This is a genomic window from Kitasatospora sp. NPDC001119 (assembly GCF_053598475.1).
The window spans coordinates 1-42,413 of record NZ_JBSFKI010000060.1; the positions used below are offsets into that span (position 1 = coordinate 1).

A 42,413-nucleotide genomic window follows, 5' to 3' on the forward strand; every position below is an offset into this window, starting at 1 on the left:
CACGCTGTTGAGTTCTCAAGGAACGGACGCTTCCTTCGGACCGCCTTCCAGCGGACCCTCCGGGCTTCGTTCTTTCGTGTTTCCAGCTTACCAGACGTTTTCCGCTCCGTTTACCGGCGCTTCATTCATCCGATTCCCACTGGGGGGATTTCCTGCGAACTTCGTTCCGAAGCCTATCAAGGCTTTCGGAGTGATCCGTCCGTGGGATTTTGCTTCGTCAGAGGACGCGTATTCCGTGGAACACGCTCGCCTCGATTCGGCGGTGTCGTAGACACTAACGCCCGGGACCGACCGTTGTCCAGTCAGTCCCAACCGTTCAAACCTACTAGCCCACCCTCACCACGTCAATGGTTTGGCCGGACGAGTAGAAGACTAGCAGGTCAGAGACCTGTCGATCACATCGGCTCAGGCCGCGACGGGCTGGAGGTCCGCCCGGTCGGCCGCGTCCAGATCGCCGAACTCCCCGTCCCCGGCGGCCCGCCGGCCCAGCACCAGGGCATAGAGGAGGAAGGCCGCCTCGGCCAGCACACCGATGGAGATGCGGGCCCAGGTCGGCAGGCCGGACGGGGTCACGAAGGCTTCGAGGACGCCGGAGACCGCCAGGACCGTCGCCAGGCCGATCGACATGCCGATGATCGCGCGGCCCTGTTCCGCCAGGGCCACCGAGCGGGTGCGCGGGCCGGGGTCGATGACGGTCCAGCCGAGGCGCAGCCCGAGGCCGCCGGCCACGAAGACCGCGGTCAGCTCCAGCAGGCCGTGCGGGACGAGCAGGCCGAGGAAGACGTCGAGGCGACCGGCGGAGGCCATCAGCCCGACGCCGATGCCGAGGTTGAGCACGTTGGTCCACATCACGTAGAGCACCGGAATGCCCAACGCGATCCCGAACAGCAGGCACTGCACGGCGATCCAGGCGTTGTTCGTCCAGACCTGTGCCGCGAAGGAGCTGGCCGGCCGGTCCGAGTAGTACGTCTCGTACTGGCCGCCGGGACGGGTCAGCTCCTGGAGGTGTTCGGGCGCGACCAGGCTGTTGCGGACCTCGGGGTGGGTGGCCATCCACCAGGCGAGCAGTGCGGTGGCGACCATCGAGACCACCGCCACCGGCACCCACCAGCGGCGTGAGCGGTAGAGCGCGGCCGGGAAGCTCACCGTGTAGTAGCGGGCGACGTCCTGCCAGCCGTTGGTCCGGGCGCCGGTCACCGCGCTGCGGGCGCGGGAGACCAGGCCGGTCAGCCGGCTCACCAGGGCCGGGTCCGGCGCGGCGGCCTGGACCTTGGCGAGGTGTCCGGTGGCGCGCTGGTAGAGCGTGACCAGCTCGTCGGCCTCCTCCCCGCCGAGCCGGCGCCGGCGGGCGAGGGCGTCCAGTCGGGCCCACTCCCCCTGGTGGGTGGCGACGAAGACGTCCAGGTCCATTTCGGCGGCTCCATAGATCGGCGGCGTGCGCGGACGTGCGTGCGCGGGCGGGTCCGCGGGCGGGCGGGTCCGGGCTGGCGGGTCCGGGCGGACACGCGCGGCCCAGCATGCCAGCAGCGGCCGCCGCCCCGGCCGTCGGGATCTCACTTCCCGTGCGCCCACCGGGCCCCGTATGTTTGCGGCTGCGGATCAGACTGCGGAGAGCGCGTCACGGGGAGCCGGTCCGGGGTGGTTCCCTCCCCCGGCACCGCCGCCCTCCCAGGCGCCGGATCCCCATGGGCGAGCCGTACCGGCTCCAAGAACGTGAACGGACAGGTGTCTTGAGCGACCTGGTGACGGGTGAGGCGGTCGTCCTCGGCCTGCAGACGGCGAAGCTTCCGAGCAGGGCCCTGGCGATCGTGATCGACCTGCTGGTGGAGTTCGCCGCCCTGCTGGTGTTCACGCTGCTGCTGAGCCTCGCGCTGATCGGGCTCGACGGCGCGGCCCTGGCCGCCACGATGATCGGCCTGATGGTGTTCTTCCTGGTCGCCGTGCCCGTGATGGTCGAGACCCTCACCCGCGGCCGCTCGCTCGGCAAGGCCGCGCTCGGCCTGCGCGTGGTGCGCACCGACGGCGGGCCGGTGCGCTTCCGGCACTCGCTGGTGCGCGGGCTGATCGGCTTCTTCGAGATGATCGTGCTGACCGGCGCCCCGGCCGTGATCACCTCGGCGGTGCACTCGGACGGCAAGCGGCTCGGCGACATCTTCGCCGGGACGGTGGTCGTCCGCGAGCGCACCCCGGGTGCGGGCGGCTCCGCCACCCCGCTGCCGCCGGTGCACCCGCACCTGCTCCAGTCGATGGGCCACGAGCTGGTCGCGATGGACCTGTCCGCGGTGCCGGAGCCGCTCTGGCTGGCCGTCCGCCAACTGCTCGGCCGGACGAGCCAGTTGGACCCGGCGGTGATGCACCGGATGTCCACCCGGCTGGCGGAGGACCTGTCCGCCCTGATCGGCCACCCGATCGCGCCGGGGCTGCACCCGGCGGCGTACCTGGGCGCGGTGCTCACCGAGCGCCAGCGGCGGGAGTGGACCCGGGCCCAGCAGCAGCTGTGGGCGGCCGGGCCGATACCCGGCCGACCGATACCCGCCCAGGTGCCCGCTCCCCGCCCGGCCTCCGGTCCGCTCCCCGCGCCGGCTCCGACCGGCCCGGCCGACGGACGGCCCGTCCGGGTCCTCGGCCTGCCGACCCAGCAGCCCGCGCCCACGGCTCCCCCGGCCCCCGCCGCGGCCCCGGCAGCCGCACCGACCGCCCCGACGGCCCCGTCCTTCGACAAGCCCGCCGCCGGCAGCGGCTTCGCCCCGCCCGCCTGAGGCGAACCGCCCCGGCCGCAGCAGCCCGGCCGCACCGGCCCCGGCCGCGAAGGCCCGCTACTCCTCCTCCGCCCCCACCCGCCAGGCGTTCGGCGGCGACTCCAGCTCCTCCAGCTCGATCCCCTCCGCCGCCAGCACCACGTCGCCCGCCAGGTGCACGACCTGCTGCTCGCCCGTCTCCAGGTCCGCCACCTGGTACCGCTCGACCAGCAGCGGCCCCGAATCCGTCTCGTGGGTGTCGACGCCCTCCAGCAGCCACCCCTGGTCGAGGGTGCGCGGCGCCAGCACCGGCTCGGTGAAGGCCACCAGCCGCACCCGCGCGCTCGCCCCCTCCCGCAGCCGCAGCAGCCGGGCGGTGGCGACCAGGAAGCCCGGCGAGCGGCCGGTGAAGGCGTGCGCCCGGTCGTGGCCCTCCGCCGCGTGCTCGCCGCCGGGATCGGCCGCGTCGGTCCGGACCCAGGCCACCCCGTCCACCGCCCCGCCGCGCACCTGCCAGCCGCCGGCCCGCAGCTCCAGCCGCAGCGGCCGGGCGCGCGAGTCCAGCGTCAGGTCGGTGCTGCCGAGCACCCGGCCGTCCGGCGCGTAGGTCTTGGAGACGTACCGCCACCCGGCCGCCCCGGGCGCGCAACTGAAGCGCTCCTCCCCGAGCGGGACGTGGTCGTGCGGGTCGTGGAGCGAGTACCGGCCGTTGGGCATGCCGGAAAGCCTACGTCCGCGGTTCGCGTGCAACGTTCCGGCCGGTGCCCGCATTAGAGGGGCGGACGGCGCGCCGGTGCGCCGCCACCACGACGAGAGGGGGTGCGGATGGCGAAGCAGACGCGCGACGTGGAGTTCACGGAGTACGTGGCCTCCAGGAGCGGCTGGCTGCGCAAGGTCGCCTATCTGCTGTGCGGGGACTGGCACCGGGCCGACGACCTGGTGCAGGAGTGCGCGACCAAGCTGTACGTGAACTGGTCGCGGGCCGGCCGGGTGGAGAACCTGGACGGCTACGCCCGCAGGGTGCTGGTCAACACCTTCCTCGCCGAGCAGCGCTCGTCCTGGTGGCGGCGGACGTCACGGACCGCGGCTCCGGTGGACGTGGCGTCGGTGGCCGCCGACCTCGACGCCCGGCTCGACCTGCGCAAGGCGCTGGCCGCGCTGCCGCCCAAGCAGCGGGCCACCGTGGTGCTCCGGTACTACTGCGACCTCACGGTCGATCAGACCGCCGATGCGATGAGCTGCTCCTCGGGCAATGTGAAGAGCCAGACCTCACGGGCTCTCGCCACCCTCCGGACGACGCTCTCCCCCCGTCCCACCACCGCCGAGAGGACGTCATGAGGTCGCACGAGCAGCGTGATCTGACCGCCCGGCTGAGCGCCCTCGCCGAGGCCCCGGCGCCGCCCGCCGCACTCGACACCTCAGCGGTGATCGCCCGCGGCCGGGTCCGGCTGCGCCGCCGCCGGCAGGCCCTGGTCGGTGTGGTGGCCGGGTCGACCGCCGCCGTCCTGGCCGGCGTCCTGCTGCTGCGCCCGGCCGGGGCGCCGCCCGCGCCGGCCGTCCCCGCGCCCACCGCCCCGGTCTCGCTCGCGCCGTCCCCGACGGCCGCACCGACCCCGGCGGCGCGGACCGGTCCGCTGAGCGCCGAGGCCCGCTTCGGCTGGCTGCCGTCGTGGCTGGCCCGGCCGGCCATCGGCTACGCGAACAGCGACAGCCGTTCCGTCACCACCGCGGCCACCACCACCGCCGTCCTCAACGCGACCCCCGCCCTGAAGCTGGAGCTGCTGCGCGGCCCCGGCGAGTCCCCCGCCCCCGGGCAGCACACCGCCCCCGCGCCCCCGGTCGCCGGCCGGGAGGCCCAGTGGCTGCTCACCGACGCGTCGGGGTCCCTGGGCGGGCTGCGCTGGCTGACCGCCTCCGGCCGCTGGGCCCAGCTGACCGCCACCCTGTGGTTGGACGCGAAGGTCCAGGACGACCTGCTCCGGGTCGCGGCCGGCGCCGAGTTCGGCAGTTGGGACGTCCCCTTCCCGGTGCGCCCGACCGGCCTGCCCGCCGACCTCGGGCTGCGGAACGCCGAGGTCCACCGGCCCACCAGGGACTCCGAGCCCCCGTGGAGCGCCATCCTGTCGTACACCGTCGGCGACAAGTGGCTGAGCGTCACGGTCCAGCCGGACGGCTTCGGGAAGTTCGCGGACGGGCGGCCGAACGGCGGCACCCCGGTGTGCCGGGTCGAGAAGGGCGTCCAGCTCTGCGCCAACGGCACCGCGGCGGGGCTCCCGGCCGTCCAGGGGGCCGGCGGACTGGCGGGTCTGCTCGAGCGGTTCGAGGTGCTCGGCGCGGACGAGGCCTCCTGGACCCGCTGAACCGCCCCGGCGGAACGCCGACGGCCGGCGCCCCCGGAGGGGAGGGCGCCGGCCGTCGGATCCGCTGATCGGTCAGTAGCGGTACTGCTCCGACTTGAACGGGCCCTCGACCGGGACGCCGATGTAGTCGGCCTGCTCCTGGCTCAGGGTGGTCAGCTTCACGCCCAGCGCGTCGAGGTGCAGGCGGGCGACCTTCTCGTCCAGGTGCTTCGGCAGCACGTAGACGCCGATCGGGTACTGCTCGGTCTTCGTGAACAGCTCGATCTGGGCGATCGTCTGGTTGGCGAAGGAGTTGGACATCACGAAGGACGGGTGGCCGGTCGCGTTGCCCAGGTTCAGCAGGCGGCCCTCGGAGAGGACGATGATGGTGCGGCCGTCGGCCTTGCGCCACTCGTGGACCTGCGGCTTGATCTCGGTCTTCACGACGCCGTCGAGCTTGGCCAGGCCGGCCATGTCGATCTCGTTGTCGAAGTGGCCGATGTTGCCGACGATGGCCTGGTGCTTCATCCGGGCCATGTGCGAGGCCATGATGATGTCCTTGTTGCCGGTCGTGGTGATGAAGATGTCGGCGATCTCCACGACCTCCTCCAGGGTGGTGACCTGGTAGCCGTCCATCGCCGCCTGCAGCGCGCAGATCGGGTCGATCTCGGTGACGATCACGCGGGCGCCCTGGCCGCGCAGCGACTCGGCGCAGCCCTTGCCGACGTCGCCGTAGCCGCAGACGACCGCGACCTTGCCGCCGATCAGGACGTCGGTGGCGCGGTTGATGCCGTCGATCAGCGAGTGGCGGCAGCCGTACTTGTTGTCGAACTTCGACTTGGTGACCGAGTCGTTGACGTTGATGGCCGGGAACAGCAGCTGGCCGTCACGGTGCATCTCGTACAGGCGGTGGACACCGGTGGTGGTCTCCTCGGTCACACCCTTGATCGTGGAGGCGACCTCGGTCCACTTGTTCGGGGTGTCCTTGAGGGTGCGGTTGAGCAGCTCCAGGATGATCCGGAACTCGTCGTTGTCCGCGGTGGACGGGTCCGGCGCGACGCCGGCCTTCTCGAACTCGACGCCCTTGTGGATCAGCAGGGTGGCGTCGCCGCCGTCGTCCAGGATCATGTTCGGGGTCTTGCCGTCAGGCCAGGTCAGGGCCTGCTCGGTGCACCACCAGTACTCCTCCAGGGTCTCGCCCTTCCAGGCGAAGACCGGCACGCCCTGCGGGTTCTCCGGGGTGCCCTCCGGGCCGACGGCGATGGCGGCGGCCGCGTGGTCCTGGGTGGAGAAGATGTTGCAGGAGCACCAGCGGACCTCGGCGCCCAGCGCCGTCAGGGTCTCGATCAGCACGGCGGTCTGGATGGTCATGTGCAGCGAGCCGGTGATGCGGGCGCCGGCCAGCGGCTGCGCCTCGGCGTACTCGGCGCGGATCGCCATCAGACCGGGCATCTCGTGCTCGGCCAGCTGGATCTCCTTGCGGCCGAACGGCGCCAGGGAAAGGTCGGCGACCTTGAAGTCACCGGTGATGTCGGTCGACATGCGTCTGCTCCTCGCTGATGGGGGTGGGGCCATAGGTCCGGGCGTGCGTCGCGTGCGTCAGGCCGTACGGGTGCACGGCCACGCCGGGACCGCCGGGTCCGTGGTGGTGGACCGGCTTCCCGTTGCGCAGCACAAACCGTCGGAGGACCTCTCTCCCTCGACCGGCGCGCGCCCCGCGGGGTGCGGACCGCCGATCGACCGCCATCAGCAGCGACGTTCTGGCTCTGGTGACGAATCTACACCGATGGCCCCGCCGGCCGTCCGCCGATGACCGATTTCGGCCCCCGGTCCGACCCGCTCTCAAGCCGGGCCCCAGGACGGGCCGGTGTACGGGACAGGTCGGTCAGCGGGACGGGGGCGCGGGAGGGGTCAGTGCGCGCCGCCCGGGCCGGGGCCGCCGGGCGTGGCGGCCGGGTCGTCGCCCGCCGCGGCCTTCTCGGCGCTGTACACGTCGGGCTCCAGGTAGATCGCCCGGGCGATCGGGACGACCGCGCGGACCCGCGACTCGGCGGCGTCGATCGCCTCCGCGACCCGGGCGGCGCTGTCCTCCGCGTTGACGGCGATCTTGGCCGCGACCAGCAGCTCCTCCGGGCCGAGGTGCAGGGTGCGCATGTGGATCACCCGGGTGACCGCCTCGCCGTCCACCAGCGCCTCCCGGATCCGGCGCACCGAGTCCTTGTCGGCCGACTCGCCGAGCAGCAGCGACTTGGTCTCCAGGGCGAGCACCACGGCGATCACCACCAGCAGGAGGCCGATGCACAGAGTGCCGATGCCGTCCCAGACGCCGTCGCCGGTGATCACGGTGAGCCCGACGCCGAACAGCGCGAGCACCAGGCCGATCAGCGCGCCGGTGTCCTCCAGCAGCACCACCGGCAGCTCCGGCGCCTTGGCGGTGCGGATGAACTGGGTCCAGCTCTGCTTGCCCTTGGCCTTCTCCGACTCCCGCATCGCGGTCAGGAAGGACCAGCCCTCCATGCCGATGGCGAAGACCAGCACGCCGACCGCCCAGCCCCAGGAGTCCAGCGCCTCCGGGTGGCTGATCTTGTGCCAGCCCTCGTAGACCGCGAACAGGCCGCCCACGCTGAACAGCACGATGGCCACCAGGAAGCCGTACACGTAGCGCTCGCGGCCGTACCCGAAGGGGTGCTCCTCGTCGGCCGCCCGGCGCGCCCGCTTGCCGCCGATCAGCAGCAGCACCTGGTTGCCGGAGTCGGCCACCGAGTGCACGCCCTCGGCCAGCATCGAGGAGGAGCCGGTGAAGCCGAAGGCGGTGAACTTGGCCACGGCGATCGCCAGGTTCGCGGACAGCGCCGCGATCAGTGCCTTGGTACCGCCTTCGGTGCTCATGCTTCCAGGTCCTCACGGGTCGGTCGGCGTCGTCGAGCGCTTACCGTACCGGCCCCGGGGGCCCGATCGGCCGACCGTCTCAGGACTGCGCGGCGGCGAGCCCCAGGTAGACGGCGGCGAAGTCGGTCAGCGCGACCAGGTCGGCCAGCGCGTGCAGCGCGTCCGGCCGGGTGCTCGCGTACTCGGTCAGCCGGACGTCGTGCGCGGCGGCCAGCCGGTGCGCCCGGGAGACGCCGAAGCTGCGCGGCCCGGCGTCCTCCTCCGGCACCTCGGCCGGGCCGTCCTGCTCGTCCGGCGCCGCCGGGCCGGCCGCGCCGGGGGCGTGCCGCAGCAGCAGGACCTGGAGGTGCAGCGGGTCCGGCTCCTCGACCCGGTCGCGGAAGAAGTCGTCCGGATCGGCGCCCGCGCCCAACTGCCCGGTGAACATGCCGCGGTGGGCGGTGAGCACCTGCGGCAGCGGCCCGGCCAGCGCCGGACGCCCGGCCCGGTCGGCCAGCTGGGCGGCGAACCGGGTGGCGGCCGCCCCGGCGATCGGGCCCTCGGCCCACAGCAGCGGGACCGTCCCGGCCAGCCGGGCGGCCAGGCCCTTCGCCGGGTTGGTGTACGCGGCGGCGTCCGGGCGGCAGCGCACCGCGGCGGCGTCCAGCAGGTCCGCGAGGGCCGGCAGCGCGTCGTACGGGAGCTGGGTGAGGCCGATCTTCTGGGCGAGCGCCAGCAGCGGGGCGAGGTGGGACCAGAGCGCCGCCGGGTCCTCGGCCGGCAGGTCCGGCTCGACGGCCGTCACGGGCGCGAGGTCCTCGGGCAGGACCGAGGCCACGAACGGCAGCGGCAGCGCGCGCACCTGCAGCGCGGCCTCGGCCAGCGCGCTGCCGGCCGGGGCGGTCACCACGATCGCGCAGCCGCGCGCGTACGCCTGCTCGGCGAGGGCGACCAGGCCCTGCTCGCCGCCGTCGGCGGAGCTGATCACCAGCAGGTCCAGCGGGCCGGCCCAGCCGGGCAGCTGCCAGCCGAGCCCGGCGGTGAAGGCGGGCGGGGCGCCGGCCCGGTCGGCGCGCGGGGCGGCCGCCTCGGTCGGCGGCAGCGGGGTGACCAGGGAGCTCGTACCGGCCAGCGCCGAGAGCATCTCGGCGGCGGTCAGCGCGCTGCCGTGCCCGGCGACCAGGACGGCACGCGGGCGGCCGTCCGGACGCAGCCGGTCGAGGCCGGCCGCCTCGGCCTGCCGCAGCGCGGTGCGGACCCGCGCACCGGCGCCGGCCAGGGCCAGCAGGGCGCGGTCGTGGTCGGCGCGCTGGAGGGCGGCCGGGTCGTCGAGCAGGGTGTCGTCGAGCATGCGGCGAACCTCCGGCTGCGGTCCTGGACGGGCGGTCGGGGCGGTCGGGGCGGCTTCGTCCCGGGGCTTCCGCCCGGGCTTCGTCCCGGGCGTCGCCCCCAGGATCAGGCCGGGCGGCGGGCCTCGTCCACCAGGAGGACCGGAATGCCCTCGCGGACCGGGTACGCGAGGCCGCAGTCCGCGCCGGTGCAGACCAGCTCGGGCTGCTCCTCGGTGCCGCCCTCGACGAGCGCGGCCCGGCACTGCGGGCAGACCAGGATCTCCAGCAGGAAGGATTCGAGCTTCATGGGGCTCTCCAAGGTTCGGGGGTGGCACGGAGGTGCCCCGGCCGATAGGAAACCCTACCGGCCGGGGCACCGGGGCCCGTGCTCAGGCGCTCCGCGCGGGCGCGAGCCCGGTCGGGGGCCCGGGCTCGGCGTCGGGCGAGGGGCTCAGCCGCGGACGACGGCGAGCACGCCGTCGCGCAGCTCGGCCATCTTCGCCGGGTCCTTGGCCTCGACGTTCAGGCGCAGCAGCGGCTCGGTGTTGGAGGCCCGCAGGTTGAACCACCAGTCCGGGCCGGCCACGGTCAGGCCGTCCAGCTCGTCCACCGTGGTGCCCTCCCCGCCCGCGTAGGCGGCGCGGACGGCGGCGGTGCTGGCGGCCTGGTCGGCCACGGTGCTGTTGATCTCGCCGGAGGCGGCGTAGCGGTCGTACTCGGCGGTGAGCCCGGACAGCGCGGACGGCTGCCCGCCGAGCGCGGCCAGCACGTGCAGCGCGGCCAGCATGCCGGTGTCGGCGCGCCAGAAGTCGCGGAAGTAGTAGTGCGCGGAGTGCTCGCCGCCGAAGACGGCGTCGGTCTCGGCCATCTCCTGCTTGATGAAGGAGTGGCCGACCCGGGTGCGCACCGGCTTGGCGCCGAGCTCGCGGACCACCTCGGGGACGGTCCAGGAGGTGATCAGGTTGTGGATGACGGTCGGCTCGGCCTCGCCGGCGGCCCGGGCGCGGGCGATCTCGCGGACGGCGACCAGGGCGGTGATCGCCGACGGGGAGACCGGCTCGCCGCGCTCGTCCACGACGAAGCAGCGGTCGGCGTCGCCGTCGAAGGCCAGGCCCACGTCGGCGCCGACCTCGCGGACCTTGGCCTGGAGGTCGACCAGGTTCTTCGGGTCGAGCGGGTTGGCCTCGTGGTTCGGGAAGGTGCCGTCCAGCTCGAAGTACATCGGGACGAGCTCGATCGGCAGGCCGTCGAAGACGGTCGGCACGGTGTGGCCGCCCATGCCGTTGCCGGCGTCCACCACGACCTTGAGCGGGCGGATCGCGGTGAGGTCGACCAGGCCCAGCAGGTGGTCGGCGTAGCCGCGCAGGGTGTCCTGGGCGGACAGCGCGCCCGGCTTCACGTCCCTGGCCGGGACGGTGACGGTGTCGTCCTCGGCGGTCCAGGACTCGACCAGCTCGCGGATCTCGGACAGGCCGGTGTCCTGGCCGACCGGGGCGGCGCCGGCCCGGCACAGCTTGATGCCGTTGTACTGGGCCGGGTTGTGGCTGGCGGTGAACATCGCGCCGGGCAGGTCGAGCTTGCCGCTGGCGTAGTACAGCTGGTCGGTGGAGCACAGCCCGATCTGCACCACGTCGGCGCCGTAGGCCGCGGCGCCCTCGGCGAAGGCCAGGCTCAGCGACGGCGAGGAGGGCCGCATGTCGTGCCCGACCACGATCGCGGTCGCGCCGGTGACCTGCACGAACGCGGCACCGAAGGCCCGGGACAGGCTCTCGTCCCACTGGTCCGGGACAACGCCTCGGACGTCGTACGCCTTCACGAGCTGCTTGAGGTCGCGCACTGCGGCTCCACCCTGGTTTTAGGACTGATCACGAAACGTCGGGGCCACCGCGCGTCGGTCGACGGGCGCGGTGACGGTAGACGGGCAGCGTACCCGGGCCGGACGAACGCCCCGTGCCAGGACCGGGGACGCCCCGTACCGGGAGGGGTGTCAGTTGTCGGGCGAGCGCAGCACCCGGAGGTGGCCGCGGCGGCCGCCCTCGGTGGACTCGCCCTCGAAGCCGCGGCCCTGACGGGGGGTCTGCGGGCGGGCGGCCTCGCGCACGGCGTTGGCCAGCGCCTCCAGGTCGTCGCTGCTGCGGCGCAGCGGCCCGGCCTCGGCGGCGAGCCGGACGACCTCCCAGCCGCGCGGGGCGGTGAGGCGCTCGGCGTGCTCGGCGCACAGGTCGTAGCAGTGCGGCTCGGCGTAGGTGGCGAGCGGCCCGAGGACGGCGGTGGAGTCCGCGTAGACGTACGTCAGCGTCGCGACGGCCGGCCGGCCGCACGCGGTCCGCGAACAACGACGTACAGAGCTCACGAGGGTGGACGGTACCGCACTCCCCGCCGGGGAGCGAAGACCGCCTGCCCGGAGGGGGTGCCGTGTCGCCCCGCGGGCGCCGGGTCCGCGTATCCGACGCCCCGTGCGATTCCCGGTCGGAGTGGTCCACTTCCGACCGTCCAAGGACTACCCTCGGCAGTGATATGGACAGCTCCGCACCGCAGTCATCGACAGGCCCGGCGCGCCGCCCCCGGCACCGCGACCGGCACGGGCGGGGCCTGCGCGGCCCGCTGGCGCCGCCCCAGGTGCCGATCTCGCTCACCCGCTCCGAACTGTTCGACGACTACGTGCGCGAGTCGGTGGAGCGCCTCGAACGGCGTTGGCCGCAGTTGATCGAGGTGGAGTTCGCCGTCCAGGAGGTGCCGCTGCACGAGCCGGACGGCGCCGACGCCGAGGACGGCGTGCCGCTGGGGCGGGTGTCGCCGGGCCAGCAGGGGCGCAAGAGCCAGATCGTGGTGTACCGGCGGCCGGTGGAGATCCGGGCGAAGACCCGGGAGGACCGCGCGGCGCTGGTGCACGAGATCCTGATCGAACAGGTCGCGGAGCTGCTCGGGCTGTCGCCGGACGCCATCGACCCGCGCTACGACGAGGACTGAGACGGGTCGGGGCCCGCGCCGGGTGTCCGGCGCGGGCCCCGCTCGGCGCGCTCAGCGCAGGACGACGCCCGGGTCCTGGCCGGCCTGCGGGACCTTGACGGTGCTGCGGTCGTCGCGCAGCGCCTGGACGGTGAACATCGGCACGTCCTTGGCCGGCAGGGAGAGCATCCGGGCGGCCACCACCGGGCCGCCGGAGACGGTCTCCACGGTGAGCGCGAAGACGCCGTTCAGCCCGGCGGGCTCGGGCGCCGGGAGGGCGACCGTGCCGCCGGCCGGCAGCTGGACCTCCTTGGTGGCCGGGGTGCCGCCGCCGCTGCCGGCCGAGGCGGTGACCCGGACGGTGGCGGCCTCGCCGCTGGAGGTCAGGTAGAGCGTGGAGGCGCCGGCCCGGTTGTCGGCGACGGTGGCGCGGGCGCCGACCGGGTCGCTGCCGGTCAGCCAGGCCGCGTCGGTCTTGCCGTTGGCCGCCGCCCGGTCGACCCGCAGCCCGGCCACGACCGGGGTGCGGTGCTTGTCGTCGCTGGGCGACAGCCGCAGCCCGGCGACCTCGTCCCGGGTGAGCTTGCCGAGGTCGACGGCGGCCACCATGCCCGCCTTGACGTGGATCGACTCGTTGCCGGCCGGGCTGAACCAGCCGTTCTTGCCGGACAGCTGGATCTTCAGGTCGGCGTCGTCCTCCGGCGGCGCCCAGACCACCAGGCGGGCGGAGGCGGTGTCGGCGGGCAGGCCGGGCATCACCTGGACCGGGGCCGGGGCGTCCGAGGCGGGGACCCAGTCGGCGCCCTTGCCGCCGTCGGCGGCGTGCAGCGCGGCGCCGACCCGCCCGGAGCGCACCACCACGTGCACCGCGAGGTCGGCGACCGCGCCCTTGGTGAGGGTCGACAGCAGGACGGCCTGGGAGCTGCCGGGCGAGACGGTGATCCCGTTGGCGGCGTCGTTGTCGATCAGGCCCTTGTCGCCGTACAGCTTGATGTCCACCACCGCGGCGGCGGACTCGGTGTTGACCAGGCTGAGGTAGTCGACCCGGTCGGCGGCGGTGCTGGCCCCGGCGAACCAGAAGCTGGTCGCGGCCGGGGTGCAGGTGAGGCCGGACAGGCCGAGGCCGCGCTGCTCGGTGACCACCGTGGTCTGGGTGACGGTGAAGCCGGGGGCGAGGGCGCCGGTGGCGACGGCCCCGGTGCCGGGCGCGGCGTCGCCGTTGGCGGCCGGGCCGGTGGCCGGGGTGCCGGGCTTGGGCACGGTCAGCCGGGCGTCGGCGGGCGCCGCGTTCTTGTCCTGGACCGGGGCGCCCGGGGCGCCCGAGCCGGTCGGGGCAGGGGTGGCGGCGGCCGGGGCCGCGGGGGCGGTGGTCGGCTGGGCGGCGGGCACGGCGGGCGCGGCCGCGTCGGAGAGCCAGCCGGCCCCGCCGGTGGCGGAGCCCGTCCCGGGCGGGGTGTAGGCGGTGAGCGTGGTCGAGCCGGTCAGGCCCTGGACCGGCTGCGGGCAGACCACCGAGGTCCGCTCGACCTGCGCGGTGGTCGCGGCGGCTCCGGTGCCGGCCTTGGCCGGGGCGGCTGGCGGGCGCACCTGGGCGATCCCGAACACCGCCGCGAGCACCACGGCCGCGGCGAGCAGGGACTGGGTGGTCTTCGCCGCCCCGCCGGACCCGGCTGCTCCGGGCCCCTCGGCTCCTCCGGCTCCTCCGGCTCGCCCGGCGAGCGGGCCCCGGCCGCGGCCGGGGCGGGACGTCCGGGCCGGGCCGGACGGCTCCGCCGCGACGGCGGGCCCGGCCGGCTCGGCGGCCTCGCCGGCGCCGGCCTTCTTCCTGAATGCGGGCTTCTTCATCGCGGGTCAGCTCCCCGATCCGTGCTGGTGCGGGTACCGGCCGGGGCCGTTGGGGTCGTTCGGGTCGTACGGGGCCTCGCCCTGGGGCTGGCCGGGCAGCCAGGGCTGCTGCTGCTCGGGCTGCTGCCCGCCGTCGTAGCCGTGGACCTCGTAGTACGGCTGCTGCTCGGGCTGGTACGGCTGCTCGTAGCCCTGCTGCCGGCCGTACCCGTGGGCGTCGTACCCCTGGGTGTCGTAGCCCTGGCCGCCGTACGGCGCGGCGACCGGCTGCTGGGCCGCGTACTGGTCGTAGCTGTACGGGTCGGCCTGCTGGTACGCCTGGTACGGGTCCGTGTACTGCTCGGCGTCCTGGATGGCGGCGGCCGCCTGGACGGCGCCGGTCACCGGCTCGGAGCTCGGCTGGGCCGGGATCGCGCCCGGCCGGTCGTACACCCCGGACTCCTCGGCACCGCCCTCGGCGCCCTCCGCGCCCTCGCCCCGCTCGGCCATCCGGCGGGCCCGGCGGCTGCCGGGGGCGGGGGCCTGCGCCTGGGCGGCGGCGGCCAGCGCGGCGGTGGCGACGGCCTCCTCCGGCAGGTCGTCGTCCTTGTGGCTGCGGCGGCCGGGCAGGGCCAGCACCAGGATGGTGAGGCCGAGCAGCACCTGGGCCCAGATCCAGCCGGTGTGGGCGGCGCCGCCCTCGCGGGTGACGGCCAGCTTGCCGCCGGCGGCCGGGAGCTTGAAGCCCTGCGCCCAACCGTCGACCGTGGTGGGCTCCAGCGCGGTGCCGTTGACGGTGGCCTTCCACTCCGGGGCGGCGGACTCGGCGAGCCGCAGCACCCGGCCGTCCGGGCCGGCCGGGACGGTGGCGGACAGGTCGCGGGCCCCGGACGGGACGACCACCGGGGTGGCCCCCGGGGCGGTGATCACCGCGCGGACCGCGGGGGTGCCGTTGACCTGCCAGAGCGCGGCGGCGCCGTCCTGGTTGGCCTTGACCAGGCCGGGGGTGGTGTCCAGGACGTCCTTGAAGGCGTCGATCACCGGCTGCTGGACCAGCACGTAGGCGATGCCGTAGCCGGCCAGGGCGCTCGCCTGGTCGGCACCGGAGCCGGCCAGCAGGCTGCCGACCATCTTGTTCAGGCCGTCCTGGGTGCCGGTCGCCGGGTCGACGGTGGACTCGGCCTGGCCGAGCGTCAGACCGGCGCCGCGCAGCACGGTGTAGCGGACCGCGCCGCCGCCCTTCTCCCCGGTGACGACCAGGGTGCGGGCCCGGTCGGTGGTCCCGGCCTCCTCGGCGATGAACGCGGGGACCTGGTCGGCCTGGCCGCGGTGCAGCGGGCCGCCGGCGCCGGTCAGCGCCCACCACAGGCCGGTGCCCAGCGGGGCCAGCACGGCCGAGGCCACCACCAGGGCGGCCACCGGCTGGCGCCAGCCGAAGGCGATCCCGGCGACGCGGGCGTTGGCGCCGTCGGCGCCGATCGCGGCGGCGGCGAGCAGGGCGAGCCCGGCGATCAGGGTCGCCGGGCCGGTCCAGGCGGGCACCGCCGGACCGCCGGAGGCCGGGGTGACGGAGGTGCCCGCCACCACGACCGAGAAGACCAGGCCGGCGCCGGCCGCGCCCCAGGCGACGAGCACCGCACGGCGGCGGTCGGCGCGCAGCAGCGCGGCCAGCGCGGCCAGCACGACACCCGCCGAGAGCCAGACCGGCGGCACCCCGGCGCCGCCCGGGTTGACCAGCAGCAGGCCGGCCGCGCTCGCGCCGGTGCCGTGCAGACCGGGCAGCCCGGCCTCCAGCAGCAGCCACTGCGGGTGCGACAGCACCTTGAGCGACCACGGGGCCAGCACCGCGACCGGCACCGCCAGGATCACCAGGACGCGCAGGCCGAGCGGCCGCAGGGCCGCGCCACCGGAGCCGAAGGCGCTGCCGCGCAGCACCCCGACGACCAGCATCGCCAGGCAGAGCGGCACCGCGAGCGCCCACGTTATCGGGACGAAGGCGGTGGCCAGGGTGAGCAGCAGGACGGTCATCCAGACCGGGCGCCAGCCCGGGCGGGCGCCCTTGGCGGCGCTCTCGGCGCGGATGCCGAGGCCGGCCGCGATGGCGGCGGCGCGGGCCAGCGGCGGCAGCAGCACGGCGAGCACGGCGGTGCCGATCCGGCCCTGGGCGAGCGCGCCGGTCGCGGCGGGCAGCAGCGCGTAGGTGGCGCTGGCCCAGGCGCGGACCAGCTTGGAGTCCAGCAGCGGCCGGGACACCAGGTAGGCGCTGACCGCGGACAGCGGGACGGAGAGCACCACGAGCAGGGTGAGCGCGAGGTCGGCGTGGTCGAACAGGATCCAGGAGAGCACCGCGAGCACGCCGAGGTACGGCGGTGCGGCGGCGGTGGACCCGGTGCCGACCGGGTGCCAGGCGTCCGCGTACATCGACCAGAGGCCGCCGGCCCCGTCGGCCGCCGGCAGCAGGGCGCCGCCGAACAGCTCGCCGCTGCCGAGCAGGCCGCGGCAGGCGATCAGGGCGAACACCAGCAGGGCCGCGAACAGCACCGGCGCCGGGCGCCGGGCGAGCTTCTTGAGCAGGGCGAACTGCTCGACGACCAGGTCCTCGGCGTCCTCGTCGCCGCCGGCCTCGGCCGAGCCGTGCCGGCCGGTGTCGTCGCCGCCCCCTATCCCGAGCGAGCCGACGACGCCCTCGACCGCCAGCCGGGTGGTGGCGCCGGGGGCCGGGAAGAGCGTGCGGTCGTCCAGGGCGTCCGCCGACCGGGACTTGGCGCGGCGTTTGCGCCCGGCCAACAGCCGTGGGAAGCGGACGAGTTCGTGGCCGAGGCCGGCGAGTTCGTCGAAGGCCTGGCGCGGATCCTTGCCGAGCAGGTTGGTGACGGCCCGCAGCAGGGTGCCGAGCACCAGCCGCAGCAGGACGTAGGGGAAGAGCGCGCCCTTGCAGTTGGTGAGCAGGGTGTAGACGGCGCCGGCCTTGTCCATCCGGTGCGGATGGGCGGGGCCGCAGTCGATCGCCCGGCGCTCGCGGGCGGCCGCCTCGGCGTGCCGCAGCACGGCGTCGGGGGCGACCACCACGCGGTGGCCGGCGGCGTTGACCCGCCAGCAGAAGTCGGTGTCGTCCCGCATCAGCGGGAGGGCCCGGTCGAAGCCGCCGAGCTCCTCGAAGACGTCCCGGCGCACCAGCATGCCGGCGCTGGAGACGGCGAGCACCGGGCGGACCTGGTCGTGCTGGCCCTGGTCCTGCTCGCGGCGGTCGAGGCCGGTCCAGCGGCGGCCGGAGCGGGCGATGGTGACGCCGACCTCGAGGAGCTGGCGGCGGTCGTACCAGCTGCGCAGCTTGGGGCCGACCACGGCGGCGCTGGGGGTGGAGTCGGCGACCTGGAGCAGTCGGCGCAGGGCGTCGGTCTGCGGCTCGCAGTCGTCGTGCAGCAGCCAGAGCCACTCGACCGGGCGGGTCTCGCGCGGGCCGCCGCGGCCGAGGTCGTCCTCCTGGGCGAGCGGGTCGCCGAAGTCGTCCCAGCCGCCGGTGACCGGGTCGTAGCCGGAGGGGTCGAGCCGGTACGGGAGGTCCTCCGGGCGCAGGGGCGCACTGCCCGCCACGGCCTCGTGGACGGCGGTGCCGAAGCCGGCCCGGCGGCCGAGGACCAGCGGCCCGCTCTCGGGCAGCCAGTCGGCGAGGGTGTCCGCGAGCAGTTGCGGAGAGTTGTCGGTGGATCCGGTGTCGACCGCGAGGACGCGCTGGACCTGGCGGTCCTGACCGAGCAGGCCGGCCATGGCCCGCGGGAGCCAGCGGGCGCCGTCGTGCGAGACGATCACGGCGGTGACCAGGTGGCGCGGATAGGCGGGCGGCCGGGAAGCGGTGGAGCCGCTCTGGTGGCTGTAGACGGTCATCGCGTGCGCGGGCCCCAGTTCTCGGTGGACACAGCCGGTGAACGGCAACCGGATGGCGCACCACACTAACGGCTCCGGGTGGCCGCTTCGTCCGGGGTGTGCGTGCGGGGACGGTGAAGGGGCCCCGGGAACACGAAAGCGCCCCACCACCGCGGTGAGGCGCCCGTACAGCTGTGCGGTTGTCCGTCGCTGTCGAAGGGTCAGCGGGGGGCGGGGGCCGCCCGGTCAGACCGCGCTCTTCTTGAGCCGACGGCGCTCGCGCTCGGAGAGGCCGCCCCAGATGCCGAAACGCTCGTCATTGGCGAGGGCGTACTCCAGGCACTCGGAACGGACCTCGCAGGCGAGGCAGACCTTCTTGGCCTCGCGGGTCGAGCCGCCCTTCTCGGGGAAGAAGGACTCGGGGTCGGTCTGGGCGCACAACGCGCGCTCCTGCCAGCCGAGTTCCTCCTCGTCCTCCGCGATGCCGTCCCCGATCAACAGCTCAAAGAGCTCGCTCATGTGGCGCGCCTCCTCTGCCCCTACTTGGCGTCCCCGTGGTTGCCGTTGCCTCGTGCGGCTGACGACACGAGTGAAATTACAGTTGCGTCACTCTGGCCCAGTCAAGCCGAGCTCTGGTATTGGGGCTGGGATTCACTCCCTGGCACCAAGCCGTTACGAATAGTGTACATATCCGGACACATCGGACCTTCCACCTCAAGGTCCTGAACGGTGCCGAACCATCCGCAACCATTCACCGGGTGACGCTCGGTCACCGTCACAGGCCGGTCATCGGCCTGCCTTCCCGGCGATCTTCCCATCGAAACATAGAGAGTGATGAATCACCCCATCAGGGAAAGATCCGGACCTAACCCACTCGAATGCCGCATCCTTCGGTTTGACACCGCCCCTGCGGATGCGGTGTCCTTGCTCCTATGTCAGAGTTCGCCAGCCCCCGGAGCGGTTCCACGCTCCGCCGTGCCGTGAACTCTTGTTGTCGCCTCTGTTCCTGCTGTATCTAGGCGCCCGCGTCCCACCGCGCGCCGCCCCCAGGAAGCACAGAGGCCGCCCGCGATTCCCGTCCCAGGACATCCCGGATCCGGCCGATCCCGACGAACCGGCCGACCCTTCCGAGGACGACTCCCGTGCGCATGATCCGCATCCGCAAGCGGAACCGCGACCGCAACAAGCTCTCCCGCCGTGGCCCCGCCACCGTCCGCACCGGCACCCCCGCCGACGCCCGGACCCGCCAGTGGGCCGACGGCCTCAGCGACGTCTCCATCGCCGGCGACCCGCTCGCCTTCCCGCACCTGGCGCGCACCGACCTGCCCGCCCACCCCACCACCGTCGCCGAGTACGCCCGGCTGGTGCGCGAGATCGCCGCCGACCGCTCCCGCTGGGAGCCGCTGGTCCGCTACGACGCGCTGACCCGCTGGTACGCCCGGCTGGAGACCGGCCCCGGCTACGAGGTCTGGCTGCTCAGCTGGCTGCCCGGGCAGTCCAGCGGCTTCCACGACCACGGCGAGTCCTCCGGCGTGATGAGCGTCGTCCGGGGCGAGCTGATCGAGCGCTCCCTCACCCTCCCCCAGCCCTCGGCCGGGGGCGACCCCAGCGGCGCGATCGCCCGCACCCTGCGGCCCGGCGGGCAGCGGGTGTTCTCCTCCGGCTACCTGCACGAGGTCGTCAACGGCGCGCTCGAACCCGCCGTCTCCATCCACCTCTACGCCCCCGGCCTGACCGAGATGAACCAGTACGGCGCCACCGCCGTCCCCGAGCAGCACCAGGAGCAGCACACCGGGCGGCAGGCGCAGGCCGGGTCGCACTGATCACGGCTGACGGAAAGTCGGACCGTGGCAGGATGAACCCCATGCGCATCGTGGCACTGGCAGGCGGAATCGGCGGGGCGCGCTTCCTGCGCGGACTCCTCGCGGCGGTCGGACCGCAGGACGAGATCACCGTCATCGGCAACACCGGCGACGACATCCACCTCTACGGCCTCAAGGTCTGCCCCGACCTCGACACCGTGATGTACACCCTCGGCGGCGGCATCCACGAGGAACAGGGCTGGGGCCGGACCGACGAGACCTGGTCCATCAAGGCCGAGATGAAGGAGTACGGCGTCGGCCCCGAGTGGTTCGGGCTCGGCGACCGCGACTTCGCCACCCACCTCGTGCGCAGCCAGATGCTCACCGCCGGGTACAGCCTCAGCCAGGTCACCGAGGCGCTGTGCGTGCGCTGGAAGCCGGGCGTGCGGCTGCTGCCGATGAGCGACGACCGGGTCGAGACCCACGTGCGGATCACCGACGAGCAGGGCACCCGGGCGGTCCACTTCCAGGAGTACTGGGTCCGGCTGCACGCCGAGGTGGACGCCGAGGCGATCGTCCCGGTCGGCGCGGACACCGCCAAGCCCGCGCCCGGTGTGCTGGAGGCGATCGCCGAGGCGGACGTCATCCTCTTCCCGCCGTCCAACCCGGTGGTCTCGATCGGCACCATCCTCGCCGTCCCCGGCATCCGGGAGGCGGTCGCCGCCGCGCCCGCGCCGGTGGTCGGGCTCTCCCCGATCATCGGCGGGGCGCCGGTGCGCGGCATGGCCGACAAGGTGCTCGCCGCCGTCGGCGTCGAGGCCACGGCGGAGGCGGTCGCGCTCGACTACGGCGCGGCGCTCGTCGACGGGTGGCTGGTGGACACCGTGGACGAGGCCTCGGTGGCCGCCGTCGAGGCCGCCGGGATCGCCTGCCGGGCCGTCCCGCTGCTGATGACCGACGTCGAGGCCACCGCCGAGATGGCGCGGGCGGCGCTCGCGCTGGCCGAGCAGGTGCGCAAGTGACGCTGGAGGTCCTCGGCGTCGAGGGGCTGCCCGAGGTCGCGGCCGGGGCGGACCTCGGCGAGCTCATCGCCAAGGCGGGGACGTACCAGGACGGCGACATCCTGCTGGTCACCTCGAAGATCGTCAGCAAGGCCGAGGGCCGACTGCTGCACGCCGCCGACCGCGAGGCCGCGATCGACGCCGAGACCGTCCGGGTGGTCGCCCGGCGCGGGCCGGTCCGGATCGTGGAGAACCGCAACGGCCTCGTCATGGCCGCCGCCGGGGTCGACGCCTCCAACACCGCCCCCGGCACCGTGCTGCTGCTGCCCGAGGACCCGGACGCCTCCGCCCGGGCGCTGCGGGCCCGGCTCCAGCGGCTCACCGGCCGCCGGCTCGCCGTCGTCGTCACCGACACCTTCGGCCGGCCCTGGCGCAACGGGCTGACCGACGTGGCGATCGGCGCCGCGGGCCTCTCCGTCCTGGAGGACCACCGCGGCCGCACCGACAGCCACGGCAACCGGCTGGAGATGACCGTCACCGCGACGGCCGACGAACTCGCCGCCGCCGCCGACCTGGTGAAGGGCAAGGCCAGCGGCGTCCCGGTCGCCGTCGTGCGCGGACTCGGACACCTCGTCACCGCCGAGGACGGCGACGGCGCCCGGCCGCTGGTCCGGCCCGCCGTCGACGACATGTTCCGGCTCGGCACCTCCGAGGCGCTGCGGCAGGCCGTCACCCTGCGGCGCACCGTCCGCTCCTTCACCACCGAGCCGGTCGACCCGGCCGCCGTCCGCCGCGCCGTCGCCGCCGCCGTCACCGCGCCCGCCCCGCACCACACCACGCCCTGGCGGTTCGTGCTGCTGGAGTCGGCGGACACCCGGGTCCGGCTGCTCGACGCGATGCTCGCCGCCTGGCAGCGCGACCTGCGCGAACTCGACGGCTGGGACGAGGCGAAGATCGCCCGGCGCACCGCCCGCGGCGACGTCCTGCGCGACGCCCCGTACCTGGTGGTGCCCTGCCTGGTGACGGACGGCTCGCACGACTACCCGGACCCGCGCCGGGCCGCCGCCGAACGGGAGATGTTCACCGTCGCCGCCGGCGCCGCCGTGCAGAACCTGCTGGTCGCGCTCACCGGCGAGGGGTACGGCTCCGCCTGGGTCTCGTCCACCATGTTCTGCCGCGACACCGTGCGGGAGGCGCTGGACCTCCCCCAGGGGTGGGACCCGATGGGTGCCGTCGCCGTCGGCCGCCCGGCGGAGGCGCCGAAGGTCCGTCCGGAACGCGACGCGGGGGCCTTCATCACCGTCCGGTAGCGGCAGCCGCCGGGGTCAGCGGTGGCGGTGGTCGTTGGGGGTCAGCCGGGGGCCGTAGCGGGGGGCGTGGGCGGCCGTGGCCAGCAGGAGGCGGCAGACCCGGTGGCGCTGAGGGCGGTAGGGCTCCAGGAGCGCGAGCATCTGGGCGTCGTCGCTGCGGGGGCGGCCGGCCAGCGCCCAGCCGACCAGGTTGGGCAGGTGGAAGTCCCCGACCGAGACCGCGTCCGGGTCGCCGTTGCTGCGCTGCAGCGTCTCGGCGGCCGTCCAGGGCCCGATGCCGGGGACGGCGGTGAGGCGGGCGAAGGCCTCCTCGTGGCCCATGGCCGAGGCCTCCTCCAGCCGCGGCGCCAGGCGGACGGCGCGCACGACCGTGCCCGAGCGCTTCGGGTCCACGCCCGCCCGGTGCCACTCCCAGCTCGGCACCAGTGCCCACTCGCGGGCCGACGGCGCCACCCGCATGCCCTCGGCCGGGCCCGGCGCCGGGGTGCCGAAGTCCCGCAGCAGGAGGCGCCAGGCGCGGTAGGCCTCGTCGGTGGTGACCTTCTGCTCCAGGATCGCCGGGACCAGCGACTCCAGCACCAGGCCCGTCCTGGTCAGCCGGACCCCGGCGGTACGGCGCTGGGCGTCCCGCAGCGGGCCGGGCGGCAGGACCAGCGCCTCCGGGGCGTCCTCGGCGCCGAGCAGGGCGGGGAGGCGGTCGAGGAGCCAGTCCGCGCCGGGGCCCCAGGCGCTCGCCTCGACCTCGCCGGCGGCCGGACGCGGCAGCACCCGCAGGGTGCCGATGCCGCCCGGGGTGCGGGAGGCGCGCCAGACGGCGCCGTCGCCGGTGCTGCGGTACGCCGGGTCGGCGGGGCCGCGGCGCAGCGGGAGCAGGGTGCGGGCGACGTCCAGCGGGAAGTCCGGGCGCCAGCGCCGTACCGCTTCCACCGCCGTCGCCTCCCGGGTCGCCTCCGGACATGAACGATACGCGGGGGGTCGGACAGCGCGGGAGGGACGGCGGAGGGCCCCGGGGTCAGCGGGTCTGGAGGCGGGCCGCCGCGGCGCGCAGGGCGGGGAGGCGGGCGTAGAGGGCGTTGCCGGGGCACTCGGTGTCGAAGGCGTCGCGGTGGCCGGAGACGGCGTCGAAGTCGACGGTGCTGCCCTTGGGGTAGCGGCTGGCGTCCGAGGAGGAGGTGAGGCGGGCGCGGCCGTCGGCGGGGCGGGCGGCGAGGCCGAGCTTCCAGGCGGCGAGGGCGGCGAGGCCGTCGAGGAGGGGGCGGGACGGCTGGTCGCTGGTGTAGGTGCCGAGGGCGGCGACGCCGGCGGAGTCGGTGTTGAAGCCGAGGGTGTGGGCGCCGTGGACGGGCTGGTCGACGCCGCCGGCCCGGCCCTCGTAGACGGTGCCGCAGCGGTCGACCAGGAAGTTGTAGCCGATGTCCCGCCAGCCGTTGGTCTTCACGTGGTACTGGTAGATCGCCCGGACCACCCGGGGCGCGTCGGCGCAGGCGTAGTCGGTGGTGGTGGCGGTGTGGTGGACGAAGACCTCGCGGACCGGGCCGGTGTACTCGAACTCCGGGTCGCGCAGCGACTCGTCGGCGCCCCAGCCGGCCCGGGTGACGATCCTCGGGCGCGGGGCCTGCCCCTTGGCCGGCCCGGCGGGCGGCGCGGTCGGCGGTTCCGCGGGCAGGGTCCGTACGGCGGCCGGGGCGGCGCCGCGTCCCGGGTCGACCAGGTCGAGCCGCAGTCCGGGCGGTGCTCCGGCGGGCCCGGGCCGGAACTCGACGGCGACGCCGTCGCTGCGGCCGGTCCAGAGCGGGGCGGTGGCGCCGTGCGCCGTGTGGTCGGGGCCGTCCTCGGCGTCGGCCTCCAGCCGGTGCCAGCCGCTCCAGCGGCCGGTGGCCGCGTCCCGGGTGCGGACCCGGAGCACCGCGCCGGCGAGGGCGTCCGCCGGGCCGTCCCAGCCGAGGCCGAGGAGTTCGAACGGTACGGTGCCGCGCGGGGCGAGGCCGGTCCCGGCGGGCAGCGGGAGCGTGGTGGTGGAGCCGCCGCCGGCGAAGTCGTGGCGGCGCGGGGCGGACGAGGGGGTCGCACCGGCGGCGGGCTGGAGCAGGAGGGCGGCGGTGCAGCCGGCGAGCAGGGCGGCCGGAAGTGAGAGGCGCATAAACCGGATCGTCGCCGCAAACCGGACCGCCCGCCACGCCGCTCCGCGCCCGTTCGGCCGCCCCTCCCGACCTCCCACCCGAAGGCCGTAGGCTGGGGCGCACCATGACTGCGCCCTTCGCTGCCGACGCCCGCACCCCCGTCGAGCTGCTGCACGCATTCCTGCGCGGCGGCACGCCTTCGGTCGATCCCGCGGCCCCTCTGGTCACCTTCTACGACGACGCCACCGGCGAACGGGTGGAGCTGTCCGCCCGGACCTTCGACAACTGGGTGGCCAAGACGGCCAACCTCCTCCAGGACGAGCTGAACGCCGGCCCCGGCGACCGGGCGGCGCTGCTGCTGCCCGCCCACTGGCAGAGCGCCGTCTGGCTGCTGGCCTGCTGGTCGGTCGGGGTGACGGCGGTGCCGGGCGGCGACCCGGCCGCCGCCGACCTGGTGGTCAGCGGCCCGGACGGACTGGAGGCCGCCCAGGCCTGCGAGGGCGAGCGGGTCGCGCTCGCCCTGCGTCCGCTCGGCGGCCGCTTCCCGCAGCGCCCGGACGGCTTCCTCGACTACGCCGCCGAGGTGCCCGGCCAGGGCGACCGCTTCGCCCCGTACTCCCCCGTCGCCCCGGAGGGGCCGGCGCTGGAGACCGCGGTGGACGGGCTGCCGCTGAAGCTGACGGGCGAGCAGACCGTGGCGCTGGCCCGGGAGGGGGCGGCACGGCTCGGCCTGAAGCCCGGCGACCGCGTGCTGTCCACCCTCTCGTACGACGACTGGACCGGTCTGGAGGCCGGTCTGCTGGCACCGCTGGCGGCCGGCGCCTCGGTGGTGCTCTGCCGCAACTCGCAGGCGCTGGACGCCGGGCAGTGGGAGAAGCGGACCGAATCCGAACGGGTGACACTGCGCCTCGGCTAACCCCCGGCCCGGGCCCGGCGGGTAGGGATCGCTGCCATGGCCGAGGACGACACCGAGCACCCCCCGACCGCCACTCCCCCGACGAACGGCGCGGCCCAGGACGGCCCGCCGACGGACACCCCTCCGGGCGGGAGCGGACGCCCGCGCAGGCGCCGGCGGTGGCTGATGATCACCGCCGGCGCCGTCGCGTTCCTGCTGGTCGCCACCGGGGTGCTGCTCTGGATCGCCTACCGCACGCTGGACGGCAACATCCGCGCGGACTCGGCCACCGACCGGCTGCTCGCCAAACTGGAGGCCGAGCGGCCGAGCCGCACCGCCGGGGCGCGGGGCGCCGAGAACCTCCTGCTGATCGGCAGTGACGACCGCTCCGGCGCGAACGGCTCGTACGGCGGCGAGCCGGGCAGCCAGCGCTCGGACACCACGATCCTGCTGCACCTGGCCGCCGACCGCAGGCACGCGACGGCGGTCTCCGTGCCGCGGGACGTCATGGTCACCGTCCCCGCCTGCGAGAAGCCGGACGGCACCCGCAGCAGGCCCGCGCTGATGCAGTTCAACTGGGCCTTCGAGACGGGCGGTCCGGCCTGCTCGATCCGGGCCGTCGAGCAGTTGAGCGGCATCCGGATCGACCACTACGTGATCCTCGACTTCAGCGGCTTCAAGACGATGGTGGACGCGATCGGCGGGGTCGAGGTGTGCGTGCCGCAGCCGATCCACGACAAGGACGCCAAGCTCGACCTGGCCGCCGGCCGGCGGACCCTGCACGGCGAGCAGGCCCTCGGCTACGTCCGGGCCAGGGAGAGCCTGGGCGACGGCAGCGACACCCAGCGCATGGGCCGTCAGCAGCAGTTCCTGGCCGCGCTGATCCGCAAGGTGCAGTCGCAGGGCGTGCTGCTGAACCCGGCGAAGCTGTGGCCAGTGCTGGACGCCGCGACCTCCTCGGTCCGGGCGGACGGCGCGCTGTCCTCGCTCGGCGCGCTGTACGACCTCACCCAGGACCTGCGCGGCATCCCCTCGGCGGACGTGGTCTTCCTGACCGCGCCGCGCCGCCCGTACCGCTACGACTCGGACCGGGACGAGTTCGTGCAGCCGCAGACCGGCCAGCTGTTCGCGGCGCTGCGGGACGACCGGCCGGTCGCCGTCCGGGCGCCCGGGTCCACGCCGTCCCCGGGGCCGGTCCCGGGGGCGGGCCGCTCGCCGGCGGCGGGGCCGGGGGCGGGCGCCGGGAGCCAGCCGACGGCCGAGGTGGCGGCGCTGGCGAACGCGTCACCCTCGGCGGGCGCCGCGCCCACCTTCGAGGGACGCACCGCCGACGTGGACGCCTGCGCCCAGCACTGAGCCGGGCACCCCCGGCCGCCCCGGCCGCCCCCGGGCCGGCCGCGCCGACCGATCCGGACGCTTCCGCAATTGGTCGGCCACGTACGGTATTTACCTCCGCATTGCCGGAACATGGCGGAGATCACACCGGGAACGACTCCCGCGTTCGGCTCGTCTACTGTGTCCGGATCGGCCCGTCCGTACGGGCGGTCCACAGCCGTGACCGGTCGAAGGTAGGGAACCCCCGTGCACGAGGAGCAACCGGAAACCGGACGGTACCGGGTGGACCCGGCCCCCGGCGTCCCCCGGCAGCGCCGCGGGGCCGCCGCACCGACCGCCGAGGAGCCCGCCGCACCGGCCCCGGAGGGCCGCCGGGACACCCGTCGGCGGGCCGCCGCGCTCGCCAGGCGCAGCCGGCGCCGACGGGCCCTCAAGTGGACGGCCGGGGCGGGCGCCCTGGTGATGGTCGCGGGCTGCGGCGGGGCGTACTACCTGTACCGGCACTTCAACGACAACCTGACCTCGGTCAAGGTCCAGCTGGGCGACGAGTCCGAGCGCCCGCCGGCCGCCGGGGACGCGCTGAACGTCCTGGTGATCGGCACGGACAGCCGGGAGGGCCTCGGCCGGGAGTACGGCGACGAGGGCAGCACCGGGCACGCCGACACCACCCTGCTGTTCCACATCGCCAAGGACCGCACCAACGCGACGGTGATCAGCCTCCCGCGCGACCTGATGCTGCCGATCCCGGAGTGCCAGAGCACCCAGGGGAAGAAGATCCCCGGCTCGGCGCGGGAGGAGTTCAACAACAGCCTCGGCCAGGCGGGGCGCGACGCGGGCTGCACCTGGAAGACCGTCGAGAAGAACACCGGGATCCGGGTCGACCACTTCGTGCAGGTCAACTTCGAGGCGGTGAAGAGCCTGTCCACCGCCGTCGGCGGGGTCGAGGTCTGCGCGGCCAAGGACATCAACGACTCCGGCTCCCACCTCAAGATGACCAAGGGCCGGCACGTGGTCCAGGGCGAGGAGGCGCTGGCCTTCGTCCGCACCCGGCACGCGGTCGGCCAGGGCGGCGACCTCACCCGGATCCCGCTCCAGCAGCAGTTCATCAGCTCGATGATCCGCAAGATCAAGAGCGACGACACCCTGACCAGCCCGACCAAGCTCTACAAGCTCGCGGACGCCGCCACCAAGGCGCTCACCGTGGACTCCGGCATCGGCAGCGTGGACAAGCTCAAGGACCTCGCGCTGGACATCGGCAAGGTCGACACCAAGAACATCACCTTCACCACCGCGCCCGTCCTGGACGACCCCAAGGACGAGAACCGGGTGATCCTCAAGCAGCCGGACGCCGGGCAGCTGTTCGCGATGGTCGCGGCCGACCGCTCGCTGACCGAGACCGCCGCCCCGCCCGCCCCCGAGGCACCGGCCCCCACCACGCCGGCCGCCACCCTCCCGGCGATCCACCTCAAGACCGCCCAGCTGACGGTCCGCAACGGCAGCGGCAAGCGCGGACAGTCCGGGCCGACCGTGGAGAAGCTCCGGGCGAAGGGCTTCGACCGGGCCGCGGTGGGCAGCGACGCACCGCCCGCCGACACCACCACGGTGTCCTACCCGAGCGGCATGGAGGCCGAGGCCGGCGCCCTGGCCGCCGCCCTCGGCCTGCCCGGCGACGCCGTCCGGCCGGCCGAGAAGTCCGACCCGAAGAACGGGCTGCTGCTGGTGCTCGGCAAGGACGTGCTGACCGCCCCCGCCACCCCGGCGGTGCCCACCGAGGCGCCCGAGGACCTCCAGCGGGTGCAGGCGGACGACACCGACGTCTGCGCCAAGTAGCTACAGCGGTACGAGGGTTCCGTCCTGCTCGCGGTAGCGCTCGGCGGTCCGGGGGCACTGCCAGCCGCCGTCCCCGGCGGGCCGCAGCGGCTCGCCGGCCCGGCCCACCCAGCCGATCCGGCGGGCCGGGACACCGGCGACCAGGGCGAAGTCCGGGACGTCCCGGTGCACCACGGCGCCGGCCGCGACCAGGGCCCAGCGGCCGACCGTCACCCCGGCGACCAGCACCGCCCGGCCGCCGATCGAGCAGCCGTGACGGAGCGTCACCCCTTCGGCACACCAGTCGAGTTGGCCCTTGGGGCGGCCGTCGGGGGTGACCGCGCGCGGGTACCGGTCGTTGGTGAGGACGGCGGCCGGGCCGATGAACACCCCGTCCTCGACCACCGCCGGCTCGTACACCAGCGCGTGGTTCTGCACCTTGACCCGGTCCCCGATCCGGACGCCGGGGCCGACGTACGCGCCGCGGCCGATCACGCAGTCCGCGCCGACCACCGCGTCCTCGCGGACCTGGGCGAGGTGCCAGACCGTCGTCCCGGCGCCGATCGCGGCCCGTTCGTCGACGTCCGCGCTCGGCTCGATCCGGGCCGCGCCCGACCCGCCCTCAACTGTCGCCATGCGCACCGACGATAGCGGTGCCGAGAAGGGTGCCGGACGGGTTCCGGGCGGTGCCACCGAGAAGGCGTCGAGAAGGCGCCGGGGCGGCTGCCGAAACGAATCGGCGGATCCGCGGATCAGCCGGTCTTCGAGAGCACGTCCTTGGCGGCCGGGCCGACGCTGGCGATCACTCTCCGGGCCAGCGAGCGCGGTGAGGTCAGGAAGCCGAAGCCCCAGCTGAGGTGCATGGTCGCGAAGGCCACCGGCAGCAGCGCCTTGGCCTTGAACGACAGGCCGCGCCCCTCGACCGCCGCGCCGCCGAGGATGCCCAGCAGGTACGCGCCGGGCACCGCGAGGAAGGCCGGGTGGACGGCGGCGCCGAGCCCCAGCCCGAGCAGGACCGCCGCCAGCGCGGCCGGCGGGGCGAGGTAGCGCAGGTTGACCGAGCCCCGGTGGTAGCGGGTGACCACCCGGCGCCAGCGGCCGTAGTCCTTGTACTGCTTGGCCAGCGCCCGCACCGAGGGGCGGGGCCGGTACGTCACCTTGAGCTGCGGGGTGAACCAGACCAGGCCGCCGTCCTGGCGGATCCGGTAGTTCAGCTCCCAGTCCTGGGCGCGGATGAACTCCTCGTTGTAGCCGCCGAGCTTCTCCAGCACCTCGCGCCGGAACACCCCGAGGTAGACGGTGTCCGCCGGGCCGGCCAGGCCGCCGGTGTGGAAGGCCGCGTTCCCGACGCCGATCTTGGAGGTCATCGCGGCGGCGACCGCGTTCTCCCACTCGGTCTCGCCCTCGGCGTGCATGATGCCGCCGACGTTGGCCGCGTCCATCTCGCCGAGCAGCCGGACCGCCGTGGTGATGTAGCCGGGGGTGAGCAGGCCGTGGCCGTCCACGCGCACGACTATCGGGTGCCGGGAGCCCCGGATCGCGGCGTTCAGCCCGGCCGGCGTCCGGCCGGTGGGGTTCGCCACCGTCCGCACCCGCGGGTCCTCGGCCACCAGCTCGGCCGCGATCTCCGCGGTGCGGTCGGTGGAGGGACCGAGGGCGATCACCACCTCCATCGGCCCGGGGTACTCCTGGTCCAGGATGCGCCGGACCGCCGTGCGCAGGTGACGTTCCTCGTTGAGCACCGGCATGATCACGGAAACAGCCGGCAGCTCCTCAGCAGCCTTGGTGTTCATCGGGGCCAACCGTACCGGTGCGGACGTGTCCTCGTCTTGTCCCGGTCCGGGCTGCCGGGGACGCCTCGCGGTGCCGCGCCGGTGCTGTGATCAAGAACACCGTACTCCCCCTTACGCGCAGGCCGGAAGCGGTGTGGATCCGGTGGCGGTCCGGGGTGGGTTCAGAGTGCGTAGTGGGCGACGGTGAACACCGCGTAGCCGGTCAGCGCGAGCCGGTTCACCAGGTGCTGGGGGCCGCCCAGCCGGTCCGGCAGGGCCTGTGCCGGGCGCAGGTCGGGGCGGTGGGCGGCGGTGGCGACGGTCCGGGCCACCGCGCCCGGGTCGTACCGGCCGCCGAAGAGGGCGGCCAGCCAGACCGCCGGGCGGCTGAAGAAGGAGAACTCCCGCCCGCCGTGCAGCCGGATGGTGAGCAGGTTCCGGTGCGCCGCCGCCGCCGAGATCTCCGCCCACCGGTAGCAGCGGGTGCGCAGCGCGGTGGCCACCCGCAGGCCGTTGCGGTCGGCGACCAGCTGCCAGGACAGCGTCTGGGCGCAGGCCAGGATCGCCAGCGAGCCGATCCACAGCGGGCGCAGCAGCCCCTCCCACCAGCCGTCGTCGTCGAGCAGCACCACGGCGGCGGCGACCACCAGGGCCGCCACCGGTCCGGCGGCCGCGCGCAGCGGCAGCGGCATCTCCCAGCGGCGGGCGGCCAGCGGCTCGGCGTCCGGACCGGCCGCCGGGGCGGCGGCGACGGTCTCGGCGGTCAGCGCGGCGACGGCCAGGTCGCGCTCGCGGTAGCGCCCGGAGCGCCGGCCGACGCGCGGGGGCCGGGCGGCGGGGGCGACCACGGCCGCCACCCAGTGCGGGTCGCCGTCCAGCAGGCCGGGGCGGACCAGGAGCTGGTGGTCGGGCCCGTCCGGGCCGCCGTACAGCACGGCGGGCACGCTGCGGCCGGCCCGGGCCAGCCACTCGGCGGCCTCGGCCGGGGTCGCCCGGTCGAACAGCTCCCAGTGCTCCTCCTCGTCCTCGTCGTGGTCGAGCACCGGGTCGGGGTAGTCGGCGTCCTCGTCCTCGGTCTCCAGGTGTTCGGGCACCCAGGCCGGGGCCGCGCCGTCCGGGGCGGCGTTCCGGGCCCAGCGGTAGCGGTCGCGCTCGACCAGCCGCCAGAGCCCGGGGCCGTCCGGCGGGCCGTCCAGCGGCAGCACCAGCAGGTCGCCGCGGGCGTCGGCGCGCACCCGGACGGCCAGCGCGGGGCCGGCTCCGGCGAAGGCGGGCCTGCCCCGGCGGGCGCTCGCGACGGCGGCCGAGCCGAGCAGCACCAGGCCGGGCAGGGCGATCAGGCCGCCGGCGGCCAGCTGGCCGGAGACGTCGTAGTCGTCGCCCAGGGCGCGCACCGAGTCGCCGTCCACCAGCAGCGGGACGGGCTCGCCGGGCTGCGGCCGGCGCTGCCACCAGACGTCCAGGGCGGCGGTGCGCTCGGGGCCGCCGCCGGGCGGCTGGAAGCGGACGGTCAGCGCGCCGTCCCGGTCGCTCCCGTCCGCGGTGCCGGTCACCCGGGTGGCCCGCTCGGCGGCGCCGTCCGCCCGGGCCTGCGCCCAGAGGCCGTACACCGGGAAGGCCGCGGCGACCACCAGCAGCAGGACTCCGAGGGCGCGGCGCAGCACGGGCGGGCCGTCCCGGTGGACGGGCGAGGGCCCGCCCGCGGCGCTCCAGGGATAGGGGACGGGCGGGGCCATCAGCTCGTCCAGCTGCTGGCGGGCGCGGCGGCGGCCGGACTCGGCGCCGAGCAGGACGGCGGTGAGCAGCACGTGCAGCAGCACCGCCGACCAGCGGGCGACCGGGGTGACCAGGCCCTCCGGGAGGTACCAGAGCAGCGCCAGGACGACCGGCGGGACGAGCACCCGGACCCGGGCCCTGGTGGCCAGCAGGACGATCTCGGCCAGCACCGACCAGCCGGCCAGCCCCGAGCCCCAGGTGTCCCGGCAGACGTTCTGGACGTTGCACCGGCCCACGTCCGGCTCCACCGCGCCGGCCAGGACCACGAACGCGAGCGGCACCAGCGCGAGCCAGCGGCCGTCCAGTCGCCAGGCGGTCCGGGCGGCGCGCCAGCGGGCGGCGGCCGCGCTGGTGAGGGGCGCTGCGCTGGGCAGGGGCGGGGCGTCCGAGGGGAGCATCGGACGATCATCCCAGCACCCGGGAAACGGACGGTACGCCCGCCGGACCGGCCCGGACCTGCGGGGGCGGGGCACGGCGCAGGGGCCGGGTGCTGTGCGCACCCGGCCCCTGTCCCCCGTGCCCCCCGGTCCCCCGTGGGTCCCCCCGTTTCCCCCGTTCCCCCGTGGGTCCCCCCGTTCCCCCGTTCCCCCGTGGTCCGGGCCCGGCGCCCCCCGGCGCCGGGTCAGTCCGTCGCGATGGCCGCGAGGACGTTCATGCGTCCGGCCCGGAAGGCCGGGACGAGTGCGGCGAACAGGCCGATCAGCACCGAGGCGACCAGCGTGACCGCCACCGTGACGGTCGGGACGGAGAGCGTCCCGAGGCCCTGGTCCCGCAGCACCCGCTGGGCGGTGACGCCCCAGCCGAGGCCCAGTCCGGTGCCGAGGACGGCGCCGAACACCGCGATCACCACGGACTCCAGCCGGATCATCCGGCGCAGCTGGCGGCGGGAGAGCCCGATCGCCCGCAGCAGGCCGATCTCGCGGGTCCGCTCGACCACCGACAGCGCCAGGGTGTTGACCACGCCGAGCACCGCGACCGTGATCGAGAGGGCGACCAGCCCGTAGATCAGGTAGAGCAGGGTGTTGATCTGGGACTGGGCGAGCTCCTTGTAGCCGGCCCGGTCCTTGATGGTGAGCTGCGGGTACTCCTTCAGCCCGTCCTCCAGCGCGGTCAGCGTCCGGTCGACGTCGGCGCCCTGGGAGGCCTTGGCGAAGAAGGTCCACACCGGCGGCTGCTCGGCGGCCGGGACGACCTTCTCCATGGTGTCCATGGCCACGAAGGAGCCGTCGCCGAACAGCTCGCCCTTGCCGAAGACCGCGCCGACCGGCACCGTCTGGGTGCGGCCCTGGCCGTAGTCGACGGTGACCTGGTCGCCGACCTTCAGGCCGTGGTCCTTGGCGAAGGCGGCGCCGATCCCCAGCGAGCCGCGCTGGAGCGAGTCCACCGCACCGGAGTCGACGGTCGGCCGGAAGTCGGTGCCGAAGAAGGACGGCGGCACGGCGGTCAGCGGGGTCTTGGCCTTCTGCCCGTCCGGCAGCTGGACCTTGGCGGCGAAGAACCGCTGGGTGGTGACGTGGTCGATGCCCGGGGTCTTCCGGACCGCGTCCGTCATCTCGGGGGTGATCGCGGTACGGCCGCCGGAGACGATGTAGTCCGCGCCCACAGACTTGTCGATCTGCGCGCTGGTCGAGGTGACGGCCGAGGAGCTGAACACCGCGGAGGCGATCACCAGCGCCAGGCCGATCATCAGCGCGGCGGCGGTGGCGCCGGTGCGGCGCGGGTTGCGCATCGCGTTGCGCTGGGCGAGCCTGCCGGACGGGCCGAACAGCGCCGGCAGCAGCGCGCCGAGCACCCGGACGACGGCCGAGGCCAGCAGCGGGCCGAGCACCACGAAGCCGATCAGGGTGAGCACCACGCCGAGGCCCAGGTACCGGCCGCCGGTGGCCGCCTTCTCCGCCCCCGCGCCGAGCACCAGCACCGCGCCGCCGCCCGCCGTCAGCAGCAGGCCGAGGCCGGTGCGGACGAGGTTGGCCCGGGCCTCCGCCGGGGTGCCGTGGTCGCGCAGCGCGGCCATCGGCGAGATCCGGCTCGCCCGGCGGGCCGGGAACCAGGCCGCGACCAGGGTGACCACGATGCCCAGCGCGTACCCGGCGACGAACACGTCCGGCCCGATCTGCAGGTCGGCCGCCTCCAGGTCCATGCCGATCGCCGTCATCAGCTTGATCAGGCCGACCGCCACGCCCAGGCCGGCCGCGACCCCGAGGGTCGAGCCGAGCACGCCCAGGATCAGCGCCTCGACCAGCACCGAGCGGTTGACCTGCCGCCGGCTGCCGCCGATGGCGCGCAGCAGGCCGATCTCCCGGGTGCGCTGGGCGACCAGCATCGAGAAGGTGTTGACGATCAGGAAGGCGCCGACGATCGCCGAGACGAAGGCGAAGCCGAGCATCGCGTACTTCATGAAGCCGAGGCCCTTGCCGACCTGCTCGCTGCGGTCGGCCTTCTGCTCGGCCGCCGTCTTCACCTGGTACCCGCCGCCGAGCTGGGCCAGCGCGTCGGCCTTGAGCCGGTCGTCGCCGCGGCTGCCGTCGCCGTACGCCTCGACGGTGCTGAAGGCCGGCTCGCCGAGCAGTGCCTGCTGGGCGGTCGGGGTGTCCAGGAAGCCGAGCGCCGCGCCCGGGTTGGTGGTGGTGAAGGTGCCGATGCCGACGATGGTGAAGTCGTGCCGGCCGAGGGGGTTCTCGACCCTGAGCGTGTCGCCGAGGGCGAGCTTGGCCTTCTTCACGGTGTCCGCGTCCAGCAGCAGCTCGGTCGGGCCGCGCGGCGTGTGGCCGGAGGTGACCTTCAGCGGGTTGCCCGGGGTGTCGGTCCAGTTGCCGAGCAGGGTGGGCGCGCCGGTGGTCGGGCCGACCAGCTTGTTGGTGGCCGGGTTGATCATGACGGCGTTCTCGACCAGGACCTGGCCGACAGCGCTCTTCACCCCGGGCAGCGCGGCGACCTGCCGCTCCAGCGCGACCGGGACGGTCGGCGGCTTGACGGCGGCCTGCTGCTCCTCGTCCTCGGCCGGCTTGGGCGGCTGGACCGAGACGTCGGAGGAGGTCGCGGCGAAGAGCTTGTCGAAGGTGCCGGTGGCGGTGTTGGAGAACACCAGGGTGCCGGAGACGAAGGCCACCGACAGCACGACGGCGATGAGCGAGAGCGCCATCCGGCCCTTGTGGGCGAGGAAGCTCCGCAGTGAGGTCTTGAGCAGCATGATGGTGTCGTCCCGCCGCTCAGCTGGTGCGCTTGCCGTCGAAACGGCGCATGCGTTCGAGGACGGAGTCGGCGGTGGGCGCGTACATCTCGTCCACGATCACGCCGTCGGCGAGGAAGAGCACGCGGTCCGCGTAGCCGGCGGCGACCGGGTCGTGGGTGACCATCACGATGGTCTGGCCCAGCTCGTCCACCGAGCGGCGCAGGAAGGTCAGCACCTCGGCGCCGGACCGGGAGTCCAGGTTCCCGGTGGGCTCGTCGCCGAAGATGATCTCGGGCCGGGCGGCCAGTGCCCGGGCCACCGCGACGCGCTGCTGCTGGCCGCCGGAGAGCTGGGCGGGGCGGTGCTTGAGCCGGCCGGACAGGCCGACCGTCTCCACCACCTGGTCCAGCCAGGCCTGGTCGGGCCTGCGCCCGGCGATGTCCATCGGGAGCGTGATGTTCTCCAGCGCGTTCAGCGTCGGGAGCAGGTTGAAGGCCTGGAAGATGAAGCCGATCTTGTCGCGCCGGAGCCTGGTGAGCTGCTTGTCCTTCAGGCCGGTGATCTCGGTGTCGCCGATCCGGATCTGCCCGGAGGTGACCGTGTCGAGGCCCGCCAGGCAGTGCATCAGGGTGGACTTGCCGGAGCCCGACGGCCCCATGATCGCGGTGAACCGGCCGCGCTGGATGTCGACGTCGACCGCGTCGAGCGCGGTCACCCTGGTCTCACCCGAGCCGTACGCCTTGGTGACCTGACGGGCCGACGCGGCGACGGCGGGCGCCCCGCCGGGAAGCTGGGGGTCGTACACGGCTGCTGCTGCCGTCGTCACTGGGACACTCCTAAGGAAGATGCGCTCACCCGTTGGCCCCCAGCCTCACGGGCCCGCCCGCCGCGCGACATGGCGCGGGCGGTAGTCCTCGACCGGGAGTTGTCTCCACCCTCCCGGTGGACCTGGCCACCGGACCCGGCGCAACCGGGCCGCTTCCTGGCGGGTGGGGATGTGTGAACCACGTTAGGAGTCGGCGGCGGAGCGCTCGTCATCCGCCGGAATGAAGCCTCTCAACCAAGGTTCTACGGGCCGCGGAGCGGCTCCCCCTAGGGGTCGCCGCGGCCCGTCTCGGGGACGCCCCGTACGGGCCGGCGGCGACGGTCCGTCAGCTCGTCAGCGCGGGTGCGGCCAGCCGCTCCAGGGCCGTGGCGAAGCCGTCCACGACCGGGGCCAGCAGCGTTTCGGTCTCGCGCTCCACCAGGGTCGTCCCGTCCTCCCGGGCGGTGATGTGGCGGTCGAGCACGAACCAGCCCTGGGTGATGTGGCCGGCGCCCATCGAGCTGAGCACCGGGCGCAGCGCGTAGTCCACCGCGAGGACGTGCGCGGGCGAGCCGCCGGTGGCGAGCGGCAGGACGGCCTTGCCGGCCAGGGCGTACTGCGGGAGCACGTCCAGCAGGGCCTTCAGCAGGCCCGAGTAGGCGGCCTTGTAGACGGGGGTGCCGACGACCACGCCGTCGGCGCGGGCGAACAGCTCGGTGACGGCGACGATCTCGGGGTGGTCGAAGTCGCCCGACAGCAGCGCGTGCGCGGGCAGGCTGCGGGCCTCGAAGGGGACGACGTGGTGGCCGCGCTCCGCCAGCCGCGCGTCGACGTGGCGCAGCAGGCGGGTGGTGCGGGAGGTGGCGGACGGGGAGCCGGAAACGGACAGGACGACGGCCATGGGTTTCACCTCTGGCTGGAAGCGGGGCGGCGCGGTGCGGCGGAGTGCGGCGGCGGGGGAAGGCGCCGCGGTGGGGGCCGGTACCGGGGGCGGTGCGGGAACGGTGCGGGGGGCGTTGCGGGGCACCGGGGCGCTACGTCGGCGGACGTGCGGGGCCTGCGGGGAGTACGGGGACCCGACGGGCGCGTGTCAGCCGCGACAGAGCGAACAGGCCACACCGCGCCGCAGGTCGACGTGCCGCCGACGCGTGAGTGCCCAACGCTGATCCATGCCTGGAATGCAAACACGCTGTGTTCGAGCTGGTCAAGAAACGTTTCAGCCGCTGGAACGGCGGGTGTCCGGATGTTTCGGCGGAACGATTCGGGGCGTGCATCAAAACTGCTACAAGAGGCCTGGTGGGCCCCCCGGGGGGAGTCAGCCCGACCGGGGTCGGGCATCCTCGTCGGCATGAACACGTGGCAGGAGGGCCGCCCGGGGGGCGGCGGGAACCCGTACGGCGGCAGCGGTGGAGGCGGCTCGGCCGAGCCGCCGCTGCCGTCCTCGCTGAACCCGCGCGGGCCGGGGGCGGCCGCGCCACGGCAGCCGCGACAGCCCGGGGGGCAGCCGGGGCAACCGGGGCAGTCCCGGCTGGGCGGCGTCCCGCCGCAGGGGGCCGGCGCACCCGGCGCCCGCCCCGGCGGCCCGGGGCGCCCCGGTGGTCCCGGCGGTCCCGATGGCCAGGGTGGTCAGGGTGGTCAGGGCCGCCCCGGCGGCCCCGGCGGCCCCGGCGGCACCCGCCCGCCCGGTGCCCAGGCCCGGCGCTGGCCGCGGCGGCGGATCGTGAAGTGGTCGGTATTCGGCCTGCTGATCGCCGTCATGGTGACCGCCGTCTCCACCTGGTTCTGGGCGGACTCCAAGCTCAACCACGAGAACGTGCTCGCCGACTACCCCGGCCGCCCCGCCGCGGGCAAGGGCACCAACTGGCTGATCGTCGGCTCCGACAGCCGCCAGGGCCTCACCGACTCCGAGCAGGACGACCTGCACACCGGGCACGACACCGAGGGCAAGCGCAGCGACTCGATGATGATCCTGCACGTCGGGGACAACGGGAACACCCTGATGAGCATCCCGCGCGACTCCTGGGTGCCGATCCCCGAGCACCCGGGCAGCAACGGCAAGCCGGTCAAGGGCACCACCGCGAAGATCAACTCGGCCTTCGGCAACGGCGGCGGCCGCCTGCTGGTCCAGACCGTCGAGCAGAACACCGGCATACGGATCGACCACTACGCCGAGATCGGCTTCGGCGGTTTCGTCGGCATCGTCGACTCGATCGGCGGCGTCGAGATGAAGATCGACCAGGACGTCAAGGACAAGGACTCCGGGCTCGACCTCAAGGCCGGCGACCAGACCCTCACCGGCAAGCAGGCCCTGGCCTTCGTCCGCCAGCGCCACCAGATGGCCGACCAGGACCTCGGCCGGATGCGCAACCAGCAGAAGTTCCTCGGCGCCCTCGCCCACCAGGCCGCCTCCCCGGGCAACCTGATGAACCCGTTCACCTTCTACCCGCTGGTCGACTCCGCGCTCGGCACCCTGATCGTCGACGAGGACTGCGGGCTGACCGACCTCGGCTCGCTCTTCCTCGCCATGAAGGACGTCAACGGCGGCAGCGGCAAGTCGCTGACCGTGCCGATCGGCAACCCGGACTACCGGACCAAGACCGGCGAGTCCGCCGTGCTCTGGGACGCCGGCAAGTCCAAGCAGGTCTTCGACGCCTTCAAGAACGACACCGCGGTGCCGGAGTTCAAGTAGTCGGCCACTTCGCGTGACCGCTCCACCACAATGAGTGGATGCCACTCGTCACCGCACTGATCCGCCGCCGTCGCCACCGCCTCCTGGGCCGCCTGGTCCAGGAGGCGCTCGCGCTGTACGGGATGGAGGTGCCCGCCGCCTGCGAGATCGGGCCCGGGCTGATGGTCTTCCACCGCGGCTTCGGCACCGTGCTGCACCCGTACACCACCCTCGGCGCCGGCGTGACGCTCTACAACGGCGTGACCATCGGCCGGGCCGACCCCTGGGTGCCGCAGGAGGAGAGCGCGATGCGGCGGGTGGTGGTCGAGGACGGGGCGGTGCTGTGCGCGGGCGCCAAGGTGGTGTGCAAGGAGGGCGTGCTGACCGTCGGCGCGGGCACCGTCGTCGGGGCCAACGCGGTGCTCACCCGCTCGACCGGCCCCGGCGAGATCTGGGCCGGCGCACCGGCGCGCAAGGTGGGGACGCGGGCGGGCGACTGGGGGCCCGCGGCGGCACCGGCCCGGCCCGCTCCGAGCCCCGCCTGAACGCGCGGGGGTACGGGACGTGCCATGCGGCCTAGACGTACGGCAGCAGGCCGGTGCCGCACTCCGGGAAGCGGACCAGCCACTCCCCCTCGCCGCCGGCCGCCTCCTCGGTCGCGCCCGAGAAGCCGTAGTGGATCGGCTGCCCGTCGCCGCCCAGCCACCGCGCGTGGGTCAGCTGCACCGACAGCGAGGCCGGGCGGTGCGCGGCGGCGGCCGCCGACACGGGCGGCGCGGGCTGCTCCAGCACCAGCTCGTGCTCGGTCTCGCCCGGCCGGAAGGTCACCACGGTCTCGGTGCCCGGGCGGCGCGGGAAGGCGCCCGCCGGGTCCGTCCAGTACGCGGCGACCATCACCGCGAGGGTGCCCTCCAGGCTGCCGGTGTCCGGCCGCACGTACTCCTCGTCCGCGATCCAGCGGGAGTGGTGGCGGACCTCCTCCGGGCCCCACCGCTCGTCCCAGCGCACCCAGTAGCCCGCCACCCGCTTGACGGTCATGCCCTCGCGGGCGACCCGGACGGCGAACCGCGCCGGGCCGACCGGCTCGCAGCCGGCCAGGGAGACCACCGTCACCTGTTCGTAGGTCACCTCGCCGTCGTCGGCGCCCTGCTCCATCATCGGTCAACCACCTTGCCGCAGAGTCGAGTTCGGCCGCGGCTGGGGCCGCGTCCGAATCGAGCGTAGGGCTCCGGCGCAGGCAGGCCGCACGATTGCCCGGTTCCGGCCCGGACGGCCGCGCTCCGGGCTACCCTGCCCGCCGCACGGCGGCGCCCGGCGCGAAAAGGGGGCGGGAACCGGGCGGCGTCCGGGTGCGGGCGCGGGTACGGGGGCGGACGCGAAACCGCCCCGGAGCGGGAGATCGGAAGATCCGACGTCCCGCTCCGGGGCGGTGCGTGCCAGGTGGCGGCGGTGCTTAGGCGACCACGCCGGACTTGGCGATGGTGATCTTGGCCGAGGTGCGGCCGCTCTGCGAGCCGAGGCCCTCGATCTTCTTGACCAGATCCATGCCCTCGACGACCTCGCCGAAGACGACGTGCTTGCCGTCCAGCCAGTCGGTGACGATGGTGGTGATGAAGAACTGCGAGCCGTTGGTGTTGCGGCCGGCGTTGGCCATCGACAGCAGACCCGGGCGGTCGTGCTTCATCTTGAAGTTCTCGTCGGCGAACTTCTCGCCGTAGATGCTCTTGCCACCGGTGCCGTTGTGGTTGGTGAAGTCACCACCCTGGAGCATGAAGGCCGGGATCACGCGGTGGAAGCCGGAGCCCTCGTAGCCGAAGCCGTTCTGGCCGGTGGCCAGCTCGCGGAAGTTCTGGGCGGTCTTGGGGACGACGTCGTCGTAGAGCTTGAAGACGATCCGGCCGGCCGCCTCGCCGTTGATCTCGATGTCGAAGAAAACGTTGGAAGACATGCAGGGATCATGGCACGATCGCCTGTTCCTCGCGCGTCACCCCCGGTCGGGCCGGGCCGGACACCGCTGTGTTATCCGGTTCCGCCCCCCTCGCCGGGACCGGGAAGCTACCATCGATGTCAGGTTTTCGGGCGGCCCGATCCGCGACGGCGGGCGGGGCCGGTGAACGGCGACGGCGGACGGCGACGGCGGCACGGGACGGGACGGGGTGGACGGCATGCGGATCGGCGAACTGGCCCGGCGGACGGGTGTGAGCGAGCGCTCGCTGCGCTACTACGAGCAGCAGGGCCTGCTGGCCGCCCGCCGCACCGAGGGCGGCCACCGGGAGTACCCGGAGGCCGCCGTCGACCGGGTGGTGCACATCCAGGAGCTGTTCGCGGCCGGACTGCACAGCCGGACCATCTACAAGATCCTCCCCTGCATGCGGGACTCCGACGGCAGCCCGAACGAGATCGCCACCCCGCTCCTGGTGGAGGAGCTCACCGCGGAGCGCCAGCGGATCGACCGGACGATCGACGACCTGCTCCGCTCCCGCGAGGTGCTGGACGAGGTGATCGCGACCGCCTCCGGGCAGCCGTCGGCCCCGGCCGCCTGACGTGCGGCCGTCGGCGCCCGGCATCCGGCCTCCGGTTCAGCCCCCGGCCACCGGCTTGCGGGCCAGCAGGTAGGCCTGCGGGGTCCTCTCGTCGCCCTCCGGCTCCCGGACCGTACGGGAGGTGACCGGCAGGCCGGCCTCCCGGGCCAGCTCCTCGACGTGCTCCGGCCGCAGCCGGCGGAAGTCCAGCGACACCGGCTGCCCGAACGGCCGCTCCAGGTGCAGGGGCCGGTCGCCGACCTGGAAGGCGAGCATCAGGTGGCCGCCGGGGGCGAGCACCCGGGCGAACTCGGCGAACACCTCGGGGAGCCGATCCGCCGGGGTGTGGATGATCGAGTACCAGGCCACCACGCCGGTCAACTCCCCGTCCCGGAAGGGGAGGTCGAACATCGAGCCGACGCTGAACGGCACCTCCGGGTGGGCCTTCCGGGCCAGCTCGACCATCCGCGGCGAGAGGTCGATCCCGTGCACGTCCACGCCGAGGCCGTACAGGGGGCCGGTCATCCGGCCCGGGCCGCAGCCGACTTCGGCCGTCCTGCCGTCCGGCCGCTCGGCGCGGACCAGGTCGGCGAAGAGCGCCAGCATCGCCCGGTCCATCGGCATGCGGTCCAGCGCGTCCCGGAAGAGATCGGTGTACTCGGTGGCGACGGCGTCGTAGAACGCCCTGGTCTCGGTGAGGAAGCCCGGCTCGGTCATGGCCCCGGACCCTACCCGGCGGCCGCCGGCCCGCGGCAGGCCGTGGCGGTCCTACAACTCCCGTTCGGCGACGGCCTGGTCGCCGCTGAGCTCGCCGGTCGGGCGGAAGCCGAGGCGGGCGTAGAACTCCGCCGGGCCGTCCGGGCCCGGGTGGTAGGTGACGGTGGCGCGGGTGCCGCCGCGGCGGCGGATCTCGGCGCAGACCTGCTCGACGGCGAAGCGGCCGTACCCGCCGCGCTGCTGCCCGGCGTCGACCAGCAGCCGCCACAGGCCGGAGCGGGGGCGGTCGCCGGGGCGGTCGGGGTGGAAGACGATGTCGAAGAAGGCCATCACGAAGCCGACCGGCCGCCCGTCCTCCAGGATCAGCCGGGGCCAGGCCGTCTCCCCGTACGCGTACGCCTCGGCCAGCGACTTCACCACCGGCGCCACCAGGTGCTCCTGGTCGGGGCGGACCCGCAGGGCGAGGGCGGCGTCGACGTTCTCGGGGGTGATCGGGGCCAGGCTGAGCGTGGCGGGCGGTGCGGGCGGGGTCGTCGCGGCGGGCGTGGAGGACATGGCGGGCAGCCTACGGAGCGCGGCCACCCGCCGTCGCACGGTTTTCCGGCCCCCGACCGCGGACGGGCGATCGGGGGCCGTGGCTGTACGCCGGTGTGTGTGCGCGTTACGGGAGGTTGCGGGCCATCACGATCCGCTGGACCTGGTTGGTCCCCTCGTAGATCTGCGTGATCTTCGCGTCCCGCATCATCCGCTCCACCGGGTAGTCCCGCGTGTACCCGTACCCGCCCAGCAACTGCAC

General features: G+C 74.7%; 38 protein-coding genes. 14 read left to right on the forward strand and 24 right to left on the reverse strand.

Features of this window, described 5'->3' with window-relative positions; translation table 11 throughout:
* A partial coding sequence (locus tag ACWDD9_RS40600; protein WP_449814389.1) for a hypothetical protein occupies window positions 1-271 on the forward strand: 271 nt, incomplete at its 5' end.
* A 134-nt stretch (window positions 272-405) separates the two neighbouring features.
* On the opposite strand, the gene ACWDD9_RS40605 is transcribed toward ACWDD9_RS40600, so the two are convergent.
* The gene (locus tag ACWDD9_RS40605; protein WP_074003855.1) at window positions 406-1,410 is read right to left on the reverse strand and encodes a stage II sporulation protein M; all 1,005 of its coding nucleotides are present in this window, start codon (window positions 1,408-1,410) and stop codon (window positions 406-408) included.
* A gap of 320 nt (window positions 1,411-1,730) precedes the next feature.
* On the opposite strand from ACWDD9_RS40605, the gene ACWDD9_RS40610 reads away from it, so the two are divergent.
* Window positions 1,731-2,759 carry an RDD family protein gene (locus ACWDD9_RS40610; RefSeq protein WP_449814390.1) on the forward strand — a complete coding sequence of 343 codons (1,029 nt, stop codon included), beginning with the start codon at window positions 1,731-1,733 and terminating at the stop codon, window positions 2,757-2,759.
* A 57-nt stretch (window positions 2,760-2,816) separates the two neighbouring features.
* On the opposite strand, the gene ACWDD9_RS40615 is transcribed toward ACWDD9_RS40610, so the two are convergent.
* Entirely contained in the window at window positions 2,817-3,455 is a 639-nt protein-coding gene (locus tag ACWDD9_RS40615) for a hypothetical protein (protein WP_074003857.1), read from the reverse strand.
* 108 nt (window positions 3,456-3,563) lie between these two features.
* On the opposite strand from ACWDD9_RS40615, the gene ACWDD9_RS40620 reads away from it, so the two are divergent.
* The gene (locus ACWDD9_RS40620) at window positions 3,564-4,076 is read left to right on the forward strand and encodes a SigE family RNA polymerase sigma factor (protein ID WP_049661338.1); all 513 of its coding nucleotides are present in this window, start codon (window positions 3,564-3,566) and stop codon (window positions 4,074-4,076) included.
* A complete protein-coding gene (locus ACWDD9_RS40625; RefSeq protein WP_449814391.1) occupies window positions 4,073-5,098 on the forward strand; it encodes a hypothetical protein in 1,026 nt (341 codons plus the stop codon). Before ACWDD9_RS40620 ends, ACWDD9_RS40625 begins: the two co-directional genes overlap by 4 nt.
* A gap of 72 nt (window positions 5,099-5,170) precedes the next feature.
* On the opposite strand, the gene ahcY is transcribed toward ACWDD9_RS40625, so the two are convergent.
* From ahcY to ACWDD9_RS40655, 6 genes are all read right to left on the reverse strand, one after another.
* A complete protein-coding gene (gene ahcY, locus ACWDD9_RS40630) occupies window positions 5,171-6,619 on the reverse strand; it encodes an adenosylhomocysteinase (RefSeq protein WP_380669085.1) in 1,449 nt (482 codons plus the stop codon).
* A 369-nt stretch (window positions 6,620-6,988) separates the two neighbouring features.
* Window positions 6,989-7,966, reverse strand: coding sequence for a cation diffusion facilitator family transporter (locus tag ACWDD9_RS40635; RefSeq protein WP_049659434.1), 978 nt, complete (start codon window positions 7,964-7,966; stop codon window positions 6,989-6,991).
* A 79-nt stretch (window positions 7,967-8,045) separates the two neighbouring features.
* On the reverse strand, window positions 8,046-9,296 hold the full coding sequence (locus ACWDD9_RS40640) for an SIS domain-containing protein (protein ID WP_375877529.1): 1,251 nt from the start codon (window positions 9,294-9,296) through the stop codon (window positions 8,046-8,048).
* A 104-nt stretch (window positions 9,297-9,400) separates the two neighbouring features.
* Entirely contained in the window at window positions 9,401-9,583 is a 183-nt protein-coding gene (locus ACWDD9_RS40645; RefSeq protein WP_049659271.1) for a Trm112 family protein, read from the reverse strand.
* A 144-nt stretch (window positions 9,584-9,727) separates the two neighbouring features.
* A complete protein-coding gene (locus tag ACWDD9_RS40650; protein ID WP_049659270.1) occupies window positions 9,728-11,113 on the reverse strand; it encodes a phosphomannomutase/phosphoglucomutase in 1,386 nt (461 codons plus the stop codon).
* A gap of 150 nt (window positions 11,114-11,263) precedes the next feature.
* A complete protein-coding gene (locus tag ACWDD9_RS40655; protein ID WP_049659269.1) occupies window positions 11,264-11,629 on the reverse strand; it encodes a DUF3499 domain-containing protein in 366 nt (121 codons plus the stop codon).
* A gap of 164 nt (window positions 11,630-11,793) precedes the next feature.
* Between ACWDD9_RS40655 and ACWDD9_RS40660 the strand changes: the two genes are divergently transcribed.
* Window positions 11,794-12,246: a metallopeptidase family protein gene (locus ACWDD9_RS40660; RefSeq protein ID WP_049659268.1), complete on the forward strand. Its 453-nt coding sequence runs from the start codon at window positions 11,794-11,796 to the stop codon at window positions 12,244-12,246.
* A 51-nt stretch (window positions 12,247-12,297) separates the two neighbouring features.
* Here ACWDD9_RS40660 and ACWDD9_RS40665 read toward each other — a convergent pair whose 3' ends face one another.
* The 3 genes from ACWDD9_RS40665 to ACWDD9_RS40675 form a co-directional block, all read right to left on the reverse strand.
* Window positions 12,298-14,070: a DUF5719 family protein gene (locus ACWDD9_RS40665; RefSeq protein WP_449814392.1), complete on the reverse strand. Its 1,773-nt coding sequence runs from the start codon at window positions 14,068-14,070 to the stop codon at window positions 12,298-12,300.
* Window positions 14,071-14,076: 6 nt separating this feature from the next.
* A complete protein-coding gene (locus ACWDD9_RS40670) occupies window positions 14,077-17,934 on the reverse strand; it encodes a glycosyltransferase (RefSeq protein ID WP_449814393.1) in 3,858 nt (1,285 codons plus the stop codon).
* Between the two features lie 225 nt (window positions 17,935-18,159).
* A complete protein-coding gene (locus ACWDD9_RS40675) occupies window positions 18,160-18,432 on the reverse strand; it encodes a WhiB family transcriptional regulator (protein WP_030062195.1) in 273 nt (90 codons plus the stop codon).
* A gap of 623 nt (window positions 18,433-19,055) precedes the next feature.
* Here ACWDD9_RS40675 and ACWDD9_RS40680 point away from each other — a divergent pair.
* The 3 genes from ACWDD9_RS40680 to ACWDD9_RS40690 are packed head-to-tail and all read left to right on the forward strand — an operon-like array spanning window position 19,056 to window position 22,026.
* On the forward strand, window positions 19,056-19,736 hold the full coding sequence (locus tag ACWDD9_RS40680) for a cysteine dioxygenase (RefSeq protein ID WP_234348590.1): 681 nt from the start codon (window positions 19,056-19,058) through the stop codon (window positions 19,734-19,736).
* 41 nt (window positions 19,737-19,777) lie between these two features.
* Window positions 19,778-20,737 carry a 2-phospho-L-lactate transferase gene (gene cofD / locus ACWDD9_RS40685; RefSeq protein ID WP_049657261.1) on the forward strand — a complete coding sequence of 320 codons (960 nt, stop codon included), beginning with the start codon at window positions 19,778-19,780 and terminating at the stop codon, window positions 20,735-20,737.
* On the forward strand, window positions 20,734-22,026 hold the full coding sequence (locus ACWDD9_RS40690; protein ID WP_380777146.1) for a coenzyme F420-0:L-glutamate ligase: 1,293 nt from the start codon (window positions 20,734-20,736) through the stop codon (window positions 22,024-22,026). Before cofD ends, ACWDD9_RS40690 begins: the two co-directional genes overlap by 4 nt.
* Before the next feature lie 15 nt (window positions 22,027-22,041).
* Here the strand turns inward: ACWDD9_RS40690 and ACWDD9_RS40695 are convergent, their stop codons facing one another.
* Window positions 22,042-22,953: a DNA-3-methyladenine glycosylase family protein gene (locus ACWDD9_RS40695; RefSeq protein WP_449814394.1), complete on the reverse strand. Its 912-nt coding sequence runs from the start codon at window positions 22,951-22,953 to the stop codon at window positions 22,042-22,044.
* An 85-nt stretch (window positions 22,954-23,038) separates the two neighbouring features.
* A complete protein-coding gene (locus tag ACWDD9_RS40700; RefSeq protein ID WP_449814395.1) occupies window positions 23,039-24,166 on the reverse strand; it encodes a peptidoglycan recognition protein family protein in 1,128 nt (375 codons plus the stop codon).
* A gap of 104 nt (window positions 24,167-24,270) precedes the next feature.
* Here ACWDD9_RS40700 and ACWDD9_RS40705 point away from each other — a divergent pair, with 104 nt between their 5' ends.
* The 3 genes from ACWDD9_RS40705 (at window position 24,271) to ACWDD9_RS40715 (ending at window position 28,206) form a co-directional block, all read left to right on the forward strand.
* Window positions 24,271-25,062 (forward strand): TIGR03089 family protein, encoded by a 792-nt coding sequence (locus ACWDD9_RS40705; RefSeq protein WP_049660500.1) that lies wholly within the window; start codon window positions 24,271-24,273, stop codon window positions 25,060-25,062.
* Window positions 25,063-25,098: 36 nt separating this feature from the next.
* Complete coding sequence (locus ACWDD9_RS40710; protein WP_117488090.1) at window positions 25,099-26,397, forward strand: LCP family protein; 1,299 nt, start codon at window positions 25,099-25,101, stop codon at window positions 26,395-26,397.
* 225 nt (window positions 26,398-26,622) lie between these two features.
* Complete coding sequence (locus ACWDD9_RS40715; protein ID WP_449814396.1) at window positions 26,623-28,206, forward strand: LCP family protein; 1,584 nt, start codon at window positions 26,623-26,625, stop codon at window positions 28,204-28,206.
* Here the strand turns inward: ACWDD9_RS40715 and ACWDD9_RS40720 are convergent, their stop codons facing one another.
* The 6 genes from ACWDD9_RS40720 to ssuE all read right to left on the reverse strand — a co-directional run bounded on the left by ACWDD9_RS40720 (window position 28,207) and on the right by ssuE (window position 36,611).
* Complete coding sequence (locus ACWDD9_RS40720; protein ID WP_449814397.1) at window positions 28,207-28,821, reverse strand: acyltransferase; 615 nt, start codon at window positions 28,819-28,821, stop codon at window positions 28,207-28,209. It abuts the gene before it with no gap.
* 116 nt (window positions 28,822-28,937) lie between these two features.
* Window positions 28,938-29,978 carry a glycosyltransferase family 2 protein gene (locus ACWDD9_RS40725; RefSeq protein ID WP_049659498.1) on the reverse strand — a complete coding sequence of 347 codons (1,041 nt, stop codon included), beginning with the start codon at window positions 29,976-29,978 and terminating at the stop codon, window positions 28,938-28,940.
* A 161-nt stretch (window positions 29,979-30,139) separates the two neighbouring features.
* Window positions 30,140-32,131 (reverse strand): hypothetical protein, encoded by a 1,992-nt coding sequence (locus tag ACWDD9_RS40730; RefSeq protein WP_380777150.1) that lies wholly within the window; start codon window positions 32,129-32,131, stop codon window positions 30,140-30,142.
* 224 nt (window positions 32,132-32,355) lie between these two features.
* On the reverse strand, window positions 32,356-34,926 hold the full coding sequence (locus tag ACWDD9_RS40735) for an ABC transporter permease (RefSeq protein WP_449814401.1): 2,571 nt from the start codon (window positions 34,924-34,926) through the stop codon (window positions 32,356-32,358).
* A gap of 16 nt (window positions 34,927-34,942) precedes the next feature.
* Window positions 34,943-35,731 (reverse strand): ABC transporter ATP-binding protein, encoded by a 789-nt coding sequence (locus ACWDD9_RS40740; RefSeq protein WP_049658694.1) that lies wholly within the window; start codon window positions 35,729-35,731, stop codon window positions 34,943-34,945.
* A 325-nt stretch (window positions 35,732-36,056) separates the two neighbouring features.
* Window positions 36,057-36,611, reverse strand: a complete 555-nt coding sequence (ssuE, locus tag ACWDD9_RS40745; RefSeq protein ID WP_049658692.1) for an NADPH-dependent FMN reductase — start codon at window positions 36,609-36,611, stop codon at window positions 36,057-36,059.
* A gap of 819 nt (window positions 36,612-37,430) precedes the next feature.
* On the opposite strand from ssuE, the gene ACWDD9_RS40750 reads away from it, so the two are divergent.
* Complete coding sequence (locus ACWDD9_RS40750; protein WP_387831195.1) at window positions 37,431-38,399, forward strand: LCP family protein; 969 nt, start codon at window positions 37,431-37,433, stop codon at window positions 38,397-38,399.
* 38 nt (window positions 38,400-38,437) lie between these two features.
* Complete coding sequence (locus ACWDD9_RS40755) at window positions 38,438-38,923, forward strand: LbetaH domain-containing protein (protein WP_049650010.1); 486 nt, start codon at window positions 38,438-38,440, stop codon at window positions 38,921-38,923.
* A gap of 31 nt (window positions 38,924-38,954) precedes the next feature.
* On the opposite strand, the gene ACWDD9_RS40760 is transcribed toward ACWDD9_RS40755, so the two are convergent.
* Both ACWDD9_RS40760 and ACWDD9_RS40765 read right to left on the reverse strand, forming a co-directional pair.
* The gene (locus ACWDD9_RS40760; RefSeq protein ID WP_049650011.1) at window positions 38,955-39,536 is read right to left on the reverse strand and encodes a hypothetical protein; all 582 of its coding nucleotides are present in this window, start codon (window positions 39,534-39,536) and stop codon (window positions 38,955-38,957) included.
* Between the two features lie 295 nt (window positions 39,537-39,831).
* Entirely contained in the window at window positions 39,832-40,326 is a 495-nt protein-coding gene (locus tag ACWDD9_RS40765; RefSeq protein ID WP_449814398.1) for a peptidylprolyl isomerase, read from the reverse strand.
* A 217-nt stretch (window positions 40,327-40,543) separates the two neighbouring features.
* On the opposite strand from ACWDD9_RS40765, the gene ACWDD9_RS40770 reads away from it, so the two are divergent.
* Entirely contained in the window at window positions 40,544-40,921 is a 378-nt protein-coding gene (locus ACWDD9_RS40770) for a MerR family transcriptional regulator (RefSeq protein ID WP_049650041.1), read from the forward strand.
* A 36-nt stretch (window positions 40,922-40,957) separates the two neighbouring features.
* Here ACWDD9_RS40770 and ACWDD9_RS40775 read toward each other — a convergent pair whose 3' ends face one another.
* The 3 genes from ACWDD9_RS40775 to ACWDD9_RS40785 form a co-directional block, all read right to left on the reverse strand.
* Complete coding sequence (locus ACWDD9_RS40775) at window positions 40,958-41,617, reverse strand: class I SAM-dependent methyltransferase (protein ID WP_449814399.1); 660 nt, start codon at window positions 41,615-41,617, stop codon at window positions 40,958-40,960.
* Between the two features lie 51 nt (window positions 41,618-41,668).
* Window positions 41,669-42,172: a GNAT family N-acetyltransferase gene (locus ACWDD9_RS40780; RefSeq protein WP_449814400.1), complete on the reverse strand. Its 504-nt coding sequence runs from the start codon at window positions 42,170-42,172 to the stop codon at window positions 41,669-41,671.
* Between the two features lie 106 nt (window positions 42,173-42,278).
* Window positions 42,279-42,413: acyl-CoA dehydrogenase family protein (locus tag ACWDD9_RS40785; protein ID WP_364745010.1), on the reverse strand; the 135-nt coding region annotated here is incomplete at its 5' end.

What these genes read in the sequence shown, in the direction of transcription:
- ahcY (WP_380669085.1), bottom strand. Translation starts at nt 6,619, where the DNA reads ATGTCGACCGACATCACCGGTGACTTCAAGGTCGCCGACCTTTCCCTG.
- ACWDD9_RS40615 (WP_074003857.1), bottom strand. Translation starts at nt 3,455, where the DNA reads ATGCCCAACGGCCGGTACTCGCTCCACGACCCGCACGACCACGTCCCG.
- ACWDD9_RS40770 (WP_049650041.1), top strand. Translation starts at nt 40,544, where the DNA reads ATGCGGATCGGCGAACTGGCCCGGCGGACGGGTGTGAGCGAGCGCTCG.
- ACWDD9_RS40765 (WP_449814398.1), bottom strand. Translation starts at nt 40,326, where the DNA reads ATGTCTTCCAACGTTTTCTTCGACATCGAGATCAACGGCGAGGCGGCC.
- ACWDD9_RS40635 (WP_049659434.1), bottom strand. Translation starts at nt 7,966, where the DNA reads ATGAGCACCGAAGGCGGTACCAAGGCACTGATCGCGGCGCTGTCCGCG.
- ACWDD9_RS40760 (WP_049650011.1), bottom strand. Translation starts at nt 39,536, where the DNA reads ATGATGGAGCAGGGCGCCGACGACGGCGAGGTGACCTACGAACAGGTG.
- ACWDD9_RS40670 (WP_449814393.1), bottom strand. Translation starts at nt 17,934, where the DNA reads ATGACCGTCTACAGCCACCAGAGCGGCTCCACCGCTTCCCGGCCGCCC.
- ACWDD9_RS40620 (WP_049661338.1), top strand. Translation starts at nt 3,564, where the DNA reads ATGGCGAAGCAGACGCGCGACGTGGAGTTCACGGAGTACGTGGCCTCC.
- cofD (WP_049657261.1), top strand. Translation starts at nt 19,778, where the DNA reads ATGCGCATCGTGGCACTGGCAGGCGGAATCGGCGGGGCGCGCTTCCTG.
- ACWDD9_RS40710 (WP_117488090.1), top strand. Translation starts at nt 25,099, where the DNA reads ATGGCCGAGGACGACACCGAGCACCCCCCGACCGCCACTCCCCCGACG.
- ACWDD9_RS40660 (WP_049659268.1), top strand. Translation starts at nt 11,794, where the DNA reads ATGGACAGCTCCGCACCGCAGTCATCGACAGGCCCGGCGCGCCGCCCC.
- ACWDD9_RS40625 (WP_449814391.1), top strand. Translation starts at nt 4,073, where the DNA reads ATGAGGTCGCACGAGCAGCGTGATCTGACCGCCCGGCTGAGCGCCCTC.
- ACWDD9_RS40730 (WP_380777150.1), bottom strand. Translation starts at nt 32,131, where the DNA reads ATGCTCCCCTCGGACGCCCCGCCCCTGCCCAGCGCAGCGCCCCTCACC.
- ACWDD9_RS40645 (WP_049659271.1), bottom strand. Translation starts at nt 9,583, where the DNA reads ATGAAGCTCGAATCCTTCCTGCTGGAGATCCTGGTCTGCCCGCAGTGC.
- ACWDD9_RS40725 (WP_049659498.1), bottom strand. Translation starts at nt 29,978, where the DNA reads ATGAACACCAAGGCTGCTGAGGAGCTGCCGGCTGTTTCCGTGATCATG.
- ssuE (WP_049658692.1), bottom strand. Translation starts at nt 36,611, where the DNA reads ATGGCCGTCGTCCTGTCCGTTTCCGGCTCCCCGTCCGCCACCTCCCGC.
- ACWDD9_RS40705 (WP_049660500.1), top strand. Translation starts at nt 24,271, where the DNA reads ATGACTGCGCCCTTCGCTGCCGACGCCCGCACCCCCGTCGAGCTGCTG.
- ACWDD9_RS40665 (WP_449814392.1), bottom strand. Translation starts at nt 14,070, where the DNA reads ATGAAGAAGCCCGCATTCAGGAAGAAGGCCGGCGCCGGCGAGGCCGCC.
- ACWDD9_RS40775 (WP_449814399.1), bottom strand. Translation starts at nt 41,617, where the DNA reads ATGACCGAGCCGGGCTTCCTCACCGAGACCAGGGCGTTCTACGACGCC.
- ACWDD9_RS40605 (WP_074003855.1), bottom strand. Translation starts at nt 1,410, where the DNA reads ATGGACCTGGACGTCTTCGTCGCCACCCACCAGGGGGAGTGGGCCCGA.
- ACWDD9_RS40700 (WP_449814395.1), bottom strand. Translation starts at nt 24,166, where the DNA reads ATGCGCCTCTCACTTCCGGCCGCCCTGCTCGCCGGCTGCACCGCCGCC.
- ACWDD9_RS40720 (WP_449814397.1), bottom strand. Translation starts at nt 28,821, where the DNA reads ATGGCGACAGTTGAGGGCGGGTCGGGCGCGGCCCGGATCGAGCCGAGC.
- ACWDD9_RS40675 (WP_030062195.1), bottom strand. Translation starts at nt 18,432, where the DNA reads ATGAGCGAGCTCTTTGAGCTGTTGATCGGGGACGGCATCGCGGAGGAC.
- ACWDD9_RS40755 (WP_049650010.1), top strand. Translation starts at nt 38,438, where the DNA reads ATGCCACTCGTCACCGCACTGATCCGCCGCCGTCGCCACCGCCTCCTG.
- ACWDD9_RS40640 (WP_375877529.1), bottom strand. Translation starts at nt 9,296, where the DNA reads ATGCTCGACGACACCCTGCTCGACGACCCGGCCGCCCTCCAGCGCGCC.
- ACWDD9_RS40780 (WP_449814400.1), bottom strand. Translation starts at nt 42,172, where the DNA reads ATGTCCTCCACGCCCGCCGCGACGACCCCGCCCGCACCGCCCGCCACG.